General features: G+C 40.0%; 77 protein-coding genes and 7 pseudogenes (1 of these 84 running past the window's edge). 16 read left to right on the forward strand and 68 right to left on the reverse strand.

Features of this window, described 5'->3' with window-relative positions:
• The 10 genes from AC01GB_RS11765 to AC01GB_RS11810 form a co-directional block, all read right to left on the reverse strand.
• Window positions 1–153, reverse strand: the beginning of a protein-coding gene (locus tag AC01GB_RS11765) for a lysis protein (protein ID WP_474451949.1). The gene continues 321 nt to the left of window position 1, outside the view; only the first 153 of its 474 coding nucleotides appear in the window; it begins with the start codon at window positions 151–153; its stop codon lies beyond the left edge, outside the window.
• Window positions 153–863, reverse strand: coding sequence for a KilA-N domain-containing protein (locus AC01GB_RS11770; RefSeq protein ID WP_474451950.1), 711 nt, complete (start codon window positions 861–863; stop codon window positions 153–155). The genes AC01GB_RS11765 and AC01GB_RS11770 overlap by 1 nt, the downstream gene beginning before the upstream one ends.
• A gap of 154 nt (window positions 864–1,017) precedes the next feature.
• A complete protein-coding gene (locus tag AC01GB_RS11775) occupies window positions 1,018–1,227 on the reverse strand; it encodes a hypothetical protein (RefSeq protein WP_474451951.1) in 210 nt (69 codons plus the stop codon).
• A complete protein-coding gene (locus tag AC01GB_RS11780; RefSeq protein ID WP_474451952.1) occupies window positions 1,202–1,807 on the reverse strand; it encodes a BRO-N domain-containing protein in 606 nt (201 codons plus the stop codon). The genes AC01GB_RS11775 and AC01GB_RS11780 overlap by 26 nt, the downstream gene beginning before the upstream one ends.
• A 164-nt stretch (window positions 1,808–1,971) precedes the next feature.
• The gene (locus tag AC01GB_RS11785) at window positions 1,972–2,466 is read right to left on the reverse strand and encodes a lysozyme (protein ID WP_474452393.1); all 495 of its coding nucleotides are present in this window, start codon (window positions 2,464–2,466) and stop codon (window positions 1,972–1,974) included.
• Entirely contained in the window at window positions 2,466–2,648 is a 183-nt protein-coding gene (locus AC01GB_RS11790) for a phage holin family protein (RefSeq protein WP_474451953.1), read from the reverse strand. The genes AC01GB_RS11785 and AC01GB_RS11790 overlap by 1 nt, the downstream gene beginning before the upstream one ends.
• Window positions 2,649–2,763: 115 nt before the next feature.
• Window positions 2,764–3,252, reverse strand: a complete 489-nt coding sequence (locus AC01GB_RS11795) for a DNA methyltransferase (RefSeq protein ID WP_474451954.1) — start codon at window positions 3,250–3,252, stop codon at window positions 2,764–2,766.
• Window positions 3,194–3,802, reverse strand: coding sequence for a DNA methyltransferase (locus tag AC01GB_RS11800; RefSeq protein WP_474451955.1), 609 nt, complete (start codon window positions 3,800–3,802; stop codon window positions 3,194–3,196). Before AC01GB_RS11800 ends, AC01GB_RS11795 begins: the two co-directional genes overlap by 59 nt.
• Before the next feature lie 69 nt (window positions 3,803–3,871).
• Window positions 3,872–4,249, reverse strand: coding sequence for a RusA family crossover junction endodeoxyribonuclease (locus tag AC01GB_RS11805; protein WP_474451956.1), 378 nt, complete (start codon window positions 4,247–4,249; stop codon window positions 3,872–3,874).
• Window positions 4,250–4,321: 72 nt separating this feature from the next.
• Window positions 4,322–4,759 carry a hypothetical protein gene (locus tag AC01GB_RS11810; protein WP_474451957.1) on the reverse strand — a complete coding sequence of 146 codons (438 nt, stop codon included), beginning with the start codon at window positions 4,757–4,759 and terminating at the stop codon, window positions 4,322–4,324.
• A gap of 108 nt (window positions 4,760–4,867) precedes the next feature.
• Between AC01GB_RS11810 and AC01GB_RS11815 the strand changes: the two genes are divergently transcribed.
• Window positions 4,868–5,005 carry a hypothetical protein gene (locus tag AC01GB_RS11815; protein WP_474451958.1) on the forward strand — a complete coding sequence of 46 codons (138 nt, stop codon included), beginning with the start codon at window positions 4,868–4,870 and terminating at the stop codon, window positions 5,003–5,005.
• A gap of 197 nt (window positions 5,006–5,202) precedes the next feature.
• On the opposite strand, the gene AC01GB_RS11820 is transcribed toward AC01GB_RS11815, so the two are convergent.
• The 5 genes from AC01GB_RS11820 to AC01GB_RS11840 form a co-directional block, all read right to left on the reverse strand.
• Complete coding sequence (locus AC01GB_RS11820) at window positions 5,203–5,613, reverse strand: hypothetical protein (RefSeq protein WP_474451959.1); 411 nt, start codon at window positions 5,611–5,613, stop codon at window positions 5,203–5,205.
• A 95-nt stretch (window positions 5,614–5,708) separates the two neighbouring features.
• Window positions 5,709–6,347, reverse strand: coding sequence for a metallophosphoesterase (locus AC01GB_RS11825; protein ID WP_474452394.1), 639 nt, complete (start codon window positions 6,345–6,347; stop codon window positions 5,709–5,711).
• A 247-nt stretch (window positions 6,348–6,594) separates the two neighbouring features.
• Complete coding sequence (locus AC01GB_RS11830) at window positions 6,595–7,116, reverse strand: phage N-6-adenine-methyltransferase (RefSeq protein WP_474451960.1); 522 nt, start codon at window positions 7,114–7,116, stop codon at window positions 6,595–6,597.
• A gap of 551 nt (window positions 7,117–7,667) precedes the next feature.
• A complete protein-coding gene (locus AC01GB_RS11835) occupies window positions 7,668–8,273 on the reverse strand; it encodes a hypothetical protein (protein ID WP_474451961.1) in 606 nt (201 codons plus the stop codon).
• Complete coding sequence (locus AC01GB_RS11840; RefSeq protein WP_474451962.1) at window positions 8,266–8,571, reverse strand: hypothetical protein; 306 nt, start codon at window positions 8,569–8,571, stop codon at window positions 8,266–8,268. Before AC01GB_RS11840 ends, AC01GB_RS11835 begins: the two co-directional genes overlap by 8 nt.
• Before the next feature lie 482 nt (window positions 8,572–9,053).
• Between AC01GB_RS11840 and AC01GB_RS11845 the strand changes: the two genes are divergently transcribed.
• Window positions 9,054–9,782 (forward strand): hypothetical protein, encoded by a 729-nt coding sequence (locus AC01GB_RS11845; RefSeq protein ID WP_474451963.1) that lies wholly within the window; start codon window positions 9,054–9,056, stop codon window positions 9,780–9,782.
• Between the two features lie 68 nt (window positions 9,783–9,850).
• Here AC01GB_RS11845 and AC01GB_RS11850 read toward each other — a convergent pair whose 3' ends face one another.
• The 4 genes from AC01GB_RS11850 to AC01GB_RS11865 all read right to left on the reverse strand — a co-directional run bounded on the left by AC01GB_RS11850 (window position 9,851) and on the right by AC01GB_RS11865 (window position 12,983).
• Entirely contained in the window at window positions 9,851–10,555 is a 705-nt protein-coding gene (locus AC01GB_RS11850; RefSeq protein WP_474451964.1) for a replication protein P, read from the reverse strand.
• A complete protein-coding gene (locus AC01GB_RS11855) occupies window positions 10,534–11,469 on the reverse strand; it encodes a replication protein (RefSeq protein ID WP_474451965.1) in 936 nt (311 codons plus the stop codon). Before AC01GB_RS11855 ends, AC01GB_RS11850 begins: the two co-directional genes overlap by 22 nt.
• A 54-nt stretch (window positions 11,470–11,523) precedes the next feature.
• Window positions 11,524–11,751 carry a hypothetical protein gene (locus AC01GB_RS11860; protein WP_474451966.1) on the reverse strand — a complete coding sequence of 76 codons (228 nt, stop codon included), beginning with the start codon at window positions 11,749–11,751 and terminating at the stop codon, window positions 11,524–11,526.
• A gap of 524 nt (window positions 11,752–12,275) precedes the next feature.
• Window positions 12,276–12,983: a phage antirepressor KilAC domain-containing protein gene (locus tag AC01GB_RS11865; protein WP_474451967.1), complete on the reverse strand. Its 708-nt coding sequence runs from the start codon at window positions 12,981–12,983 to the stop codon at window positions 12,276–12,278.
• A 125-nt stretch (window positions 12,984–13,108) separates the two neighbouring features.
• On the opposite strand from AC01GB_RS11865, the gene AC01GB_RS11870 reads away from it, so the two are divergent.
• Window positions 13,109–13,462 (forward strand): CCDC90 family protein, encoded by a 354-nt coding sequence (locus AC01GB_RS11870; protein ID WP_474451968.1) that lies wholly within the window; start codon window positions 13,109–13,111, stop codon window positions 13,460–13,462.
• Between the two features lie 90 nt (window positions 13,463–13,552).
• On the opposite strand, the gene AC01GB_RS11875 is transcribed toward AC01GB_RS11870, so the two are convergent.
• The 6 genes from AC01GB_RS11875 to AC01GB_RS11900 form a co-directional block, all read right to left on the reverse strand.
• Entirely contained in the window at window positions 13,553–13,876 is a 324-nt protein-coding gene (locus AC01GB_RS11875; RefSeq protein WP_474451969.1) for a single-stranded DNA-binding protein, read from the reverse strand.
• Entirely contained in the window at window positions 13,873–14,466 is a 594-nt protein-coding gene (locus tag AC01GB_RS11880; RefSeq protein ID WP_474452395.1) for an ERF family protein, read from the reverse strand. The genes AC01GB_RS11875 and AC01GB_RS11880 overlap by 4 nt, the downstream gene beginning before the upstream one ends.
• Before the next feature lie 10 nt (window positions 14,467–14,476).
• Window positions 14,477–15,094 carry a YqaJ viral recombinase family protein gene (locus tag AC01GB_RS11885; protein WP_474451970.1) on the reverse strand — a complete coding sequence of 206 codons (618 nt, stop codon included), beginning with the start codon at window positions 15,092–15,094 and terminating at the stop codon, window positions 14,477–14,479.
• Window positions 15,094–15,381 (reverse strand): hypothetical protein, encoded by a 288-nt coding sequence (locus AC01GB_RS11890; protein ID WP_474451971.1) that lies wholly within the window; start codon window positions 15,379–15,381, stop codon window positions 15,094–15,096. The genes AC01GB_RS11885 and AC01GB_RS11890 overlap by 1 nt, the downstream gene beginning before the upstream one ends.
• 471 nt (window positions 15,382–15,852) lie before the next feature.
• On the reverse strand, window positions 15,853–15,984 hold the full coding sequence (locus AC01GB_RS11895) for a hypothetical protein (protein ID WP_474452422.1): 132 nt from the start codon (window positions 15,982–15,984) through the stop codon (window positions 15,853–15,855).
• Window positions 15,960–16,232: a Cox family DNA-binding protein gene (locus tag AC01GB_RS11900; RefSeq protein ID WP_474451972.1), complete on the reverse strand. Its 273-nt coding sequence runs from the start codon at window positions 16,230–16,232 to the stop codon at window positions 15,960–15,962. The genes AC01GB_RS11895 and AC01GB_RS11900 overlap by 25 nt, the downstream gene beginning before the upstream one ends.
• Window positions 16,233–16,460: 228 nt before the next feature.
• Between AC01GB_RS11900 and AC01GB_RS11905 the strand changes: the two genes are divergently transcribed.
• Entirely contained in the window at window positions 16,461–16,796 is a 336-nt protein-coding gene (locus AC01GB_RS11905; RefSeq protein ID WP_474451973.1) for a helix-turn-helix domain-containing protein, read from the forward strand.
• 219 nt (window positions 16,797–17,015) lie between these two features.
• Here the strand turns inward: AC01GB_RS11905 and AC01GB_RS11910 are convergent.
• The 7 genes and pseudogenes from AC01GB_RS11910 to AC01GB_RS11940 all read right to left on the reverse strand — a co-directional run bounded on the left by AC01GB_RS11910 (window position 17,016) and on the right by AC01GB_RS11940 (window position 21,393).
• Window positions 17,016–17,943 (reverse strand): annotated as a pseudogene (locus tag AC01GB_RS11910) (Rpn family recombination-promoting nuclease/putative transposase).
• 422 nt (window positions 17,944–18,365) lie between these two features.
• Window positions 18,366–18,500, reverse strand: coding sequence for a hypothetical protein (locus tag AC01GB_RS11915; RefSeq protein WP_474451974.1), 135 nt, complete (start codon window positions 18,498–18,500; stop codon window positions 18,366–18,368).
• A gap of 678 nt (window positions 18,501–19,178) precedes the next feature.
• Entirely contained in the window at window positions 19,179–19,799 is a 621-nt protein-coding gene (locus AC01GB_RS11920) for a tail fiber assembly protein (RefSeq protein ID WP_474451975.1), read from the reverse strand.
• Window positions 19,799–19,975 (reverse strand): hypothetical protein, encoded by a 177-nt coding sequence (locus AC01GB_RS11925; RefSeq protein ID WP_474451976.1) that lies wholly within the window; start codon window positions 19,973–19,975, stop codon window positions 19,799–19,801. Before AC01GB_RS11925 ends, AC01GB_RS11920 begins: the two co-directional genes overlap by 1 nt.
• A pseudogene (locus AC01GB_RS11930) lies at window positions 19,950–20,226 on the reverse strand (phage tail protein); the annotation flags it as partial. The gene AC01GB_RS11925 and the pseudogene AC01GB_RS11930, both read right to left, overlap by 26 nt.
• Window positions 20,227–20,565: 339 nt before the next feature.
• Complete coding sequence (locus tag AC01GB_RS11935; protein WP_474451977.1) at window positions 20,566–20,718, reverse strand: hypothetical protein; 153 nt, start codon at window positions 20,716–20,718, stop codon at window positions 20,566–20,568.
• 96 nt (window positions 20,719–20,814) lie between these two features.
• Complete coding sequence (locus tag AC01GB_RS11940; RefSeq protein WP_474451978.1) at window positions 20,815–21,393, reverse strand: RNA polymerase subunit sigma-70; 579 nt, start codon at window positions 21,391–21,393, stop codon at window positions 20,815–20,817.
• Window positions 21,394–21,771: 378 nt separating this feature from the next.
• On the opposite strand from AC01GB_RS11940, the gene AC01GB_RS11945 reads away from it, so the two are divergent.
• Complete coding sequence (locus AC01GB_RS11945; RefSeq protein ID WP_474451979.1) at window positions 21,772–23,271, forward strand: pentapeptide repeat-containing protein; 1,500 nt, start codon at window positions 21,772–21,774, stop codon at window positions 23,269–23,271.
• Window positions 23,272–23,527: 256 nt separating this feature from the next.
• On the opposite strand, the pseudogene AC01GB_RS11950 reads toward AC01GB_RS11945, so the two are convergent.
• The 10 genes and pseudogenes from AC01GB_RS11950 to AC01GB_RS11995 all read right to left on the reverse strand — a co-directional run bounded on the left by AC01GB_RS11950 (window position 23,528) and on the right by AC01GB_RS11995 (window position 26,895).
• A pseudogene (locus AC01GB_RS11950) lies at window positions 23,528–24,095 on the reverse strand (hypothetical protein).
• Window positions 24,096–24,242: 147 nt separating this feature from the next.
• The gene (locus AC01GB_RS11955; RefSeq protein WP_474451980.1) at window positions 24,243–24,389 is read right to left on the reverse strand and encodes a hypothetical protein; all 147 of its coding nucleotides are present in this window, start codon (window positions 24,387–24,389) and stop codon (window positions 24,243–24,245) included.
• A 144-nt stretch (window positions 24,390–24,533) separates the two neighbouring features.
• On the reverse strand, window positions 24,534–25,016 hold the full coding sequence (locus tag AC01GB_RS11960) for a lysozyme (RefSeq protein ID WP_474451981.1): 483 nt from the start codon (window positions 25,014–25,016) through the stop codon (window positions 24,534–24,536).
• Window positions 24,976–25,194 carry a phage holin family protein gene (locus AC01GB_RS11965; RefSeq protein ID WP_474451982.1) on the reverse strand — a complete coding sequence of 73 codons (219 nt, stop codon included), beginning with the start codon at window positions 25,192–25,194 and terminating at the stop codon, window positions 24,976–24,978. The genes AC01GB_RS11960 and AC01GB_RS11965 overlap by 41 nt, the downstream gene beginning before the upstream one ends.
• 106 nt (window positions 25,195–25,300) lie before the next feature.
• Window positions 25,301–25,501, reverse strand: coding sequence for a hypothetical protein (locus tag AC01GB_RS11970; RefSeq protein WP_474451983.1), 201 nt, complete (start codon window positions 25,499–25,501; stop codon window positions 25,301–25,303).
• Window positions 25,502–25,661: 160 nt separating this feature from the next.
• Window positions 25,662–25,838 carry a hypothetical protein gene (locus tag AC01GB_RS11975; protein ID WP_474451984.1) on the reverse strand — a complete coding sequence of 59 codons (177 nt, stop codon included), beginning with the start codon at window positions 25,836–25,838 and terminating at the stop codon, window positions 25,662–25,664.
• 92 nt (window positions 25,839–25,930) lie between these two features.
• A complete protein-coding gene (locus AC01GB_RS11980; protein WP_474451985.1) occupies window positions 25,931–26,107 on the reverse strand; it encodes a hypothetical protein in 177 nt (58 codons plus the stop codon).
• 13 nt (window positions 26,108–26,120) lie between these two features.
• Window positions 26,121–26,330 carry a hypothetical protein gene (locus AC01GB_RS11985; protein WP_474451986.1) on the reverse strand — a complete coding sequence of 70 codons (210 nt, stop codon included), beginning with the start codon at window positions 26,328–26,330 and terminating at the stop codon, window positions 26,121–26,123.
• Entirely contained in the window at window positions 26,327–26,590 is a 264-nt protein-coding gene (locus AC01GB_RS11990) for a hypothetical protein (RefSeq protein ID WP_474451987.1), read from the reverse strand. Before AC01GB_RS11990 ends, AC01GB_RS11985 begins: the two co-directional genes overlap by 4 nt.
• A gap of 95 nt (window positions 26,591–26,685) precedes the next feature.
• On the reverse strand, window positions 26,686–26,895 hold the full coding sequence (locus AC01GB_RS11995) for a hypothetical protein (RefSeq protein ID WP_474451988.1): 210 nt from the start codon (window positions 26,893–26,895) through the stop codon (window positions 26,686–26,688).
• 310 nt (window positions 26,896–27,205) lie between these two features.
• Here AC01GB_RS11995 and AC01GB_RS12000 point away from each other — a divergent pair, with 310 nt between their 5' ends.
• Window positions 27,206–27,376, forward strand: coding sequence for a hypothetical protein (locus tag AC01GB_RS12000; protein ID WP_474451989.1), 171 nt, complete (start codon window positions 27,206–27,208; stop codon window positions 27,374–27,376).
• 547 nt (window positions 27,377–27,923) lie between these two features.
• Here AC01GB_RS12000 and AC01GB_RS12005 read toward each other — a convergent pair.
• Complete coding sequence (locus AC01GB_RS12005) at window positions 27,924–28,301, reverse strand: RusA family crossover junction endodeoxyribonuclease (protein WP_474451990.1); 378 nt, start codon at window positions 28,299–28,301, stop codon at window positions 27,924–27,926.
• 227 nt (window positions 28,302–28,528) lie between these two features.
• On the opposite strand from AC01GB_RS12005, the gene AC01GB_RS12010 reads away from it, so the two are divergent.
• Together AC01GB_RS12010 and AC01GB_RS12015 are read left to right on the forward strand one after the other, a co-directional pair.
• Complete coding sequence (locus AC01GB_RS12010; RefSeq protein ID WP_474452396.1) at window positions 28,529–28,933, forward strand: hypothetical protein; 405 nt, start codon at window positions 28,529–28,531, stop codon at window positions 28,931–28,933.
• Window positions 28,821–29,777 (forward strand): annotated as a pseudogene (locus tag AC01GB_RS12015) (phage portal protein). Before AC01GB_RS12010 ends, AC01GB_RS12015 begins: the two are co-directional and overlap by 113 nt.
• 38 nt (window positions 29,778–29,815) lie before the next feature.
• On the opposite strand, the gene AC01GB_RS12020 reads toward AC01GB_RS12015, so the two are convergent.
• The 8 genes and pseudogenes from AC01GB_RS12020 to AC01GB_RS12055 all read right to left on the reverse strand — a co-directional run bounded on the left by AC01GB_RS12020 (window position 29,816) and on the right by AC01GB_RS12055 (window position 37,192).
• Window positions 29,816–30,730 carry an Rpn family recombination-promoting nuclease/putative transposase gene (locus AC01GB_RS12020; RefSeq protein WP_474451991.1) on the reverse strand — a complete coding sequence of 305 codons (915 nt, stop codon included), beginning with the start codon at window positions 30,728–30,730 and terminating at the stop codon, window positions 29,816–29,818.
• 812 nt (window positions 30,731–31,542) lie between these two features.
• Window positions 31,543–31,791, reverse strand: a complete 249-nt coding sequence (locus AC01GB_RS12025; protein ID WP_474451090.1) for a hypothetical protein — start codon at window positions 31,789–31,791, stop codon at window positions 31,543–31,545.
• Window positions 31,792–31,844: 53 nt separating this feature from the next.
• Window positions 31,845–32,294: an NfeD family protein gene (locus tag AC01GB_RS12030; protein WP_474451092.1), complete on the reverse strand. Its 450-nt coding sequence runs from the start codon at window positions 32,292–32,294 to the stop codon at window positions 31,845–31,847.
• Between the two features lie 2 nt (window positions 32,295–32,296).
• On the reverse strand, window positions 32,297–33,211 hold the full coding sequence (locus AC01GB_RS12035; protein ID WP_474451992.1) for an SPFH domain-containing protein: 915 nt from the start codon (window positions 33,209–33,211) through the stop codon (window positions 32,297–32,299).
• 287 nt (window positions 33,212–33,498) lie between these two features.
• Window positions 33,499–36,134: pseudogene (locus tag AC01GB_RS12040) on the reverse strand (toprim domain-containing protein).
• Window positions 36,135–36,263: 129 nt separating this feature from the next.
• The gene (locus AC01GB_RS12045; RefSeq protein ID WP_474451993.1) at window positions 36,264–36,491 is read right to left on the reverse strand and encodes a TraR/DksA family transcriptional regulator; all 228 of its coding nucleotides are present in this window, start codon (window positions 36,489–36,491) and stop codon (window positions 36,264–36,266) included.
• The gene (locus tag AC01GB_RS12050; RefSeq protein WP_474451994.1) at window positions 36,484–36,699 is read right to left on the reverse strand and encodes a DUF2732 family protein; all 216 of its coding nucleotides are present in this window, start codon (window positions 36,697–36,699) and stop codon (window positions 36,484–36,486) included. Before AC01GB_RS12050 ends, AC01GB_RS12045 begins: the two co-directional genes overlap by 8 nt.
• 79 nt (window positions 36,700–36,778) lie before the next feature.
• Complete coding sequence (locus tag AC01GB_RS12055) at window positions 36,779–37,192, reverse strand: DUF5347 family protein (RefSeq protein WP_474451995.1); 414 nt, start codon at window positions 37,190–37,192, stop codon at window positions 36,779–36,781.
• A gap of 222 nt (window positions 37,193–37,414) precedes the next feature.
• Here AC01GB_RS12055 and AC01GB_RS12060 point away from each other — a divergent pair, with 222 nt between their 5' ends.
• Window positions 37,415–37,585: a hypothetical protein gene (locus tag AC01GB_RS12060; protein ID WP_474451996.1), complete on the forward strand. Its 171-nt coding sequence runs from the start codon at window positions 37,415–37,417 to the stop codon at window positions 37,583–37,585.
• A gap of 11 nt (window positions 37,586–37,596) precedes the next feature.
• Entirely contained in the window at window positions 37,597–38,067 is a 471-nt protein-coding gene (locus AC01GB_RS12065; protein ID WP_474451997.1) for a hypothetical protein, read from the forward strand.
• Between the two features lie 124 nt (window positions 38,068–38,191).
• Here the strand turns inward: AC01GB_RS12065 and AC01GB_RS12070 are convergent, their stop codons facing one another.
• From AC01GB_RS12070 to AC01GB_RS12080, 3 genes are read right to left on the reverse strand one after another with little or no spacing between them, the layout of a single operon-like run.
• On the reverse strand, window positions 38,192–38,395 hold the full coding sequence (locus AC01GB_RS12070) for a hypothetical protein (protein WP_474451998.1): 204 nt from the start codon (window positions 38,393–38,395) through the stop codon (window positions 38,192–38,194).
• Window positions 38,382–38,582, reverse strand: a complete 201-nt coding sequence (locus AC01GB_RS12075; RefSeq protein WP_474451999.1) for a hypothetical protein — start codon at window positions 38,580–38,582, stop codon at window positions 38,382–38,384. The genes AC01GB_RS12070 and AC01GB_RS12075 overlap by 14 nt, the downstream gene beginning before the upstream one ends.
• On the reverse strand, window positions 38,579–38,848 hold the full coding sequence (locus AC01GB_RS12080) for a Cox family DNA-binding protein (protein WP_474452000.1): 270 nt from the start codon (window positions 38,846–38,848) through the stop codon (window positions 38,579–38,581). The genes AC01GB_RS12075 and AC01GB_RS12080 overlap by 4 nt, the downstream gene beginning before the upstream one ends.
• 102 nt (window positions 38,849–38,950) lie before the next feature.
• Here AC01GB_RS12080 and AC01GB_RS12085 point away from each other — a divergent pair, with 102 nt between their 5' ends.
• Complete coding sequence (locus AC01GB_RS12085) at window positions 38,951–39,250, forward strand: XRE family transcriptional regulator (protein WP_474452001.1); 300 nt, start codon at window positions 38,951–38,953, stop codon at window positions 39,248–39,250.
• A gap of 66 nt (window positions 39,251–39,316) precedes the next feature.
• Window positions 39,317–40,359 (forward strand): annotated as a pseudogene (locus AC01GB_RS12090) (phage integrase).
• Window positions 40,360–40,470: 111 nt separating this feature from the next.
• On the opposite strand, the gene AC01GB_RS12095 reads toward AC01GB_RS12090, so the two are convergent.
• The 7 genes and pseudogenes from AC01GB_RS12095 to AC01GB_RS12125 form a co-directional block, all read right to left on the reverse strand.
• On the reverse strand, window positions 40,471–41,175 hold the full coding sequence (locus tag AC01GB_RS12095; RefSeq protein WP_474452002.1) for a replication protein P: 705 nt from the start codon (window positions 41,173–41,175) through the stop codon (window positions 40,471–40,473).
• Window positions 41,154–41,432, reverse strand: a pseudogene (locus AC01GB_RS18105) (hypothetical protein); the annotation flags it as partial. The gene AC01GB_RS12095 and the pseudogene AC01GB_RS18105, both read right to left, overlap by 22 nt.
• Before the next feature lie 532 nt (window positions 41,433–41,964).
• Window positions 41,965–42,381 (reverse strand): replication protein, encoded by a 417-nt coding sequence (locus tag AC01GB_RS12105; RefSeq protein WP_474452397.1) that lies wholly within the window; start codon window positions 42,379–42,381, stop codon window positions 41,965–41,967.
• A gap of 152 nt (window positions 42,382–42,533) precedes the next feature.
• Window positions 42,534–42,986 carry a hypothetical protein gene (locus tag AC01GB_RS12110; protein ID WP_474452005.1) on the reverse strand — a complete coding sequence of 151 codons (453 nt, stop codon included), beginning with the start codon at window positions 42,984–42,986 and terminating at the stop codon, window positions 42,534–42,536.
• A gap of 141 nt (window positions 42,987–43,127) precedes the next feature.
• A complete protein-coding gene (locus AC01GB_RS12115; RefSeq protein ID WP_474452006.1) occupies window positions 43,128–43,490 on the reverse strand; it encodes a hypothetical protein in 363 nt (120 codons plus the stop codon).
• Entirely contained in the window at window positions 43,444–43,806 is a 363-nt protein-coding gene (locus AC01GB_RS12120; protein ID WP_474452398.1) for a BRO-N domain-containing protein, read from the reverse strand. Before AC01GB_RS12120 ends, AC01GB_RS12115 begins: the two co-directional genes overlap by 47 nt.
• A gap of 217 nt (window positions 43,807–44,023) precedes the next feature.
• Window positions 44,024–44,506, reverse strand: coding sequence for a phage antirepressor KilAC domain-containing protein (locus AC01GB_RS12125; RefSeq protein ID WP_474452007.1), 483 nt, complete (start codon window positions 44,504–44,506; stop codon window positions 44,024–44,026).
• Window positions 44,507–44,856: 350 nt separating this feature from the next.
• Between AC01GB_RS12125 and AC01GB_RS12130 the strand changes: the two genes are divergently transcribed.
• The gene (locus AC01GB_RS12130; RefSeq protein WP_474452008.1) at window positions 44,857–45,210 is read left to right on the forward strand and encodes a CCDC90 family protein; all 354 of its coding nucleotides are present in this window, start codon (window positions 44,857–44,859) and stop codon (window positions 45,208–45,210) included.
• A gap of 5 nt (window positions 45,211–45,215) precedes the next feature.
• Here AC01GB_RS12130 and AC01GB_RS12135 read toward each other — a convergent pair whose 3' ends face one another.
• From AC01GB_RS12135 to AC01GB_RS12155, 5 genes are all read right to left on the reverse strand, one after another.
• Entirely contained in the window at window positions 45,216–45,740 is a 525-nt protein-coding gene (locus tag AC01GB_RS12135) for a beta clamp domain-containing protein (RefSeq protein ID WP_474452009.1), read from the reverse strand.
• A 34-nt stretch (window positions 45,741–45,774) separates the two neighbouring features.
• Window positions 45,775–46,365, reverse strand: a complete 591-nt coding sequence (locus tag AC01GB_RS12140; RefSeq protein ID WP_474452010.1) for a DUF669 domain-containing protein — start codon at window positions 46,363–46,365, stop codon at window positions 45,775–45,777.
• 12 nt (window positions 46,366–46,377) lie between these two features.
• On the reverse strand, window positions 46,378–46,920 hold the full coding sequence (locus tag AC01GB_RS12145) for a YqaJ viral recombinase family protein (RefSeq protein WP_474452011.1): 543 nt from the start codon (window positions 46,918–46,920) through the stop codon (window positions 46,378–46,380).
• A 73-nt stretch (window positions 46,921–46,993) separates the two neighbouring features.
• A complete protein-coding gene (locus tag AC01GB_RS12150) occupies window positions 46,994–47,500 on the reverse strand; it encodes a hypothetical protein (RefSeq protein WP_474452012.1) in 507 nt (168 codons plus the stop codon).
• An 860-nt stretch (window positions 47,501–48,360) separates the two neighbouring features.
• Window positions 48,361–48,633, reverse strand: a complete 273-nt coding sequence (locus AC01GB_RS12155; protein WP_474452013.1) for a Cox family DNA-binding protein — start codon at window positions 48,631–48,633, stop codon at window positions 48,361–48,363.
• 193 nt (window positions 48,634–48,826) lie between these two features.
• Between AC01GB_RS12155 and AC01GB_RS12160 the strand changes: the two genes are divergently transcribed.
• Window positions 48,827–49,180 (forward strand): helix-turn-helix domain-containing protein, encoded by a 354-nt coding sequence (locus AC01GB_RS12160; protein ID WP_474452014.1) that lies wholly within the window; start codon window positions 48,827–48,829, stop codon window positions 49,178–49,180.
• Between the two features lie 14 nt (window positions 49,181–49,194).
• Entirely contained in the window at window positions 49,195–49,437 is a 243-nt protein-coding gene (locus tag AC01GB_RS12165; protein ID WP_474452015.1) for a hypothetical protein, read from the forward strand.
• Window positions 49,438–49,457: 20 nt separating this feature from the next.
• Here the strand turns inward: AC01GB_RS12165 and AC01GB_RS12170 are convergent, their stop codons facing one another.
• Complete coding sequence (locus AC01GB_RS12170) at window positions 49,458–50,363, reverse strand: Rpn family recombination-promoting nuclease/putative transposase (RefSeq protein WP_474452016.1); 906 nt, start codon at window positions 50,361–50,363, stop codon at window positions 49,458–49,460.
• A 204-nt stretch (window positions 50,364–50,567) separates the two neighbouring features.
• Between AC01GB_RS12170 and AC01GB_RS12175 the strand changes: the two genes are divergently transcribed.
• Window positions 50,568–51,146, forward strand: a complete 579-nt coding sequence (locus tag AC01GB_RS12175) for a metal-dependent hydrolase (RefSeq protein ID WP_474452017.1) — start codon at window positions 50,568–50,570, stop codon at window positions 51,144–51,146.
• A gap of 196 nt (window positions 51,147–51,342) precedes the next feature.
• On the opposite strand, the gene AC01GB_RS12180 is transcribed toward AC01GB_RS12175, so the two are convergent.
• The gene (locus AC01GB_RS12180; RefSeq protein ID WP_474452018.1) at window positions 51,343–52,623 is read right to left on the reverse strand and encodes an MFS transporter; all 1,281 of its coding nucleotides are present in this window, start codon (window positions 52,621–52,623) and stop codon (window positions 51,343–51,345) included.
• Between the last annotated feature and the right edge of the window lie 153 nt (window positions 52,624–52,776).

Below are 52,776 nucleotides of genomic sequence, written 5' to 3' on the forward strand. Positions count from 1 at the left end.
ATTTAGCTGTTCAAAGGCAACCTGTTGTTTTTCCCTATCCGATACGGCAATCTTTCGTGCTTTTTCAGCATGGTAATACAGTGTCCGGTAATACAGGGCAGTACCCAGCATTGAGGCGAATAGTGCAACGATAATAGGAAATTGCCACCGCATTATGCTGCTAGCCTGTGTTGCTCTTTAATCAAAGGTAGGCGATGATTTTTATCGAACATCCCCATTAACGTAGATTTACGCTGCTCAAAGTCCCACCCCATAGCAATGAATACCGTGTTGGCACGTTGCAATTCGGTAATGCAATGGATCTGCTCTGGTGTTAGATAGTCACGAATGGATTCTTTTTTACCAATATCATGATAGACGCGGAACTTTGATGCCGTCATATTGAGCGCAATACGGTTAATCAGGTCAGCTTCGTTGCTGAAGTGATGAGGAGCTATCGTCTTTCCCTGTGCTTCGCGTTCATGCTTGATAGCGTCGGTCATCGGATTGTATTCGAGGCGGGCGGTATTGCGATTAATTTCCGCCAATGCCTTTTTTCGTTTAGCCTCGACGAAAGTGTTATAAACCTGAATCTCAAATTTTGGATCAATCCATGCTGCATAGCGAATAGCAACGAGTTCAAGTCCCCAAGACCCAGGATTTTTACCCCCATTAATTGTCTGAACCGGAGCGATAATTGTCGCACTGGCTAATTCTTGAATAAATCTAGTGACTTGGCGGCTTTTGAGAAATTCTCCTGGCCTTTGTGATTCTGTTGCTTTGCCACCTGCAACGGCTGATTTATGCAAATCATTAAGATTATATCTGCCCTCATTATCTACACGAACATTGACACTATTAAGTATAACTGTTGGTAATTGCATCATTTATTTCCTTTTAGTGATAGAGCCTCGTGCCCAGGAATAACCAGCCCATGAGTAGGCGCGATGATTGCCACCGGCTATCCTCAAGGCTCTATCCCAAAAGGCTCATGGTTGATATGCACCGGGCATGGTGCGGTAGAGTGTTACTGCTTGATTATTTCTTTATTTGCGGCTGATACTTTCCAGCCCAGACTTTAGAAACATGTAGACAATCGGAAAAAATCTTGCCTTTTGCGCTAGCGGCATGGCGGCGATAATGTTCCACTGCGATATCTGCACTGATTCTGGCTATAGATTGGTCATAGCCTTGTTTTATCAATTCAGATACCACATTTTTCTCAATGCATTCGACATAGTTCTTCATGTGGTCTTTTCTCCTCATCTATCTCAGGAAAATCACCCAAATCGGGAATAACTACCTGAGATAGTTCAAGTATCAGTTTTTCCGCTTCCCGAATCTTTTTCAGGTGCCGCTTACGGATAGTCATGCGCTTGCTACCCGGACGACCAAATGTATCCAACGACCATTCATTTACTTGCAATACGCGATTTTGCATTTCACCCAGCGTCAGTTTTTTAAGCTGGTTAATATCCATAAGTGCCAAATTTGGCTGGGATTCTTTGTCAACCAGGTCAAGTAACCAACGACGTAATGATTTAGCGACCTTAGTATCCGCCAGCATGCCAAGAAGATGGCCTCCCCGTGGAGAAAACACACGCACACGATTGTATTGTATATCTTTGTTTTTATTACGAGAGGTCACACTGACCACCCGGCTCATTTCGTCCGTAAATTCATTTTTATTGCGGTTGTACAAACGGTTTACCGATTTCTCGTCAGCGTATTCGAGCAATTCAACCATGTGAGCACTGGTAAACCAGATTTTCCCGTCACCGTTATCAAACGGCACAATTGAATGTTTTTTAAACGTTAAAGCTTGCATCGGTGTTTACCTTCAAAAAATCGACCTCAGATCACACGAACAGCCAGCCCCTGAGCACACCAATTACTGGTATTCTCCAAGGTCGCTTTTGTGAATATTCTCAGGATTGTATTGATATGCGCGTGTGAAGCGCTGCTGAAAAAAGCCCCAGACGATGCCAAGGCTCATTGAGTTGGATTGATTAGTGCCTTTTGATTTAAACAAAGTTCCCGTTCAACTTCCCTGCGATTCACGAGTCCTTTTGATACCTTACCTTCGTCATACTTCCAACGGCGCATTTCGTTACAAGCGCCTTGAGTATCTCCAGCATTGAGTTTTTTGAGCAAAGTTGAACGGGTAAATGCTCCACTCCCAACATTGTAGACAAATGAAGCTAAAGCGGCTTTTTGGGTTGCAGTTAACGGAACGGTCACTTTGCGCTCAATAGTCTCTAACGCAGTATTCAAGTCATCCATGAGTAACGAGTCATATTCTTCTTTGCTGTATTCTTTACCGTGAACAACATCCTCAGTGTTGCCGTAACATACTGTTGTTACGCCACCACCGTCTTTGTAAGGTTTATGCCTGATGCCTTCGTGCCACTGAATCAATACGGCGGCAATAGCAACTGTACCGCCTGCTGTCGCTGCAATCAGACGCTTTCTCAACGTTGGATACATTATGGTTTTGTCCTGAACCTGTATTCTTTGTGCCGGTAGTACCAGTTCAGCCCAACGGTCAGCACTGAACAGATAATACCCGTAATCAACGCCCAATCGCTGAGCGATAATACGCCGCACAGGAACGTCGTCGCGCTGGCACCATAGGCAGTGCCCGTTGTGTATTTTTCAATGTTATTCATAGATAGTTTTATTTATTTTCGAGTGTTTGAATGATGGGGTATGCTTCTTCTGATGGAAGGGTAGCGCTTCGTCAAAAAATCATACCTTTGTTATTAATTTGAGGAGTAAGATTTTCTATTTCTTTTTAGTCTGCAAAAATCTATCTGTTTCCAACTCTACGCCAATAGCTTGCCGACCTAATTGAATTGCTGCTTTTACCGTCGAACCTGAACCGATGAAGAAATCTGCTACGATATGTTTCGGCTTACTGCTCGCATTGATTATGTGCTCAAGCAATGCTGCAGGCTTTTCACAGGGATGTTTGCCGAGATAATACAGTACGGGTGGAAAGTTCCACACATCGGTATACGGCACGTCTTTGGTGACAGAAAAAGGTCGGCGCAAGTTTTGATATTGTCGCTTAAGTTCGGCATAGTTTTTCATTAGTTCACCGTAATCACGCTGAAGTTCGCCGTGCTTCAAACTCAGTTGATGGTGACTTTTGGAGAGAGACGACGCTAATCTTTTCTCTGCTGCTTTTTGCGAAAAGAATTGTTGCAAGCGTTCATACTGTGTTTCGTTCGGTAGCTGCCACTGAGAATACGAGAACCAATGACGATGCATGTAGCCTCCCATATACTTTTTCTTTGCCCGTGATATTGAGTTGATTTTTTGCGGTGATGAAATAGTCAATCAGTGGAGCGAACACTTCACCTTTTAACTCAGCGCATTTCAATGCATAGCCAGCGTCATTTTTTGCTGTACCCTCTGCCCCGTACAGCTCGGCAAACAATACTCGCTCGGTGCTGGGGAAAAATGAGCGGAGCGTATCTTTCTTCTGTCGCCGCCACGGGCCAAACGGTTTAGCCCAAATAATGTGATTTAACACCCTCATGTGATTTCTTAGCATAATTTCGGTATCAGCGGCCAATGCTGCGCTACAAAACAGATAGAGACTACCGTTTGGCTTTAATATCCGCTGGAATTCAACAAGGTAATCATTTAGCCACGCTAGATATTGCTCGGTTGCTTTCCACTGCCTGTCCCATGCACAGGATTTAACACGATAGTATGGCGGATCAGTCACAATAAGATCGATGGAATTATCTGACAGTGTTTTGATATATGGCAACGAGTCTCCGTTAACCAATATTGGTTGGTTTGAAAAAGTCATCGTTGTTACCTTGGATTTTAAATGTGATTGACCTTGTTGGTGTATTGATGGTTTTTTAGTCAGCGACGGTTAACAATATTCATCAATAATGACGACACACTTGCCGCCTTTTACACCACCGTTGTTATCCATCTTCTCAACGGTCATCATGCGAACCTGGCTATCATCGTGCCAAATATCCGCCCCAGTTAAAGAATCGAGTACACCTTTGGAATAATTGTCTACATCACGCTTTATCTTGTTGGGTAGATAGAGTTGTATCAATACAGAGACCTCACCTTCAAACTTTTGACAATCAGATTTTTGGCGCCTCTCGTTGACAATTTTTACTGTTGTTGCTTTAAATTCTTTTGCTTTATTACTTAAGTAGGTATGTTTTGAATTATGTCGCCAATAGGTATTAACACTTGGTGGAAAAGGAAGCTCGATTATCATGTTTTTATTCAAACCTTATTTATTCCTGTTAAACTAATGTAATGGAGAGTGTATATGTCAACGTTCGATAATCATGAAATAGAGTTACCTGCCTGCCCCAAGTGTAGTAGAAAGACGAAGAAGAAAATCGCTTGGCTTAACCGTAATAGTTACTTCATTTGCATTTGCGGTAGCCGAATCAATATCAACAGTAGTGACTTTGTCAGCAAACTCAGGGGACTGGAGAGCAAGCTGAAGAACGTCTTTAAATAGATTTTTATCTATTGTCAAAACTGTTTCATCGGTATTGGTAGGGTCAACACCTTTCGATTCTTTTTCGTTTGAATGATTGTCTTCAGATGGAGAGGTTTCCATTAACAAATATTGATATTTAGCTTCTTCTAATGCTTCCTGAAGGGCGGCTACAATTTTGTCCTGAGTGCCGTCTTTTAACCATCCTCTTGCGTTTATTCCCCCTTTGGGTTCCTGGTTGTATTCCCACCTAATATTAGGTTTACTTTCATCAATAACAATAATTCTCATTTCACCTCCTGATGATGGGTTTTGGTGGTGTGTGCCGGAGGTGTCGGGTTTATATTGACAGCCATATTGGTAGTACCCTGGTGTTGGTTTTAACTTGGTGACTGTATTTTGGTTGTTTTACACACCCCAAAACCGACTGTTTGGGTGTTTTATGGTTCGCTTTTTCAGCGTAATGGTGTTAAAGAGTGGTACTGCTTAACTGCATTTAAATTTATTGCGCCTGTCTTTTTACCACGTCAGGCTTAGTGGTATCCTTGGCGTTCCAAACAACAACCAGGAAAGTATAAAAATGTCATTTAAAGATATAGTACAAGGCCATACTATTGAGCTAGGCGATCTGCTTCGCCAACTTGAAGGGCATCCTCCTGAAACCCGTGTTTATTTCGGTGGTCTTGATTTCTGTCGTATAAAAAGACGCGGTGAAAACCTGATTCAGATTGAATTCAACCAATCGGTTTATCGGACAACCGAAGATATCTTGGTGGTTGAAGACCATTCAAAATAGCTGCTGCATATACATTGGCTTTTACATAATTAACGGGGGCGTAGTCTTCATCTATTCTCCCGTTTGTAACCCGCCTAAATGCGACTTCATTTTTACCTAGCTGAATAATCCATGAGATCGGATATTTTTCAGAGTTGAAAACATGCTGTGGAACCGTATCGTACTTCGACAACTTGTTTTTTTGCTCATGAACTTCTTCACCTGTTTTTGGGCCAACTTTATACGGATATGCCACACTATTTTTAAGCGTATCTAACATGTTACGTGCTTTAAGACTAGCCTCCATCCATTGGTAAATTTCTTCCATTGTATTGTCGTTGGCAATGATTTCAGGTTCTTTCTTCTGCATGATGACCTCTTTAATAATAAGTGAAATTTGCCGATTATTTAGCCACCAGGCAGGAGTAATTTCTCTTGTACCCCTACAGAGAGCAATAGCGTAAATTATTTTATTTTCTTCAATGTCAGCCCTTGACCAAATACAGCTCCTGTATCTATATATAACTGGTTGCTTCTATGACACACGCCTTTAATCATTGGAGTGTGACCAAAAATAAACAGATCAGCGCCTTTAATCTCTCTACTTTCCTTTTGACTAACTCTTTCTCTACTCCAGCCAACATCGATTTCATTAATATCCTTTCCAAATTCATATTCATCATCAGGATAGTCAGCATGAGCAATAATTATTTTTTTGTTATTAACATTTAATTCGATAATGAGAGGTAATTTTTCAGCTAATTTTAAACATGCTTTAGCTAATATCTCTTTTTCATAATCAAGCATAAAAAACCACTGGCCGCCGTTATATATCCAGTTGTTAACATCGCCTGTTTTTAATGCACTAATAGCTATCTCTTCATGATTACCACGAACAGCTTTAAACCATTTTTCATTTAGCAAATCAAGACATTCAACGCTCTGAACACCTCTATCTATCAAATCACCCACAGATATAATCAAGCCTTTTTCTTTATTAAAAGAAACTTTTTGCATTTTATCGATGAGTAAATCATGGCAGCCATGAAGGTCACCTACAGCATAAATATGAGGATATTGGTCACCGTCTATTCGCTGGTAAATCGGATAGTTTAAATTAATGGTTATTCCTCCTGTACCTGTTTTAATTTCATTTCGATAGTCATTTTTTATTCAGACCTTACAGGGAAATATTTATCTAAAAACTTTTGAATTGATGAAATTATGTCCTCAGCTTTACTTTCCCAAATATCAATATTTTCATTTAAATATCGAATGGTACCAAGGTATAAAATGATTGGAAGAACAACGATGAGGAATAATAATCGGATAAAAATATTGATGTATTTAATCATGTTGAACAACTTGTTGTGAGCGCCAATAATTCTTTTTTGCGTATATGTGTTATCCTGCACACCTCTCTTTCTAAAGGTCGCCAGATAAATAACACGCTGCCCTTGCTGTTTCCTGATGCGCCTTGCTCACCTGTTTCAGCTGAAACAAATGACAGTCTACCCTCGGTAATAAAGCGGATTTCATCAGCCGTATTAAGACCTTCATAAAACCAGGCCGTAGACGTATCGGAAGGGAGTAACATCACAATAGTCTGGTTCTGCTTTCGGCACTGTTCAGCCGCTTTATTCACCCAAGGCATAATCTTGCCATACGGAGGATTGCAGAAGATAGCACCGTCACTATTCCAGTCGCATTTCAATGCGTCTTGTTGTTCAGTTAAAAACGCTTTGCATAGTGTGTTACTTTCATCGGCTGCAGCGTCCAGCTTAAAACCAAATTCGGCATCAAGTGTTTTAAATACCTCAATAGGGTTACGCCACCTGTCTTTGAATGGTTTCGGTGTATGACTGATTAGCATAATTTTTAAACCACAGTAGGATTTTTGTATAATGGAGAGTTCCAGACTTTGTTAATCATGCAGCGTGGAGTAGGGTGATGATTTTGGCATTCTACCAGTTTAACGGCGACATCCCATAATTCAGGATCGCTGTTAAGTGTTTTCTCAACATGATAGCCTTTCTCCGTGTATTGCTTAACCAGCCTATTGGCTTGTTGTGTGTTAATGGCTTCATGTTGAAACTAGCTTTTTTTTGAATGTATCATAAGTTTTAATTGAAAGTGAAGAGTTGAATTGCGGGGGAGTGTCACATGAGCATGAGATCCACTGAGAATTAATTATTTAACCTGAGTTCAGGATAATTGATAGTTATGAGAAAATAAAAATAGCTCACTTATCGATAAAATATTTTAAAATCAATGAAATGATAAACAAGAAAAATTTTTAGTTATCAGAGGTTAAAAAGTAAGCTATTTTCTCTGCCAAGATTAAGCACTACGTTATGTAATTATTTTAAATTAAATATTTGAATATATAATGAGGAAATTTAGATTTCTTACCCACAACTCAGGTTATTTAGAATTAGGCTCTTGAAATTTTGGTGGTACAACTACTTTCTGCATCGGTTGTTGAAACTGGTGTTGTGCTGATGGATATGATATTATCCACCCAGCGATACTTAACATTATAGCTAACACGACACTAAAAATAACCAGCTTTGTGCTAATCCCTGATTGAACACCTGCAATTGCCGTATTTATCCCGTCCACCTTGCCATTTACCGATATACTTACTGCATCTATTTTTGCATTTAATGACTTTTCAATTCCATCAAATTTTGCGTTTAAATTAGTGTTAGTCGAGTTGATTTTTGTATCAATCACTTCAAACTTAGAATCGATTTTTGATATTAATCCTGATAACGCACTATTTAGGTTAGCTATTTGTATGTTTTGCTCTCCGCGCCATTTTGACAAATCTTCTCGCATACTAGCAGCAACTGCTGCAACTTCAGCTTTATTAGCTTTTAGGAGTGCATCTAATTCTGCCTGACATATCTTCAACCTCGTCATTGTACTGATAATTGATTGATTTTTGCTATTTTTAAAATCAACTCTAACAACTGATTTCGATCTCATTTTCTTGTGAAAACTTTCAGTTACAATATTATTAGCCATTTTTATTATTCAATTTATTTATTATTGTTAATGCATTAAACCTCATGTCATAAGTGCAATTATTACATACCATTCTGAAATACACACCAAGATTCATTGTATCTTCAGAAAAATATCGTTCTTTAGTAACAAATGGCATTAAAAATTGCCCTTCCAGCTCTCGATTTCCATCAATTATAAAATCAAACGAATTACCTTTACATATAGGACACTCTCCGCCACCCGCTTCTTCAATTATCTTCTTAAGATCCCCTACGGTAACTGTTTTATCTGTTTTCTTTAAATTATTATCACTCATACTTAAACCCATGATTAAATTTTCATTTATTTAACCACTTTTTAGCAATGTAATGATAGTGATTTTTTAAGTATTTTAGCTATAGTACTAAAACCTTCTGTTAACCTTTTTAAGCTATTGTTGGATATACCGTATTATTTTTATCTGAGACGAAGAAAACGCCACTACGGGCGTTTTAGGTGTCTTAAAATCGGGAATACCCTTCGATGTAAATATAGTACTCGTATCATGATGCCCAAGACAGTATCTGTTGCTAAATAGTGATATCAATCATGAGTTATGAAAAATGACAGATATTAAACATAAAAAAAACAGCATATTTTGCATTAAAAAAACAACTGTAGATAAAAAAATATACCGTATTTATTTTTTTAAGCATATTAGCCGATATTTTGTATAGGCTAATGGACTTCTCTATTTAGCAACAGGTTTATTTATGGAATACTGCTACCTATAAATCGCGATAAATATGGATGAAGGCCATGAGAAAGCTTATTACCGACAAGAAACTGCTTTTTTTGCTCGATGAGATAGAGGTAATTTTGGGACCGGTTTCACTGGGAATTATGCCGCAGGAACAGCGGGTTTTAGCAAGATGCTCCATGCAGTTCAACTCCGGCAAGGGGTGGACTTTACTCCACATTCCCGAATCAGAGACGAGCCAGGCTACGCTATGTCACGAACTGGCTCATCTGGTTCTATTGATTGAGGGATGGCCGGTTTTTTTGATAGATTCGCATCTTCCCGCCAGCGATTATTTGATCCAAACCGTATCGATGCTTAAGAATTTAGTGCTACACATCGATGTCTGGAAGATAGTTAAGAATCTTGGGTTTGATGAAAAACCTGATTATAAAACCGAAATAGATTATCTGATTTCGCAAGTTCAAGAATCTCATCTTCTGATAGATGCCCTTCCAACTGAAATTCTCCATTTTCGAACTGCTTACTTAGCTCAAGGATTATTGTGTCCCTCAGAATTGGAGACACGAACACAGCTTCATAATGCAGCCAGTTGCACGATGCCGAAAGCCCTTGAACTAGCTGGTTCCATAATTCAGGTTTTCGAGAGACTTTCTCCACTTTCTCAGCAATTGAGCGCAGAGGCTCTGTCAGAGATTTGCGGGCTATTACAAATCCACCGAGGAATCCTGATAGCTTCATGGCCAGACATACTTGAGCAAAATTTTCGCTCTCGCATTCTCTCTTAATCCAGCCTGCAAAAGGAACTAGATATTCGTGTGACATTTTACTCTCCTAGTGGTGTAGGCCAAACATCTCAGCCCGTTTTTTGCATTTTTGCTGAATGACGGTGACCCAAACCTAACTTTTTCTTGATGGCGCTGATTCTTTCCAGGGCTACAGATTGCCTCGTTGGATTCATGCAAGTCTTTTGCGGTAGTGATAACTGTGGTTTGGGTATCACATAGCCGTTACGCAATTTTTTGGTTAAGCCATCAATCAACAGTCTTGCTTTGTCCTCAACCTGTCTTGCGTTTAATGATTCAGTTATCATCGCTCGATAGAGTTCATGAACCAGCCAATAATTGGCATTCGAGCCATAGTCAAATTCATGGATATCATCGTGCCCTCGTTGGCGGCAGTAGGCCTGTAACTTTTCGCTCAATTGCTGAGGCGTGGGCAGTCCGGATTCCTCTGCCAAACCTTGCTGACACCAGTCGATAAATTGCCCAACGGACGGTAAAAACGGCGATTTTTGTTGTCTGGCAATACGCAACCCTGCGTTGACGTAATGGTCAGAGTTGATGTTGTTTTCAGCGAATGCGGTAATCCATTGTTGCTTGAATATTTCGATTTCTGCTGATGTTTTTAGCACTGAAATACTGGCCGGAAAAATCACTTTCAGACTCTCAAAAAATCGGTTAAACAGTTTGATGAACTGGGGATTAATCGTGTTTTCAGTCGGTTGAGTAAACGATGGCTGACGACGAATTTTAGCGGTTAGTGTTGAAACGCATTGCATAAAACACCCTCCAGTCCATTTGCCCAACTCGTATCGTTCCAGGCGGCCTCAAGCTCATCACGACGACTGGTTGAAGATTTTTTATTTTCCAGCCAGGCAGCGTTAAAACCTTGCCAGTTTCGCAACATGCATTCAGCCAGTACGGTATCGGTGGGATATCCTAGCGCGTTGGCTTCGTTGACTGCGGTTGCCAGTCGGTTCAGGGCGGTTTGTGTCAGGGGCGCTTTTTTGTTTTTTCGGTGTTGAAGATAATCCGCCCAAACGGATTCGCTGGGTAGCTGCTCAAACCTCGACAAATCCAGTTCAGATTTTTTCGTTAAGGGGACTATAGGGGATATATAGTTATTTATTATTTTATTTTCTTTTGTAGTTTGTCTTTTGTGTTTACCTGATTCGGGTAAACTTTTTTTACCTGATTGAGGTAAATTTACCTCATTTGGGTAAGGTTCTATGTTGTTACCTGATTCAGGTAAGTGACTATCCCCGAATTGGGATGATTTCATCTGACGTGTGTTGTCGTCTTTTTTGTTATCAAATTCGGGCGAGACCTCATTATCTGCGTTTGTTTTATCTTGCCACTCCTGTATACATTGATTGATTCCGACAAACCGTCCTGATGAGATAAGAATTTTTCTTTTCAGTAATGCGCTTTTAGCGGCGGAGCATTTATGTGGCAATAGTCCAGTCGATTCCGATAATTGCCAATTACTCACCCAATCTATTTTTTTGTTGTACCCATAAGTTTTTCTAAGAACAGCCATCACTATTAAAAGTTGATGCTGTGTTAAACCTGCTGTTAATATTGCTTCAAGGATATTATTTGAAATTCTGGTGTAGCCTTCTTCTAATTCAAACACATTAATTTTATTTTCTTCTTTCTGAGCTTCAAAATCAGCATAAGTAACGTTAGTCATAACGACAATCCTTTAATTATTTTAATAAAAATAGATAGTTAGATAAGTTGTCGTTCAACTGTACTTATCAATTTCTTGCAAAATACAATCCATATCCGCGCAGAGATAGTCGAGTATTTCAGGAAGCCAGGGATTCGGTTTGCTGTAACATTCACCCGTATTAAAGTACTGGTAAATGTTAGCGGCAACTTCTCTTGCTCTAATTAATCTGCTATGACTTTCGTGGCTAATTTCCAGCTTTATTTTTTCCTGCTGAGCGCCGGAGGTATCAATAATTTTCATATTAATTTCCCTCCATGCTTGCATGCACAGGTTTACGGCCAGCCCAGATAAGACGGCTGTCTTTGAACATGGAGTTGAAGGTGCGAAAGTCTCGGTGTGTAAACGAGACCTTACCGTAGGGAACATCAGAATCTAAAGGAATAATCCAATAAGTATCTGTAAATTTAGGGTGAGTTTGGTTTGGGATAGTAACCATAGCGGTTGCCTCTTGATTAGGTTTTTCAAACCTCGCATCCCGATGCTAAACGGGGGTGGCGAGACGTAACAGGGTTAGCATACCGGCAATCAAGAAACCCGGCGAGCCTTTCGGCTCCCCCGCTACGTCTCACCATTATAGGGGCGCAACGCTGGTTATGACGGACGTAAAAAAACCGCTTATAGCGGCGTATGTCCGCTTGATTACTTGGGATGCTAAACCCGGCACCCGTTTTGTTAAGGTCCTCGGTACAATATAGCTCATGTTGCGTCCTTGCGTCAATGCTTATATGGGTTTATGCGGCAAATCGGTTCATCATGACGTTTAATTAGGCTGCTATTTCCAGACTTAACAGTTTCGCCAATTTAGCAATCCCTTTAGGCGTGATACGAACCTGTGTTTTTGTTTCATTAATGCCATTAGTGTGCGTAATCGTTGTTACTTTGTGCTCAATCAATCCCTGTTGAATTTTGTCCTGATAACCAATCCATGGACTGCCTAATCGTCTGTAAATCCATTTATTTTCACTCAGGAAATCAAATAGGTCTTTAGGGCGTAGTTGTAATTGTTTAGCGGCATCAGTCACGCACATAGCACCATAGGATCTGGCGATTCGCTCTAAGGCGGCTACATCCGGTTTCATTTCTTCTATTTTATGAGTGAGTTCTTTGTTGTATTTCTTTTCTTGTAATAAGTTTTCCAATACAGCAATTTCATCATTGGGATTAAATCCGAGTAATTTCTCTTGCTCTAGCTGTTGCCATCTATCGACTAATCTTGCTGTAAATTCAGGGCAGAGTTGAGCAACCACAATGATACTGTCTCGTTTCCCTTGTTCTCCCTGAAATACATAAACTTCAGTGAAACGATTTGGGCTATTTGATTGTTTATTCTCAACTTTCCTCATTGGGGGAAGTTGAATAGTGCCACGGTTTGCAAGGCGTTCTATTGATTGTTTAACTTTGTCATGGCGACTTCCAACGAGTTCAGCAATTTCTAACGAAATCATTTGAAGTTTACTAATGATTAAATTCATGTTAGATACCATTTAGTTCATATTGATTTATTCATCTACTAGATGTTGTCAAAATGCTTGGATGACTAGCAAAATTTTGCAAATTGGCACTAAACGGTTACACTTGACCAAAAGGAGATACAGCTATGGGCCAAATTGCATTTGATACACAAGAATTTGTCGAAACCTTAGAAAACGCTGGTTTACCGAAAGATCAGGCTAAGGCGATATCCCTTGTTGTCCGTAAATCACATGAAGTAGCAGACCTTGCTACCAAGCGCGATCTTGAAGACGTACGTAAAGATTTATCCGCAGAAATTGCTAATGTCCGTAAAGACATGGAGCATCGTTTTGAGAAAGTTGAAGCTCAGATTGCCGATGTTCGCAAGGATATGGAAAATCGCTTTGACAAACTGGGTTTACAATTAACAGTCAGATTTGGTGGTATGTTAATTCTCGCAATCGGTGCGCTGACAGCCATTTTAAAACTTGTTCACTAAATTAACCATTAAAAAGGGATGTCAGTGTCATAAAATGGGCCTGACGTTACATTTCCAGATTGACTTGCTAGCGGTTGATTTTGTTGGGTTTTACTTTCTTTCTTGCTTGCTGGAAAAATCAATCTCGTTAACCAGAACAACAGCGGTTGTTTTTTCCGTGCTATCTTTACCAGTCCAACTTTCGAGCAAAAATTGTCCGATAACGGTAACTTTAGTTCCTCGTGTCAGATAAATGGGCAACTTTTCAGCTTTGGTACCAAACGTCCGACACTGCACCCAAGAGATTTTCTCATGCTCGCCGTATCCTTGCTTGACAGGTAAAGAGAATGTGGCAATCAACTTGCCGCTTGTGGTGCTGCGTGTCGTACAGTCACCGCCAAGATTGCCGGAAAATATCACGGTGTTTATGCTCATTTTTTCGGTTCCAGTTCTGATTTACGCAGGTCATAAACTTGTTTTGCTTTCTTCTGATGTTCACCAGACAAATTCTTAAAGGCATATCTGAACGACGTTTTCAAATCTTCATAAGAATTAGCCTGCATCGCTCCATCAGTGAATTTTTTCAAAATTTTATCTGATCTTGTGTTAATGGGTATGCTCTGTTTTTGTTGTGAATATTCGTTCGTATCCGCATCTTTAGCGTCATCAATAGCAAACAGGCCGTTTAACGCATCTTTTCTGGCGTATGAAATGGTTGCGCCCGTTAACTGTGACTCATCAAATCCTTTCTTCTGTTCCGGTTCACGAGCAGAAGACGTTGCCGAAAACGTAAATTGTCCATCTGTTAATGTTGCCGTTGACTTGACATAATGGCGATTGCCAATATAGGTAATTTCATCATCTATTTTGATGTCCAATTGACACTTTAAGAGTAGCGGTTTAACGGCTTCAAGAATGCCTTCACAGGTTCTGTACTTATACTTTGCAAAGCTGTTCCATTCGCTTTTTGGCACATTCAAATCACGCTGTATTTCTCTGATTTTTGCATGAAATGCTTTCTCCAAATCAATCACGTTATTTGATAATGACATCGATTGTATCCTCTATTAAATTGAGAAAATCCTGTCGTCTCAGACGAAGTTGATTTATCTCGTCTTGACAGTCTTTTCTCGCTAGACGATAAATAATGAGCTGTTTGTCTTCTGGAAAGTCACTGCAATAGCTGACAAAATCGACCCAATCACGTCCTGTACAATCAAGGTGGCCTATAAGCTGCCATTTGTAGGCTGGGTCAAAAGATTCACGTTGCAAAGTGGCATAATGCACGGGTGCGGTAACGGACTTAATTTCAATAATGCCGTCATTTCCAACTAATCCGTCTGGGCTATCGCCATAATCACCGAGGTCGAAGAATCCACCATGGGTGACATCAACATTCCTCTCAATCTCATAGAGCATTCTAGCCATTGGCTCTTGTTCATGACCGCGCTGCATGTGCTCATTAGTGAAGCTGAATTCTGACTTTTTGCCCTTGATAATCTCGAGTGCAATTTGAAGTGCATATCGCTTTGCCGGTTCACCAAAAGCTTTCCCCTGGTTGGCCATAAAACAATGAAATTGAGATGCAGTAACCTTTCCTGTTCTTAGTTCATTCCACGCTGCGGTATTCTGCTCTACGTCATGCCAATTCATTAAGCGGGCACCTCGTAGTAAGCATCACGGCATCGCATCAGATACATGATTTGTTCGACTTTCTGGGTAACATCGTACAAGACTTCATCGAATCCGTCGGTAGTTTCCAGCGCGAGTAACCATGCGTCGTATTCATCGCCTTTATCTGTATCGGAGAGTTTTTGAGCAAGATAAGCGTTGGTTAAACTTTCATATAAATACTGTCCGCCCGGTTGACAGAATTCCGCTTCTTCAATCGTTAATTTTTTCAGTGCCCGGAGAATTTCATTTTCAGTTTGAATGTCCATACTGTTTCCTTCTTCGGCGATAGCGGTTCTTGACCGTATAGAGGTAAGTTTTTACTAGACAGCGGTTGTTAATACTGTCTGTAGGATATCTGTTTACTTGATTTTTAAATGACGCAAGAAGGTTTACGACATCGTGTTCTTGTGTGTGATGTTCGGCGGGTTCAGGCCATATATTATTAATAATTTCTTCGGTTGAGCGTTTTTTTAGTAAACTTAATCTTATTGTTCGTATTCGAGACTGGTCACGATAGCGCATTTGACGCCTCTCACGACAACGTTGGCGAGCATTCATTGATGAATATCTCCTCCATAAGAAGATTTATGCTAAGCACGAAACGTACTTACTACAAATCCACCTATTGGTTATTTGGGGTTTGTGTACACCTGTATCGGCATACTCCGGCTGGAAAGTCCCTACGAAAGTAGGCTCAACTCCGCTTCGCATAAACCACCTACGAAGCTATCAGCAAATTACAGGCGCAACTTCCCTGCCATCCGTTTCACAGACTTTTTTTGCTGATACCAAATTGTTAAGGAACTTTCACAGCCGGAAACTTGCTGTAGAGGGAAATTTTTAATTACAGTCCAAACCACTTCTTCCATGCGTCCCGCTCTTCGGCAGGGCGGTTAAAGTAGGCTTCTCTTACTCCCCTATTGAATTCTGGAATGTATATCAATCGTTCTCTCACTCGAGAATTCGGTTTATTTGGGTCTTGCAATCGAATGACCGGCAACTTGTTGTTATCGATCATCTCCTGGACAGCACTAGGGCTTTTGCCGATTAACTCTGCAAATTTTGTAACGTGCATGACATCTATCGGATATCTGATCTCGTAGTCGTCGTTAATCATTCATTACCTCGCTTTCATCTGTTTCAAACGCTTAGTACCGCTTAAAACCCCTTATAACCGCTTTAAACCCAAAATCTGTTATGCTTAACACTGGGTGCATTTGCTGCAATTTGCAGAAGCTTGATCGAATTTGGCAGCATTTGCTGACGGATAAAACGCAGAGCTAAATCATCAAATCGATTATTTAGTTCATTTTAATGAACTAACGATAGTTCATAGGAATGACCTATGTCAAGTGTATTAAGTGAAAAATTAAAAAACATTAGAAAGGCAGAAAATTTAAGTCAAATGGAATTTTGTAATCTCACTGGTATTTCAATCAGCACAGTAAAAAAATATGAAATTGGAATAATAGAGCCTGGTGGGGTTACTTTGATGAAAATTACTAGCCATTCAAGATTTAAAAAATATGCCTTGTGGCTTATGACTGGTGATGTTGCTCCAGAATCCGGCCAAATCGAGCCGGCTCTCACACATAGTGGTTTAGATCAATCAGAAGTTACAAGTCGAGCAAGAACGATAGCCAAAATAAAATCATCCCAATTCGACCAGAAGATTGGATGATGCTGTACGAGTTCTATTTAGAATGGAAGAAAAAGCACTAAGCGTCGGTATGTAATTAGATAAAATGTAACGTTATCTTGATAGTTGGTTAGCTAATTATGGCATTTCACTCGAAATGTGAAGGGCTATTGAAAGGATAAAATAGCTGGTCAATACAAATAGTTTATTGTATTTTAAAAGGTTTTTACATCTAAGCTAGAGGCAAGCTAGATTCTTGCCTCATAGTTTATCTAGTTCATCATCAGTTAGGCCGGTAGATATTTTAATGACAGAACGATTTACGCCGTTAGCAAGAAGTTGTTTTGCTAGTTGTCGGGTAGCTTCTTGTCGCCCTTTTTCTAGGCCCTCGTTAACCCCATCCTGTCGGCCTAGCTGGTAGCCTTCTTGCTTGCCTTTAGCCTCAAGTTGTTCTGCAATAGTCATAAAATCCTCCCGATAAGTCGGTGCTTTTTCCGCATGGGTACGTATGAATCCCTTGCCGTCAATCGTATTTCTTGCTCTAGCAATATAATATAATAAACTCTTGCATTGTTCTTTGGAATACTGCCATTTTTCTATTAGATTAGCTAATTCTGCGGTAAGTTCCAACATATCGCGCGTTCGGATGTGTTTTTGTACCAATTGCAGGAGTGCGACTCGTCGGTGCGTCAGGATCTCCTCATCCGGCATCGTGGTAATATCAACCAGCGGGAATGCTTGCCTATAGACTGATTCTGCCAGTTCAGGGTCAGCAAAGCAATCGAACCATTGGGTGCTGTACGGGTAGGGCGACTTGGTGCCGTGATAGAACAACAATGGGATCACTACTGGCAAGGTGTCATTGCCTTGCTCCAAATGTCGCTGCATGGCTGCCACACTGTATCGTAGGAGCCAATGCCATTAGCTTTTCTGGCCTGCTCTGGTGTTCGACTACTGTGTAGATATAGCCTTTCCCCGCTTTCGTCTGCACAGAGTAGAGCATATCTGAACACTGGGTACGCAAGTCATCTTCGATAAAGCTACCAGATTCCATTGCAAGAGTGCTGAAATTACAATGCGCCCGAAGATGAGGTGGCAAATGCACTTCCAGAAAGTCCCGAGCTACAGCGATATCGCTAAGGAACTTTTTGAATAGTGCATCATGTTGGGATAGTGAGGATTTTTTCATCGGTACAGTATATCGTGACCATCAAAATTTAACCATTGAAATAATGTATATAATCACCAAGTAAATTTACGATAAAAAACGTGATTTTATAAATTATTGCAATAGCGTCTTGTATTCTTACTTATTCCTCATAGTGCCAGATTAGTGACGTCACTGGAGTGCCATAATAGTGTCATTAGAGTGTCACAACTTGCCACTTTTGCCATTTTTGAATGCAGATTAGGCCTTTATTTACAATGAGTTAAAAATATACCTACTATCTTCTAAGCCGTAGGTCGTAGGTTCGAGTCCTACAGGGCGCGCCAATAAAATCAAAGGGTTATGTGGCTTCCCCTCCTCAAATCAAAAATAGCAGGTGCTTTAACGGGTGTTGTTATCTCTTTGAGAGTCAACCCATTCTTCATAATCTTTTTCAGGCCAGCCTAAGAAAATACCGCTTCTACTTTTTTGTAGAGCAGGAAAGTCTTTCTTTTTTGCCCAGATTCTCCAAAGTGTAGGGTGTGACTCTTACCGGTTAATTGACACATTTCTTTAAGTCCGATATAACGGGTTGTCATTTTTATAAACCTCTTTTTAAGCTGCTTCACTATTGGTCATAACAGTGAGCAGTCGGTGAATCATAGGAATGGGGTTTGTGGTGATGCGATGAAGGAGAGTTAGTCTGTCGCTACCAATCTATTTAACTTGGCATCTTTGTATCTTTGAATTCAGCAGACCATTATGTTGATCTGCTTAATGTGAAAAAAAGAATGCATTAATAAGGGTTGTTGCTTAAAAATCGCTGTAGCAACGTAGTAAAACCGGTTTTTTTAAAAGCCATAGCTCAATCGAACGTATAGACATTCCTAACGATGTAAAACAGGAATCTCTACTTTGATCTCCAATGTCATGATCAGCTGTATCTTAAAACGGCCATTTTTACTCTTGATGCATTAGTTTTACATTGCTAAGTTTGTTGGCTCCGACATTCACGTTACAGATGGTCCCGGAAATTTTCCTGACCTAGCCCCTATTAGCGGTCGCCATCACCCATCCAGAGCCGGTGATATCACACTTGAAATTATGAGTAACTTGGATCAGTCAATCATGCCGGATCTGGTTGGCTAAAACCCCATTATATGGGATACGAATAAAGTAACGGATCATTTTTGTATTGGTAGGGATAGTAATTCACTAAGGTTAACAACTTCCTCAAACGCTGCTAATATGATGCCCCTTGGATGGGGCTGTTATGTCTATTCCGGTTTTTTCGGCCAGTCAATATCTGGCGCGGTGGTGGTATCAATATCATTCAGTTTCACGCTGTACATTTCCCAGGCCCGTAGCGCGGTTTTTTCACTGTTAGTGGCCATCCCTAAGCGTACTTTACGGTCAAGTATGGTGATATTGGATTCCGCTTCGTCGATTAACTGTAATTTTGTTTGATTTGCGGTGTTGATTTGGTCTGCTTTTATTGCCTGATTATCCGTTACCCATTTTTTGCCATCCCATTTATCGAATTGTGTTGAGGGCACTAATAAAGTGAAGCCGGTTTTTATCTCGCCGAGGTAATCAACGGTATAGGAAGCACGATTATTGGTATCGTGTACCGTCTTGCCGCGGTGGTCTGGCACGTATCTCCACTGTTTACCGTCATCACTGCGGACAACGGCAATGTCGTCATTATTGGGTATCTCTGGCGCATCAATATAGGAATATTGACCGACACTAACGCCTTTATATAATAATTCCATTGTCGCGCCAAAATATTCATACGGCGGTTCATTCCTCGACATATAGGTTTTTATCCAGCCTCTGTTTTTAGCGAAACCGTTTTCATCTATTTCCGCTTTGGGTATTTCTGTACTGTATTTCACTATGCAGCCCTCACTATGTATAAAAATGCGATATTTCGTGGTCGGTTTTCGGTTGCGGTGGGTACGACACGAGAAGCATCAAAAGAAGCGACGGAACCCCAATTATCTTTTTCGACGCCAGCGACTTTTGCGTCGTAATTACTGTCTACGCTAAAGGCGCCGTCCGCGGCGCACATAGCCAATACGTCCGGTGATATTGCGTATAGCGTCCCCTTGATTGCTTAATACTGTTCTACTTGGGTCAACGTGTCCTTCTAAATCCAGACCACGAATAAATTCACCGTGCAAAGCCGGTAATTTTCCAGAAGGGTAGGCTTGAGCTAACTGGGGATAGTCGACTTTAGTGAACGTTTGACCGTTGCCATACCAAATAGCCCTCCGGTGCGGTGGCGTGTGGCCAGGGAATGGGCGCGCCGACGGGATAATTGTTAATCGCGTCCACATCAGCGGTTAATGCCAGTGTGCCATTTCTGTTGTATGGAATAGTAATTATTCTTTTTCCATAGGCAAAATAAGCCCTGTCGGGCGCAGTTTGAAGCGCGCACACAACACCATCTTTTCTTTCTATCATCAGGGCGGAATAATCGTTGCCGCTTTTGATAACGATATTGCCTGTTCTGAGTACTTCCTGTGAATCTTTCTTGGCATAATTGTCGTCACAGGCTTTTTGACTTATCACTTTATCGGTAGCATTACCCGTCGTCTGCAAGACACTTGTTTTGTCGAGTTTCTTATTGATTTCATCAATACTCACGGTTTTTTTAATTCATCGGTCAAGGTTTTTGGTATAATTGACCCGGGCGGGCTTCATGGCAGAGACTTGTGTGACATCCGGATCCGTGACTGCATCCATAATGCCATCCTGATAGGCAAAAGAACGAAATTTACCGGTTTGCGCACTGTTCTCGCGGGAAAGCACCGCATATTTATTTGCCCATTCACTGAGCGATAAGGCTTCTGGTGGTTTAATATCGTGCGTTTTTGAAACATCGCATTGGTAAATAGGTGCTTGGCATTACCCTCCCTGTTCACGGTCATCAAGGCTTAATTCCTCCATCACCTCATAAATAACCTCTCGTAAAGCAGCGACAAATTCAGAATCATTTACCGTACTTGATACCGCTCTCAAACGGGGGCCATGTTCAGGGGCAATCGCAATCAAACGGGTTCGTATCCGTGCGTATTCTTTTCCAACCTGATTTATCATGTCTTGCCAAGGCAGCACTTCACCCGATTTGATACTGTACTCCAGTTTCACCAATTCAGCTAAATAGTGCTTTTTAATGGCACGAGATTCTTCTAAACTGCGGATTTGTTCATCATTTGATACTAATGAAGCATATAACGATTCTGCCTGCTGCTGAAAATCATCAGTATCACTGACCGCTGCTTGATGAGCTTCTGGTTTTTTCTTTGCATTTTGGGTACGGAGATCATGACTGTCGCGATACTGTTTTAGATTTTTATCACTGCTTTGAACATCAATCTCACCATTGACCATCACGATATATTTTCCGCTTTTAATCCATCGCGAGATAGTTTTACGGTTAACATCCGTATGTTGGGCGTACTCAGAAATATTCATTGTCGACATGGGACATGTCCCACATTAAATGGGACACAAATTCAAAAACGTTTAGCTAGTGAAATACTGCGGTGCGCAATGCCCACGGTTTACGAAATTGACAGGAAGGACCCAAAATAAACATTTTAATAAACAATAGGTTATTCTTAAACGGATTTAATTAAAAATGTTAAAATGTGATCTTTTTCATGGTTATGCGCAAAAATGTGATACAGACTGATTAACATTGAAATCTCTATAGTAATCCATAAAAATTAAGGCGATGACCTGATTATTATTTAACACAGATAAGTTACATATAAGTTATTAAGTTAAGTATTTTGGTATAAACCAAAATAAGCAAATCAAGTTTATTTTAAATTTTACACTTTTGGGAAAATAGAAAATATGGCATACGTAAATTTGAATGCAGAACGTTGTTCAAGTTTTGCTCATCATATAATGAATGTTAACAATGTAGAAGATAAAAACTTAATAACATCACCGAAAGGACTGCTTGAATATATAATAAATTTTTTTACCGCAGGGGGAATCGAAAGGGAATTATCTAAGCAATACGATAATTTTATTCAAGCAGTAACTCACTCTATTGAAGAAAATAGCGCTGATCCAGACTCTTATCGCTTGCCTGAAAAAATGAAATTTAATTTTAAAGGTTGTCTAGTAACAATTAGCCCCTGTGATTCTTCTCCTTATAGGGTAACTATTAGCGTTGAAGGACAAAAAGGAGAGCGTTTTACTTCAGAAATAAGTGAGAAAGAGTTTAAAAATGTCGCTACCTTATTGTTATTACAAAAACGGCTTAATTTAAACGTTAACATGAACGAAGGTAAAATAGATTTATCCGGCATAAATCTATCAGGCAAAAATCTATTGGGAATTAACTTAGAAGGAGCAAATTTATCATTCTCAGATCTAAGCGAGGCCGACTTAAGCGGAGCGAATCTGGAAAACGCAAATATGGCGAATTCGATACTCAATAAAGCCAGGCTAATCCAAACCAACCTAAACGGAGCAAATCTAGAACAGGCTCAATTAAAGAATGCAAATTTAAATTCAGCCTTGTTAAATAAAGTAACAATGCTTGGTACTAATTTGATGGGCTCAACGCTTATTGATGCAGATTTAAGGGAAGCAGATATAAGAATATCTATCTTGGCTGACACAAATTTACAGCATACAAAATTAAATAACGCAACTATTGATGCATCAGATTTAACACTTGCAGAGATGGCTGAAGCAGATTTAACAAATGCAAGTCTGTTTTCGACAAAAATGAAAGGAGCAAATCTGAGCAGAGCAAACCTAAACCAAGCACAACTAAGGTATGCGAACTTAGAAAAAGCAAACCTAACTCAAGCTATCTTAATAGAAACGGATCTTCATAAGGCAAATCTATCTGGAGCACATCTTCAGCAGGCAAATTTAGCAAAAGCTGATCTTCACGCAGCAGATTTAAGTTATACCAATTTAGCACAAACTATATTAGTCGAATCTAATTTAAGCAACGCAAATCTAAAAGGCACAGTCTTAGAAGAAGCTAATTTGACCAAAACAAACTTAGCGAATGCGAATTTAAGTAAAAGTAATTTAATGAAAGCGGTGTTAAGAGAGGCTAATTTAAGCAATGCAAATCTAGAAGGCGCCATTTTGAAAAAAGGCAATCTTACAGAAGCTAATCTAAATGGTGCAAACTTAACTGAAAGCAATTTAAAAAAAGCTTCGTTGAAAGATGCTAACTTAACAGAAGCTAATCTTGATAGAGCGAAATTAAAGCAGACAAATTTAGAAAACACAGATTTGGCCGCAGTAAACCTTGACTCTAAAACCACAATAAATATGTTAGCAAAAAAAGCGATATCAAACCTGGTTAAAATTTATGGTTAGAAAATTTAATATATTCTATATAGTTAATGCAATATATTGATAGTCTTTTTTGCTCATAAGCGTGAAGTTTATACTAGCTCAAACTTTATCTGACAGTTGCTGTATAAATAAACAGCAACTGTCAGGCTGAATTTGATTTAAATATTTTCATTAATTTTAACTTAATCTGACAATGCTATATTCTCTGTTTTTCCGCCCTAGCTACTATAAATTATTGCTATTGAGTTCAATCAATTTGTATATCAGACGGAGCACATCATTTTGCCGTACGTATCGCTTCATCAAACGCACGACTGATTTCTTGTGGTAATAGCGCCTGAGCCATTTTCTGTGCTCTATCCTGATAACCGAGTACAGGTTTAACAGGTAAGGCATCACCAAAACGAATTAACAGTTTAGGCATGGGTTGTTTTTGTTGTGCTTTAAGTGTTCCGTTTGATGAATGTTTTAGTCGTTTTTTATTTTTCTTGCCTTTTTTCGCTTTCTTGCGTTGCCATACGCCATTGACTCCGTTTATATCACCAATAAAGACATTATCTTTACTTTTTAATTGACTTAATTTATTACGGGGTAAGTTACTGTATTTATTGAGCTTGACGTTTTTAGGGTTGAGTAGTGCTGCACTGTTAAGTTTATGAACACCACCGACTTCAAAGGGTTCAAGATAACTGGCTGCGATGTCACGAACGAAAACCCTTGCACGCATCATCTTTAAGTGCGCCTTTGAAACCGACCGATTTAAGGGTAAATGGCGTTGGATTTTCTAACTGTCTCTGCAATGCAACCTTTTGCGCCTGTTCTATTTTTCTCACCACGCTTGTCATGGCCTGAGCCGTAGCAAAAGGGATCTGTCTACGTAGACTACGTAACTGCCTGTCATAATGCCCGTTATTGCTGGCGGTAAGCAGTCAGCGAGTAGGTGAGGGGGTATCGGAATGTTAGACGCCTGAACGTATTCGGTTCGTGTGCTGCTACAACTGGACAACAGCCCCATCAGGGATAATACGATTGGCGCAATCCCGATTGGCGACATGCGTTTTAATTGCTGCTTGTGTTGCTTCAGAATCAACGGCTTTACGCTGACGGGTTTCACTATTAATTAATTCGTGCAATATCATTGATTACCCTCATTGACTGAAAAGCGTTCGTCGTGATGGCCACCTGTTTATTGAGGTCAACGGTGAGTTTTTTATTTAATGCCCTGACTTCGTTTAATGATGTCAATAACCAGGACGACCAGACGATTAACCCTGCAATAATCATTACGACAAATGAGTAAGGTCGCCATAACATATTACGCTCTCTATTTCCCGACGCTTCATTAGCCCTTTCCAGACTTCGCCTTTCACATAAACCCATCGCTTCATCTCATCACATGCTCCAGTTCGGTCATTAGCGTTGAGCTTTTTGAGTAGAGTGGATTTAGCGAAATTACCTACACCGACGTTGTAGGCAAATGAGTAAAGGGCGGCCTGTGTGAGGGTGTTGATATTAACTTTAATTAACGGGTCAACGTAACGTTTAACCGCTTTTAAATCGTCATTAAGCCACTGGTCACATTCGGCTTTGCTATACGTTTTGTTGTGCTCAATATCGTTGCCTGTATGCCCATAGCAAAAAGAAAGAATGCCGCCACCATCGAAATAGGGCTTAAGTCTCAATCCTTCAAAATACGTTATCATCGTTGAGGCTAAAAACAGCGCACTACCGCCCGTCGCCATCCATATTTTTTTCGGTATTTTCATAATGACGCTCTTTTAACTCGAGTTCCTTCCATTTGTAGTACCAGTTCACTAAGCAGGTCGCAACCGTACAGGTTATCCCTATCAGTGCAACCCATTGGTCAATGCTAAAACCCATCAAAGTCGTTAGGATACCGGACAAATAAGCATTGAGGGTTGAGTGTTTTTCAAACATATGCATATACCCTCCTTGTTGAGGGTTCCATTGCCTTTAGTGAAACAGGGAGCCAACCGTCTTATTCGTTTTAATGATTTAATGTGTGAATATTACGGCGGTGTAAGATGATTTAATACGAAGATCTGTAAGTTAATTGCGGTTTGCTTTCGTTAAAACTGGCTTTACCTTGATTTATTTCATTAATTGTTTTTTCTAGCGCTATCAGAGCTGATTCAACCGTGTAACTGTCAACCTCAATAGAAAATGTTTTTAATTTAGTCCTATCTATTTCTGGAAATAAATTGTGTGTAAGACCGCCTTTCTGTTGCATTCTCTTCTCCAATGTCAGTACTGTCAGTACTAAAGTAAATCTGATCCACATTTATCTTTATGGTTTTTATGCCGTAGGCATGGAAGGCAAAATAATTCTTCACCGTGCAACACATAAGTTGATTAGGTGGAATAAATCGGGTGGGCTAATTTCTTTTTAACTACTTTTTCAAAAAATCGAGGAATATACCAAAATAAATTAAGATAACAGGAACTATCATCACACCAATAACCAGTAGTTCTTGTCCACCTAAACGAAGATCGCTTAATTCGCCATGCCTGAATTTAATTTTTGGGTCGATTACCGTAGCGGCATGTGCAAGATGTCCAACTAGCATCTAAAAAGCAAATGCGGCACTGATAAACAATAATGTGGTGATTAATAGTTTGATGATGTTAAGTTTCATAGTTGGACCTTTGTAAAATGAGCTTATTTCTGTACGTAAATCGCTTTCGCGTTGATATCCTTGAAAGTCTTAAATTCACGCTCGAACTGTTTAGCAGCGAATTGACACATATTTTCAGTATCAAATTCCTGTGTATGAAGGCTGGCTACGTTACTGGATGAGTAAGGACTGGCATACATAGCCAGGATTAATATCCACATGGGGGACGCCTCGTTATCTTTTGATTTGAGGCTGATACTTTCCAGCCCAGACTTTGGCAGCATGTAAACAATCTGCAAAAATCTTGCCCTTTGTACTCGCTGAATTCCGGCGATAATGTTCCACTGCGATACTTGCACTGATTCTGGTTCCAGATTGCTCGTAACCCTGCTTCATCAATTCAGACACCAAATTTTTCTCAATGAATTGGACATAGTTCTTCATGCTGCTTTAGGATCCTTATCGGCATCTGGAAAGTCACCCAAATCAGGGATGGCTATTTGCGTCAATTGCAGAGCTAATCTGGTCGCTCCCTTGATCGTTTTGATATCGCGTTTGCGTTGGGCAAGTAGCCCGGTGCCTTTTTGCCCACGATGCTTGAATGACTTTTTGTCAAATGCCGATATTGCATCATGAAGCTTTTGACCTGCGAGCTGAGTGAGATAACCAACTTCAATCCCCGATTCTTTTTCAGCCAGATCCAACAATCAGATACGAAGGTCTTTAGCTACCTTGGTACGCGATACCATGCTAATAAGGTTAGCGCCTCGTGGTGAAAATACTCTTACCTGATGATGTTTTAAATTATTGTTTTATTATATTTAATAACTTTTGTCAAGGTTGACATACAGGCAGTGAACTCATCTTTATGACGGTTATAGAGATTGGTAATCTTCCTATTGTCGGCATAGCTCAGCAGTTCCGCCAATTTCTCACTGGTAAACCAGATTTTTCCGTCACCGTTATTAAACGGCACCACGGAGTGATTTTTAAACGTTAATGCTTTCATTGGTGTTTACCTTCAAAAAAGAGACCTCAGCTCACACGAACAGCCAGCCCCTGAGCACACCAATTACTGGCATTCTCCAAGGTCGCTTTTGTGAATAGTCTCAGGATTGTATTGATATGCGCGCGTGAAGCGCTGCTGAAAAAAAAACCAGACGATACCGAGTCTTTTTGAGTTGGATTAAAAGGTTACAGATACTTTACATAAAGTTTGCACTCTACTTCCCTATCGTAGTAGGCACTACGGCCTGTTGTCGTCGTTCTGTTTCATCTGTATAAATGAGCCGGTTACTTCAACAACAGGAGCATTAATAATGACTAAAGAATCACAAAATTCAACCGTCAAACCTGATGGGAAAACGGTGTTAAAAACAGAAACAGACGGGATTGTGGTGTTATCGTCAGATAAATCGGCATTTCTTAACATGGATAAGATCCTTTCAATTGGTGTTGGGAATATATTCGCCCTTTACCTATCACGATAGGTGAAGCAGTTCATAATTAATCCTCTTCATCCCAATACAGACCCTTCATTGCATAATGAGGGCGGTAGGGGTATATATACTTTAATTGCACATCATCAATTATAATCCCGTTTTCTTAAAATGTGACTTCTCGATTTTTCAGTTTCAATAAGGAGTTTTCAAGTAAAGTTATTGCAGTGGTGCTATCTTCATTCTCAACATACAGTGAAAATCCTTTAACTTTTGACTCCACAGATAGAGGATTTAAATTTAGTTTATGCTGGTGATGATTGAGATGCTGCATATGACCTCTAAGTCGGAAATGATTTTGATTTATTCCAATGCTCTTTAAAATTGGGAAAGTAGTTAGCTGAATAATTCAAGTTCGTTGAAGGTAATATAAATTAATTTTTGATACTAATTTGGATTGATGCGGAAATGATGAAAACAACAAATAACAACCAGCCCCAACCCTGCTTGCTGTGATAAATTAAAAAAGCGGTAGACAAAAAACCACTTATGGGTATTGCAGCCAATGTAGCAATCATAATAATGTCACGAAATTCTTTCATAATGCGTACTCGCAATATTCGTTAATAACGACAATACACTTACCGCCTTTCACGCCGCCGTTGTTATCAATTTTCTCAATGGTCATCACGCGAATTTGGCTATCATCGTGCCAAACGTTCGCCCCCGTTAACGAATCAAGCACGCCTTTAGAATAATTATCCACGTCATGTTTTATTTTGTTTGGGAGATAAAGCTTCATTAATACGGATACCTCACCATTAAATTTTTTATGACCGGATTTTTCACGAAGTTCATCAACAATTTTTATCGTTTTTGCTTTGAATGCTTTGGCCTTATAACTTAAGCAGGTGTGTTTTGAATTATGTTGCCAATAGGTATTAACACTTGGAGGGAAAGGGAGTTCGATTATCATGTTTTCATCCAGGCCTTATTTGTTCCTGTAAAACTAATGTAATGAGTTTTGGTGGTGTGTGCTGGTGGTATCCGGTTTATATTGACAGCCATATTGGTAGTACTCTGGTGTTGGTTTTAACTTGGTGACTGTATTTTGGTTTTTTATACACCCCAAAACCGACTTTTTGGGTGTTTTATGGTTCGTTTTTTTCAGCGTAAAGATATGCCATTAATGGCGGTTGTAACCTGTTTGACCGTGAAGGGTTAAAAAAGCGCTATAGTCCCGATGAATATCAAAACCTGTTAATGTGTGAATTTGTTGACGATATAGACTCGCTGTTTTTGTTTTCACTGATGCAGGTCTGTCAGGTGGAGAGCTGGGAGGTATGGGCGGATGTCAGTCCGTTGATGTCACGGCCTTATGGGTCACAAAGCGTCTGGATAGGCTACGACCCCGCCAAAGGCTCCCAGCACGGTGACAGAGCAGGCTGTGTCGTCATTGCGCCACCCCCTCACACCCGGTGGAAAATTTCGCATTCTGGAATACTTTCAATGGCGTGGGCTGGACTTTCGCGCACAGGCCGCCGCTATCCAACAACTCACCACCCGTTATCAGGTCGACTACATCGGGCTGGATGCGACTATCGATAATTACTACGAGCCACCGATGAGTTTTGAAGGCTTGTCACGCATTTTTCGGGCTGCTGCCCATCATAGCAGTGCCATTTATGTCAAACGCAATATTTTAAGCAGTACTTTTGTGCTACATAAATGGTTAAGTCGTCAGGATTTTGACCGTTTTGCGCTGGATTTTCTGATTTTTGGCAATGCGTATCTGGAACGGCGAAAAAATGGCTTAAATAAAACAATTTCGCTTAACTCCATCCCGGCCAAACTCACAAGGCGCGGTGAGGATTTAGCCACTTATTACCTTTTGCACGCGGGTTTTGACAGCGTGCCGTTTACTTTTCAGACGGGGCAGATTTTTCATTTGCTTGAGCCGGATATCAATCAGGAAATCTACGGCTTGCCCGAATATCTGGCCGCCCTGCCATTTTACTCAATGAATCGGCAACACTCTTTCGTCGTAAGTATTATCTGAACGGCTCCCATGCCGGCTATATCCTCTATATCAGTGATGCGGCGCAAAATTTCGTCGATTAACATCAGCGAACAGTTAAAAAGCAGTAAAGGGTTAGGGAATTTTCGCAATCTGTTTTTATATGCCCCGAACGGCAAAAAGGATGGCATACAAACCATTCCGTTATCGGAAGCCGCCGCGAAAGATGAATTTTTAAATATCAAAAATGTCAGTCGCGACGATATGTTAGCCGCTTACCGCGTGCCCCCGCAATTAATGGGCATTATGCCACAGAATGTAGGGGGATTTGGGGATGTACAAAAAGCGGCCAATGTGTTTATCTGCAACGAACTGCATCCGTTGCAACACAAAATGCAGCAGCTTAATGAATGGCTCGGCGAAGAGGTGATTTAGTTTACCCCTTACGCCTTGAATCGGATAAAAAATAAAATCTAATCCTTGCACAGGGCGTTTAACTGCGCCTCAGAAAGTCCCGTTGATTGTTGAATAATTTTTTTATCCGCCCCATTTTTTAGCAGCTGACGGGCGATTTCGTGTTTTTCTTCAAGTGCTTTCTGTAGACCTTGGTGTAGACCTTGGTGTAGACCTTCTTGCCGTATACCCTGCGCGATATTCATCAATGCCCCCTCGTGTTTTTCTGACTGTTTCGCGATCTTAGTGATAAGTTGCATCGGTTTTTCTGCGTTCCCTTCCTGGATGAGATAGTTAAACAGCGTGATGACTTGATTATCCGTATAATAATTATACGACAACAGCGTGACAATTTCATTAACAAGCGCCGTCATATCTCGTCGACGAATGTGTTTTTGGATAAACTCCAATAGCGCCATTCGCTTATGCTGCATAATCTCACTGTCATCAAGCGTTGTCACATCAACCAGCTTAAACGGTTTGGTATATATCTTTTCCGCAATATCCCGCCCACTAAAACAATCGAGCCAGTCAGTACTGTAGGGATGCGGACTTTTCTCACCACAATAAAACAGAATAGGAAAAACAAGGGGTAATTCTTTGTGTACAGCCTCTAAATGTTTTTGCATCGCCGCCATGCTATAGCGCATCAGTCGCCATGCCATGAGTTTATCGGGTGTCGATTGGTGCTCTATCAAAAGATAGAGATAACCTTGGCCCTCTTGGGTATTGACCGAATAGAGAATATCACTCTGGTAATTTTTCATCTCATTATCAATAAATGAGCTAGATTCCACTTTCAGGCTATCTAAATCACACAGCGACTTAATCTCATCCGGTAACCAGATATCGAAGAAATCTTTAGCCGTCTCTTTCTCACTTAAAAACTGCTTGAATAGCGCATCGTGTGGAGTAGGTGTGAATTTTTTAGTCACTTAAGATCTCCTTTGTTTTTTTGATTGTATCAAAAAAACATGAAAAATCGCAGTGGTAGCCGCGCCGCGCCTGCCCGCTAAACCTGTCGTTTTTTGTGCAGCTGCACAACGCCCCTCAGCGTAGGCCAGTACTGGCCTTTTCGGTGATTTTAGGTGGGCAAAAACTTGTGCAAATTTGTGCATTTTTGTGCATTTTTGTGCAAATCCATGCACTTATTTTTTAATAAGAATAAAAATCACTAAAACAAGAAGAAAAAGCCTTTTTGATACTTAACATTTTAACGAAATATTAACTTATTTTTCGCTAAAAAAAGGGGGTATGCGTCGGAAAACGGTTACAACAGTTACAATGCGCAAAAAAAGCACTTAACACTTTAATTAAAAACCTATTTTTTTGTAACCTTTAAACGGTTACAGGGGGTTACAAAACAGAATAAAAAAGTTACATTGTTATAAATCAATAAGTTAGGTTTCTAGTTTTAAACGTTTTGTAACCGTTACATGTAACCCTGCTGTAACCGTTTTGTAACCGTTTTAAATTTTAAAAATATATAATATTATCAATTAATTATAATAGTTTTTTATTTTTGTAACCATTGTAACCGTTTTCCGACACATACCCAAAAATTTTGAAAACAGATAATAACGATTAAATAATGCACAGTTATGTTAAATAAATATTAACGTTTATCTATGATGAATATCTTGCTATTTTGGCTGTGAGTTAATCGCTCGTGGCGATGTCTGGAAAATATCGCTAAACGATTTTTTAAGTCGCTTAGCGAATTCAAAGAGATATTGGTGATAGGTAACTAAGGAAGCAATTTTTTAAGTTTATTTTCTAAAGATTTTACTTTATTGTATTCTGTTGTCATCAAGTTAAACTTATCTTCAATATTCATTTTGAAAGATAACCCTAGACTTATTATTGATAAGATAAAAATTATCATGATGATAAGTATTAACCCTGATAATAGGTTCTTGCGTTTTATATTCTTTTTTATTTCCTCAATATCTTTTTGAATATCAACTAATGAAATGTCTTTTTTATCTTCGGTCATGAATTTACCTTATCGATAGTTAATTTTATTTATAGTCAAACAGAAAGGGTAAGCTACTTTGAGACGGGTTTAACGTTCAGTGTATTACCATTAATGGAAATGACTTCCACTTCAGTACCTGCACTCAGCTCAATACTACAATAAATACGCCAACTGCCATCTGCAACGCTCACACGACTATAACCATTATGAGTCGGTTCGATTAGCGTTGCTCGTAAGCCTATCATTTGTTGATCCCGTTGATTTAACATCCCTTGCTGGGGTTTACTCATTTTATTTAACCAATACCACCAAACAAATGCAGTAACGACCGTTAAAACTGAGAAAAGCATGCCTTGAAATACCCAACTGAAGGGGATAAGCCACACTAAAACACCAACGATAACCGCTGCAATACCGCTCCATAACAGATAACCGCCTGCACCTAACATTTCAGCGATCAACAGCATGCCACCCAGTGATAGCCAAAACCCGTATGGATTGGCTGCAATCTGTTTAAGCATCGTTATTTCCCTTTGGTACTTTTAGTCTCACTGATAAGTTCGGCAATCCCACCAATAGCACCCATTAAATTGCTCGCTTCCAGTGGCATCATAATCACTTTATTGTTAGTTGCTGAACCAATTTGCTGCAATGCATCCGTATATTTTTGAGCGACAAAATAGTTAATCGCTTGAATATCACCGGTTGCAATCGCATCGGATACCATTTTAGTCGCCTGGGCTTCCGCCTCTGCGGCTCGTTCGCGCGCTTCAGCTTGTAAAAATGCAGATTGGCGCTCCCCTTCAGCTTTTAATATCTGGGATTGTTTTTCACCTTCTGCGCGTAAAATAGCGGCTTGACGTACTCCCTCTGCTTCCAGAATATCGGCACGCTTAGTTCGTTCCGCTTTCATTTGGGCATTCATAGCAGAAATAAGCTCAGCCGGGGGACGAACATCACGGATCTCTATACGAGTGATTTTAACACCCCAAGGATTGGTCGCTTCATCAACAATATGCAGTAATCGACTGTTGATACTATCTCGTTGTGATAACATTTCATCCAATTCCATCGAGCCTAATACGGTACGGAAGTTAGTCATCGTTAAATTGACAATGGCTAATTGCATATTACTCACTTCATAAGCGGCTTTCACTGGGTCGATGACCTGCATAAAACAGACAGCATCAATAGTAACATTAGCATTATCACGAGAAATAACTTCCTGGGAGGGAATATCGAGTACCTGCTCCATCATATTAATTCTTCGGCCAACACGATCCATAAACGGTACAACGATGTTTAAACCTGGCATCAATGTTTTCGTATAGCGCCCAAAACGTTCGACTGTCCACTGATAGCCTTGGGGCACAATTTTAACAGAAGAAACTACAACGATCAGCGCGACAATAATAAGGATTGGGATAACTGTTAACATATTTAGGTCCTGTCAGGAGAGAGATAGGTTTCTATATTACTTGACAGAAAGTTAAATGTAACCATCCTTGATAGCTAACCAATCAAAATAGAACATCAATAGTGATAAAATCGGTAATATCAATTTCTGATTCAGGGATAGCAAAATGTACAGGATCAATATGAATAATCTACTGAAAAATCGTTAAGATTATAAACAACAAACAGCGTAAAATAATTTATGTATAAAACTCCGCTCTGCGTTAATCCTGATAAAAATAAAGACAAGATAGGCATATTGTTTACTTTTTAATAATTTGTTTCAAATACCCAACACTTAACGACGTCAGGTTTTTTTAGCGTACTTAAGGTCGGCAATGCCTGATTATATTGGCTATTAACGTGACTTCTCACCGTTTTGATCCCAACAAAACGACGTACTTTACCCATTTTAAGCAGGGATTTGATTTCTGACAGATTGGGCATATTTTGGCGGTATTCGCTAGCTACTTGTGCCAGATGATTGAAGTTGACCGCATAAATATTTTTTTCATTACTATGATTTACTCCGTTCGGGGCATTTTGATTGAGGTAATCAAACATATCCCAAAACTCAGTGACTAGGGTATTATCGGCTTCTAATGCCTGAACACGTTCTTTTGCCAGTTCGACGATAAAAGCTTCTGTTTCTGCTATCCGTTTTTCTTTAATCGGGAGAAAACCAGATAATGTACGTAACAGAACAATCAGTTGTGCATGGTTCTTAGCGATGCGCTCATGGCCAATTGCTTCATCATCAAAGAGTTGTCGTTGAACTTCATCCAGAGACTTTTCGTAAGCCGTTACAATCGCATTTTCACTTAGCAACGCTTTGGGCAAAAAGACCGATAATTGTTCAATAGGGTAGCGTTCCAGGCGAATGGCAGCTTGACGGGTTTGTTCGCTTTGACCTGACTTATCGGTATGGAGATAATACTCTCTAATACCGCTCTTGAGGCTTCGACACTGTTATTCTGGGCGATAATAATGCTGCCCTTAAAGAGTGGTTCATAGGTTTCGTTCTGATTGGTTTTTATACCTGTTGAGCGTGTGGCACGGCCATTGTAAATGGACTTCATTTCTTCCCAGTCAAAAGCCCGTTTTACGTTATCCTGCATTCGGTCACTTTCTATCAAACAAACAGGAAGATTACTCACCTGGGCAAAATTACGCGCACGACCTACCAAGGTCGATTTTGAAGGGGCAAAGCCTTCGTAATCGGCGCGGCCACTTAACCGCCAGAAAAACTTTATCAGGGTACTTTTTCCTGAGCCGGGCTCGCCCATAACTTCCAGAAAAGGATAACTTTTGCTTAATTTTCGTATCTGTGCGGCAAACAGTGACCCGAGCCAGAACGCAAGTACGGTATAACCTTTAACCCCAAAAGCCAGCCATAAATCATCGAGCCAGTTAACATCGAAGTCCCTGAGTTCATAATTAATTTCGAGTCTCGGACTGCTACTTAATGTCTTGATATCGGGATGTTCCAGTGAAAAATAATCCTCTTCATTCAGGGTATATAATTTACCGTTTTGCACGGGAATATCATTAAAAACATACACGCCTAGTGCTTTGTTGTAACCAATAAAATTTTGGGTTTTTACTTCTTTGATATGCGGTAATTCGTTTTTGCAAAAGCGGTCAAGTTGATGGGTATCCCCGGTGTAAACCGCGCCTTTAGCGACATGCAAAAGCCGTTTTTTGAATTCTGAAGCGCTGGTTAACTGACTGGCAGTAAAAGTGGCTTTAACGTCAGGTCGTTGTTGCGGGAAATCCAGTTTTAAATAATACCAGGATTCGTCGGTTGCTTCGGATTTCTGAAAATAAAGCGGGGTCGGGTAACAGTTGGCAATTTCGTTGACAGCGCCCGATTCTTTTAACGCTTTTGTAGTGGCTTCTTCTTTGGTTAGCTTTTCTGAGTCTAAAATTCGCTCAACCGCTTTTAAGTGCCTTTCAATATCCAGTTTAAACCAGTAAAAACGGCTATCAAATTGAAAGTAGAAGTCATTACGGTGGGTGTAATTGAATATTAGCATTGCTTTATCGGTAGCACTTTTTGCCAGTAACAAATCGCCGTAATAACGATAACGCATTAAATCATAACGCTCGAGTTTGCCTTTGAGATGTAAATCGTTCCAGTCTTCATTTTTAAATTGCGAAGGTAAGGCGCCACAGGATTTCCAGCCTTCCTGCTGACTGCGTGCAACATGTTTTCTTATCGTTTTTTCCCCGGCATTACCCTTATCAAGTGCCCAGACTAACAGGGGCTTTTTATTTGCGCCAATGCCGTTTTAAGCGCCGCTAAGGCGTGCTTTGGATAATTATGGCAACTCATCAAAGAAATGGCGTACAGGCCATTCTGAGCAAGGCTAATTGCATCAAAAATCCCTTCGGTTAGCCAAATTTCAGTTGCCTTTGTTAAATCCTGTTGCGGCAGACTCCACCAATACCCTTTATAACTGCCAAAAAATTAGCCTTTCGGTCAAAGCGTTGTGGGTTATCAATAATGCGCTCCCAATAAGCGCCATTGGGTAAGGTAAATTTTACGGTTGCTGAACCCAGTCCTTTAGCGTGATAACCGGATTCAATATACAACCCTTTTAACGGGGCAATATCTAATCCTCTAGCCTGTTGCAGATAGGCATTCGCTGCGGCATTTGGGGCCTGTTGTGTTTTAGGATAGTGCGTTGACCAGTTATGAAACAGCTCAGGATAGATTTCTTTAACAATAATTTCAGCACCACATTTATTTTCACGGCCACACTTAAGTACAAAGGGTTTTTCAATGGCGGTAAATAACTCTTTTTTTTGCAGTGGGGACAAACACCGTGGCGAAGATAGCCGCTTTGTTCTTTAAAATGAAAATCCGTAATTAATCGGCTGATGATGAAATCTGACGGGTGCATACTATTTCCCCTGAGAGGTGATAAACGTGTTGGAGACTTCATTCATATCAAGAGTCCCAATATGTTCGGCTTTATTTTGAACAGGCCACCCTCGAGTGGCATATGGACGATTTTCGTTGTAATAAATGTTCATTTTCTGCGGTTTTTGAAATGTTTTTGAGCGGACTCCCAAAGAGATTGGCGGTCGATGCAACGATTGCAGCCCGGGGAAGCGATACGACGGGCTTGTGGTATCGCTTTTCCACAATCCTCACAATGAAAATGGGCGATACCCTTGTTGCGCACCGTCACTTGTTTAATCTGGTAAATTAATTGTTGTTGGGCGAAGTCATTCGCTTTATCAATCGGGTCAGACATGGTTTAAATTCTCTGCCCGATGTTCAAAGTGGTTACTGACTTCCATTACATGCTGATAAGCGGTGTGATAAGTCATTTTTTGATGAAGAATTTGATAGGCCAGCGACGTTAAATGGCCAGAGAATTGCATCAATAAATGTTTCCTTTCATCTTCCCGATTTTGCTTTAGCATATCGGTGAGTTTTAATACGCCGAATTGTGCAGTCATATTTTTTTACTTCTCCTTTCCTTATTTTGGATAAAATAATCCCCTGGTGTGGCTAACACTGTTAATTTTCATTTGTAAATTAAAGTGGCAGTGCGATATTTTTAGGCGTTAATGCAACGAGCACCTGTAATTGAAATAGCGCGTTAATAATGGCCTGTTTTTCTTTTTTATTAAATTCATCAAATTTCAAATGATGTTTTTTATTATCAATATTTGCTAAATAAAAAATTAAATTAACAAAGCGTTTATTCTGTTCTTGTAAATATTCAATAAAACCCAACAGGCACTGATTATCGGGATTTTCTTTATCCTTATTAAAATGAACGGTTCGACATTTCGCTGCCTTAATTAACCCATCGACGCGCGCATTAATGGGTAGTCCTTCATTGCGATAAATACCCGTCTTTATTCTATTAATCTCACCGGCATTGTTATGTAATGTATTAACCGAGTGAATTAATGTATTTGTTAATGCGTTTTCATTCGTCATCATTTTATTTAATAATTAGGGTGAGAAAATAAAAAATAAATAATCAGCCAAATAACAATATTAATTTATCTATTAACGTCAGTTTTTTATTCTTCTTCTTATTTTATTAATATGATAATTTTTAACGGACTCGCCAGTTAATCGATAGGGGTAGTGCTGATTAGATTTATTCATAAATATCCTCATTAAGTTATCGGTTTTTATGCCCTGACCGAAAACAGGGTGTTGTGGTATTATGTTTATGCCCACTTTTTCTTTCCAGTGATAGGTGGGTATAAAATCCAACAACAAGTCGTAAAGTTCAAGTATCAAGAAAGACAGGACGACACCCGATTACATAAACCTGCCCCGTCACAGCAAGAAGAACAAAAGACAGGGGATAACGATAAAAAGTAAGGAGTCCCAAAATGGAACAGCCATCTGAACACACTAAATTTGAAGTCAACTACGCGTTTTACCTTGCCGAAATGACAGAAATTTTTAATCGCCGGATTAATCAGTTTTGTACCTTTTGGCAAATACTTTTCGGGGCAGCTATTTTTGGTGGTATCCAACACGAATGGTTGTTGGGTTTTCTGATTGCCTTGATTTCCGCTATTCAGTTTGTTGTTAAATTTGGTGAAAAAGCCGGTAGCGCAAAATCCCAAGTCAGACGTTACCGAAGGCTGGCGGATGAACTTCCGCGACTGGATGAAAACCAGATTAAAGCGAGGATGCGAGAGATTGAAGAGACCGATACACAACCCCTGACCGCGCTTTATCATCCCGCCAGAAAAAGGGCAAGTATTGCGTTGTACGGGGTTGATAGAGAAGCTGAACATCCGCTTACGCGATGGGAAAAAATGATGGCTTTCATCGGCGGTGGTATTCCTAAGTAGTGACATCGGGTTACCTCTTGAATGCGTTTGGGTAATATGTGGTGACGATACTTTCATGTCGTCACTCGCCATAGCAAAGTTAAAAATTTCCCTGGTGTTGAATAAAAAATAATTAGTTATATTTTTAATGATTAATCATTTTAAGAATTTTATTTTGATTGAATTGCCAATCTTTAATTTCTGGTGATAATTCAATCTGAATCAGTAAATGGTCATGAAGATATAATCGTAATAATTTACCGTCACAGGAGGGCACAACGGAAAGTTCATCAATGCCCATCACATAAGCCAGTCTTGTCGCTTTGACGCTTAGGCTAGGATTTCTCATTATTTATCCCCTGGTATAATTTATCGATATAGTGGATTGCCTGAGCCATCGCATCAAACTTACCCAAAGAGTCTTTGCCATACCAGACCTGATAACGTGTGATGGGATTCATTATTTTTCTGGGTAATTTGATAATGTCAAAATCCCGATAACAAAAACTGTGAGGACTTATTTGTTTAAACGTCATGATTTCAGTCCTAACCATATTAACCAGCCATCTCTAATTTCTTTAGGTAATGATTCATAAGCCAATTTCAGTCCCAAGTTCCAGGACGGTAAATAAATATAGTATTCGCCACCAGAACTATTGGGGTTCTTCATTTCAATCACGGGCAGTTTGCCATTTTTACGCATATCTGAAATTGCTTGTTTAGTTTTCCCGATCATTTCTGCAAATTTGGCTTCAGTAACACCATCTGAAGCACTAGAAACATTTACGATTTCTTTATTCATCTGATAATCTCTTTTATTGAAACTCTTTGTAGCTCCTATTTTCTCTTAGCTGCTAGCTATTAGAATTTTATTTCACCTATAAAATAAGAGATCTCTTATATTATGTCAAAATTTGATAGCGAGAAATTAAAATTGATTAGAGAGTCAGAAAGGTTAAATGTAAAACAAACAGCTGATTTAGTTCGTATTAATTATGTTACATACCATGGATATGAAAGTGGAAAAGCAAAAATGTCTTTAGAATCGGCAATGAGTTTTTTTAAGCATCCTAGATTTAGAAAATACCGCGATTGGTTCATGTTTGATGAAACCAACCCGGAAGCTGGTCAAATTGCACCGGCTCTCGCGCACAATGGGCCAGAGAAAACAATGTCAGTCCGATCAAAGAAAAAAACTGGTTAACATTACATCTGGATTTTTTTCAATTCATTGATTCCAATAGTTTTTGCGCCTTTGGAGGGCTTTCTTATGTCAATTAAGAAACTCGAAGATGGTCGCTATGAAGTGGACATTCGTCCGACTGGCCGCAACGGAAAGCGCGTCAGAAGGAAATTTGATAAGAAGTTTGAAGCCGTTAATTATGAACGTTATGTGATGGCTAACCACTCGAAAGAATGGGGGCCGAAGTTGAACGATAACCGCAGGTTAAGCGAAATCGTACAACAATGGTGGGATTTATTTGGCAAGCACCTCTACCATGGTCGGGATCAGAAAAATAGGATTGATATGTTTAGTCGTGTGATGTTAGATCCAGAGGTGCCAAAAATAGACAAATCCTTTATATCCCAGTATTGCCAGTTAAGGGTAGCCCATGGGGTTAAGGCATCAACAATCAATCGTGAAATTACAGCTGTGCGCGGTATTTTTACATATTTAATTGATACCGGCCTCTACCATGGCGAACATCCTTTCAGCGGCTATAAAAAGCTGAAAGAACAGGCTACGGAAATGTCATATCTGACTGATGACGATATCAACAGGTTGCTGACTCATCTTAGCTGTGATAACTATAAAATAGCCGTTCTTTGCCTCAGTACTGGAGCACGATGGAGTGAAGCAACCAGACTAAAACGGGAACATGTGATTCAAAATAAAATACGATTCACATTTACAAAAACCCGTAAGCCCAGAATCGTATCTATCTCTGATAACGTTGCGGGCATGATATGTGACGGAAAAAACGGGCTGTTGTTTCCTTATATATCGTATCAGTGTTTCCGGAAAATTTTGAAGGCTGTTAAACCGACGCTACCGAGCGGACAGGCAACACATGTTTTGAGGCATACTTTTGCAACGCATTTTATGATGAACGGCGGTAGTATTTTGACGCTACAGCGGTTGCTGGGACATGCTAATTTATCTCAAACGATGACGTATGCACACTTTGCCCCGGATTTTCTACAGGATGCAATCAGCCTGAATCCACTAAAAGGGAAATGTCATGTTTAGATGAAAGTGTCCACACAGTGTCCACAGTCATGCTGTTTAGTGCTCTCTGTTGCACCTTGTAGCCATATGATAACCATATGTTTTTTTTATTGATAATTTTCTGATGAAATAGAAACAAATAACGCCGCTACGGGCGTTTTAGCGTTGTTAAAATTGATTTCTGATACCATCCATCAAACCGATTTTTGCAATTGTTGAGAATGACTTTTGCCAAAACCGAACTTTGCCTTGATGGCGCTGATTCTTTCCAGGGCTACAGATTGCCTCGTTGGATTCATGCAAGTCTTTTGCGGTAGTGATAACTGTGGTTTGGGTATCACATAGCCGTTACGCAATTTTTTGGTTAAGCCATCAATCAACAGTCTTGCTTTGTCCTCAACCTGTCTTGCGTTTAATGATTCAGTTATCATCGCTCGATAGAGTTCATGAACCAGCCAATAATTGGCATTCGAGCCATAGTCAAATTCATGGATATCATCGTGCCCTCGTTGGCGGCAGTAGGCCTGTAACTTTTCGCTCAATTGCTGAGGCGTGGGCAGTCCGGATTCCTCTGCCAAACCTTGCTGACACCAGTCGATAAATTGCCCAACGGACGGTAAAAACGGCGATTTTTGTTGTCTGGCAATACGCAACCCTGCGTTGACGTAATGGTCAGAGTTGATGTTGTTTTCAGCGAATGCGGTAATCCATTGTTGCTTGAATATTTCGATTTCTGCTGATGTTTTTAGCACTGAAATACTGGCCGGAAAAATCACTTTCAGACTCTCAAAAAATCGGTTAAACAGTTTGATGAACTGGGGATTAATCGTGTTTTCAGTCGGTTGAGTAAACGATGGCTGACGACGAATTTTAGCGGTTAGTGTTGAAACGCATTGCATAAAACACCCTCCAGTCCATTTGCCCAACTCGTATCGTTCCAGGCGGCCTCAAGCTCATCACGACGACTGGTTGAAGATTTTTTATTTTCCAGCCAGGCAGCGTTAAAACCTTGCCAGTTTCGCAACATGCATTCAGCCAGTACGGTATCGGTGGGATATCCTAGCGCGTTGGCTTCGTTGACTGCGGTTGCCAGTCGGTTCAGGGCGGTTTGTGTCAGGGGCGCTTTTTTGTTTTTTCGGTGTTGAAGATAATCCGCCCAAACGGATTCGCTGGGTAGCTGCTCAAACTAGGACAAATTCAGCTCGGATTTTTTCGTGATGATTTGAGTTTTCGGTAGCGAAAATACCTCCCGCAACCACCAAAATATCATCTTGCAGGTAGTCTTCTGCTGTAAGATTTCCGCAGTAAGATTATCCCTGATTTCAGACAGGCTAGTTTAGCGAAAGATTTCTCTCTGGGAGAGCTTGCGTCGATTTCAATGCCACATTGGTTGCCGTGCTTGTCACTCCCCAGCAAATCAATTCTTCCAGAACGACTATCACCCCGTTCCTGTACTCGAAACTCCCTGTTGCACTCGAAACCAAGTCCGATAATTTTTTGCTCAACGGCTCGATGTAGTTCATCGGCAGACTTGTCTACAAACTCTTGAAATTCACCACGCAGCGAATCTGCCAAAATTAGCTTTAAGTCAAAATTTTGAGAAGGAAGGGTTAGGGATGGATATATATTATTATATTTATTTTCTTTCTCTTTCTTTGGTGTGTAGCTGATTCGGCTACAGTTTCATTTCAACGTGATGTTTTACAAGGATTTTTATTGTATTTGTTGATTGTCGCTGATTTAGTAACATTTAATGAAAAATTCCACGCTTGAAAATTTTGATTTACACCAATTTTATCACCACACATTGAAAGCATGTTTAACTTAATCAATTCTGATTTTGCTCTATTGATATGGTTGCGATGGATACCTGTCATTTCACTGAGTTGCATATCTGTTATGCGGTCGTAATCTTTACCCCAGTGAATCGTCATTCTATGAATTGCATCAAAAATTTTATATTGACGAAATGTAATCGACGCCCGTAGAAGCGCTTTTTTGAGGTTGTTATTCCACTGAGTAAAGCCATTCTCAGTTATGGGTAGAGAATGTGCTTTATCTTCTGATTGAAAATCAGCATAAGTAACGTTAGTCGCAACGACAATCCTTTAATTTATTTTAAGAAAAATAAATAGTGAGATAAGTTGTCGTTCAACTGTACTTATCGATTTCGTGCAAAATACAATCCATATCCGCGCAGAGATAGTCGAGTATTTCAGGAAGCCAGGGATTCGGTTTGCTGTAACATTCATCGGCATCAAAGTGGAGATTTATTATCGGCGACTTCTCTTGCTCTAATTAATCTGCTATGACTTTCATGGCTAATTTCCAGCTTTATTTTTTCCTGCTTGGCACTGGAGGTATCAATAATTCTCATGTTAATTACCCTCCATGCCAGCGTACACAGGTTTACGACCAGCCCATATAAGGCGACTGTCTTTGAACAGGGCGGTGAAGGTACGGAAGTCCTTGCGAGTGAATGACACTTTGCCATAAGGGGTAGTGGAGTATTCTGGGATAATCCAGTAGGTATCAATAAACTCAGGGCTAGTTGGGGTTGGGGTAGTAACCATAGCGGTTGCCTCTTGATTAGGTTTTCAAACCTCACCAAACCCGCTGTCAAACAGGTGGCGAGACGTAACAGGGTTGACAGACCGGCAATCAAGAAAACCCGGCGAGCCTTTCGGCTCCCCCCGCTACGTCCCACCATATTAGGGCGTAACGCTGGTTATACTGGACACAAAAAAACCGCATATAGCGGCTGGCGTCCGCTTGATTACTTGGGCTGTCAAACCCGGCACCTGTTTTGTTAAGGTACTGGATACAATATAGCTCATGTTTTGCCCTTGTGTCAAACGAATTCACTCGCTGCTGCTTCCTGTTCAGAAACAAGTATGTCATTGAATTTTTGGAGCTTTTTTTCGTTGTAGTGGAAGGACTCAACCTGTTTAGTGCTATAGCGTGACTTGTCTAGATAGTATTTGCCGTATGTATCGTTCTTCATGTTGTTGCCATTGGCAATACGACCAATCTTGTTAGCTGAAATATTAAATATCTTGCCGATTTCCGTAGCGGTATAGCTCTTTTCTTCAAGCACCGGAACTGGGATGACTTCATGTCCTGCTATAGGATTGATGAGTCCAGCGATAACTGCTTGACGTGCTGCATCAGAAAGCCCTGTAGCCCACTGGAAGGTCTTCTCTGCTATCTCCATCTAGATTTGCTCTGGCCTTGCTGTACTCGGGCAAGCAGCTACCTTCATCACGGTGAGCCTTATGCATGCTGTAGCTGCCCTGCTGACGCAAGGCTGGCAACACTTCTTCGCATACCCAATCCTGCACACGTTCAGCAGAGGGGAGCTTGCTTTTCAGTATCAGGCGGTAGAGATCGGATTCTGGGGCAAGGATGATTCCTTTAGGGTGAAAGCCTAAATTCAATTCCGTTTTTTCGACGGAATCAATTATAATCAATGAGTTACAGTGTTTATTTAGTGCCTGATGTGGGTCGTTGTATCCAAGTGCCTTCGCCAGTTCGACCGCGAAGAATACTGGTTTACCTTGATAAAGTGTGCCTTGAAGCTCAACATTAGAATCAGCAGACTTAAATAAGCATTAATTGTGTTTTGGTAATTTTGGTCATAACAATTTTCCATAGTTAAACGGATATGGTTAAAACGCATTAAGGATTATTAACTTGCGAAATTTACAGATTGGGTTATGCCGCAAATCGCTTCATCATGACGTTTAATTAGGCTGCTATTTCCAGACTTAACAATTTCGCCAATTTAGCAATCCCTTTAGGCGTGATGCGAACCTGTATTTTTATTTCATTAATGCCATCAGTTCGGGTAATCGTTGTTACTTTGTGCTCAATCAAGCCCTGTTGAATCTTGTCCTGATAACCAATCCACGGGCTGCCTAATCGTCTGTAAATCCATTTATTTTCACTCAGGAAATCAAACAGGTCTTTAGGGCGTATTTGTAGTTGTTTGGCTGTATCAGTCACACACATGGCACCATCTGACTTGGCGATTCGCTCTAAGGCGGCTACATCCGGTTTCATTTCTTCTATTTTATGAGTGAGTTCTTTGTTGTGTTTCTTTTCTTGTAATAAGTTTTCCAGTACAGCAATTTCATCATTGGGATTAAATCCAAGTAATTTCTCTTGTTTTAGCTGTTGCCATCTATCGACTAATCTTGCTGTAAATTCAGGGCAGAGTTGAGCAACCACAATGATGCTGCCTCGTTTTCCTTGCTCTCCCGTGAAGATATAGAATTTTGTTTTCTGCGGTAAGCCTAAGTTATTGATATTTTAATAAATCCCCATTGGGGGAAGTTGAATAGTGCCACGGTTTGCAAGGCGTTCTATTGATTGTTTAACTTTGTCATGGCGACTTCCAACGAGTTCAGCAATTTCTAACGAAATCATTTGAAGTTTACTAATGATTAAATTCATGTTAGATACCATTTAGTTCATATTGCTTTATTCATCTACTAGATGTTGTCAAAAAGCTTAGATGACTAACAAAATTTTGCAGATTGGCACTAAACGGTTACACTTGACCAAAAGGAGATACAGCTATGGGCCAAATTGCATTTGATACACAAGAATTTGTCGAGACCTTAGAAAACGCTGGTTTACCGAAAGAGCAGGCTAAGGCCATATCCCTTGTTGTTCGCAAATCACATGAAGTAGCTGACCTTGCTACCAAGCGTGATCTTGAAGATTTACGTAAAGACATGGAGCATCGCTTTGACAAAAACGAAGCTCAGATACAAGCTCGCTTTGAGAAAGTTGAGGCTCAGATTGCCGATGTTCGCAAGGACATGGAAAATAGCTTTGACAAACTTGGTTTACAATTAACTGTGAGGCTTGGAGGCATGTTAATTTTAGCAATAGGTGCGCTTACAGCTATTCTAAAACTTGTCCACTAGACGAATTAAATCCGCGTTGGCATAACAATAACGGATGTGTTTTTGTTTAACTCGACAATTGCGGCACTGTCATTACCGTTAGGTTTAATTTTTATTGATTTATATTTCGGGTTATAAATTTTTGCGACTTTCTCGATATCTGCAAGATAGCTGGCATTGAAGCCAATTTCTGAAACGGTCTTGCTTTCTTTAGGAATTACTCTGTTAATGTCAGGATATTTCCCGTCAATAATCTCACAAATTGCTGCGCCAACACGTAATTCATCTTCATCAAAATATGTCACAATTCCAGATTGGGTATCAATTTGTGCTTTATCAAACCGGGTAAATCTTGCTCCCTTAATTGAAACAATCACGTTTTCACTAAGATCTTTAGTTTCATGTTCACCAACAAAAACACGATTACCATCCGTGGAGTAAAGTTTTTTATCAGGAGCAAAACAAATGCCATTTAGATAATATCTTTCATCACACTTAGCCTGAAAAATCATCGTGCTAAGAAGCGCCGGTTTACTAACAGTCAGAATCATTTTTATCCTCGATAAGCCTCTTGAACTTTATGATTTATTCACTAAAAAACACATCATCACCGGAATATTCTGATTGATATTGTTGATGGTAGGTTATTGGGGCGTTCTTGCGTTCGTCTTTATCCTGTAGTCTGGCAAACTTTTTATCGATGATTTCAGGGGGAAATCCTTTTAATTTTTCTTCTAGTGTTTGATGTGTTTGCGCAACGAAAGGCAAGAGAATATCGAAACTGTAAGTATCTTGTCCGTTCGTTTTTGTCTTTAGTGTTTTTTGTAGTACTAATCCAATACGCTTATTGGTAAGCTCTGGGGCTATGAGTGTATGGACATTAATCATTTTCGTTGTTAATTGACCGACATCAGCACAACCCATAATGGCGTGGATCATGTTGATACCATATTGATTTGGCGAGCCGTCTTTTTTCTTACAATAGACGTTGAGGTAGTTTGCTTTCTTGCCATCATCCGCCTCAACCGAAAATTCAATCGATTCAGCGCGGCCGCTACTGGTGACATATTTTGCTTCCTGAATCGTAACAATATAAGCGCCAGATTCCGTAATAAATTCGCTTTTACCCGCAGCCAACGCCGATTCTGCATTGTAAGTGAACGTAATGTTATCCAAGATACTTCTCCTTTAAAACGAGATTTTCATTTTGATTCGATTGATGGTTAATTGAATAAAATCAATAAATAGAGTGCGGCGCATTTGAAGTTGCTGAATCTCTTCCTGATAATCTTTGCGATATAACCTGTGGGTCATTAATTGACCCGTTTCTGGAAAATCCGCGCAATAACTAATAAAATCCACCCAATCACGCCCAGTACAATCAAGGTGGCCTATAAGTTGCCACTTGTAGGCTGGGTCAAAAGATTCACGTTGCAAAGTGGCATAATGCACGGGTGCGGTAACGGACTTAATTTCAATAACACCATCATTTCCAACTAATCCGTCTGGACTATCGCCATAATCACCGCAATCAAAAAATCCACCGTTAGTTACGTCAACAAAGTTTGTTTCTTCGTATAGTTTTCTGGCTATGGGTTCCTGTTCGTGTCCGCGTAGCATGTGCTCATTAGTGAAACTAAAATCTGATCTTTTCTCGTTGATAATTTCTAGTGCAATTTGTAACGCATATCGCTTTGCCGGTTCGCCGAAAGTTTTTCCCTGGTTGGCCATAAAACAGCTAAACTGTCATGCGGTAACCTTTCCTAAACGAAGCGTATCCCACTGTTCCGTATTTTGCTGCACGTTATACCATTGCATTAGTGCACTCCTTCTTGAGGCGTTCCTGGTCTTCCAACGACATCTCAACATGTGCTAATACTTTTTCTAGCGAGCCAGTATTAAGATAACTTTGCCTGGCTCTTTCCCATGACTCTACCTGACTTGGTGTTAATATTTTTTTCTTGATGATAGCGGGGTATATTCTTAACCCATCGACATATTCCTGTCGGTTTTTTACTCGCTGAACGCAAATCATGACTTTTACATTTTGCCAATCTTCAAGAAATGGCGAACCGGTTATTTGTCTAATCATTTTGCTATTGGTCGCATTGAGAATCATTGGCTTAACAGTCTCGCCGGGTCTAATTTCTTTCTCTTTAAAATAAGCTGTGTTAAAAACATCTTTTGTTCTTCTGGTCTTATCCGCTTCAAATAAAACCTCAGAGATGGTTAATACTGTCGGTTCAACAATATCGGCGCTGCTCAAATAAGGGGAATCGAACGCCTTTCTATAATGTGTTTTTTCTGTCATTAAGCGGGCCCTCATAATAGGAATCTTGACACTTCTTCGCATAAAGAATTTTGGCGAGTTGTCGACCTAAGTCATAGAGTGCATGATTGAAACCAGGGGTAGTTTGGATTGCGAGAAGAGACTTATCATAGTTATCTGCGTAAATAAAGATTTGTTTTGATAAGACGTGAGCAAGATAGCCGTCACTTAACGATTCATAAATGCGTGCCTTCTTTATCGCAGGCCACGAGTTGCTCTTGTGTGAACTTTTTGATTATTCGTAAAATTTTGTTCTCGGTTGCCAGATCCATTACGTCTCCTTCTGCGAGGATAACGGTTCTTCACCGTATAAAGATAAGTTTTTGTTAGACAGCGGTTGTTGATACTGTCTGTGGGGTGTCTGTCTAATTGATGTTTAAATGCAACAAGGAGGTTCACGACGTCATTTTCTTGTGTATGATGTTCGCTCCATACATGATTAATGATTTCTTCGGTTGAGCGTTTTTTTTAGTAAATTTAATCTTATTGTGCGTATTCTACACTGATCTCTATAGCGCATTTGACGCCTCTCACGACAACGTTGGCGAGCATTCATTGATGAATATCTCCTCCATAAGAAGATTTATGCTAAGCACGAAACGTACTTACTACAAATCCACCTATTGGTTATTTGGGGTTTGTGTACACCTGTATCGGCATACTCCGGCTGGAAAGTCCCTACGAAAGTAGGCTCAACTCCGCTTCGCATAAACCACCTACGAAGCTATCAGCAAATTACAGGCGCAACTTCCCTGCCATCCGTTTCACAGACTTTTTTTGCTGATACCAAATTGTTAAGGAACTTTCACAGCCGGAAACTTGCTGTAGAGGGAAATTTTTAATTACAGTCCAAACCACTTCTTCCATGCGTCCCGCTCTTCGGCAGGGCGGTTAAAGTAGGCTTCTCTTACTCCCCTATTGAATTCTGGAATGTATATCAATCGTTCTCTCACTCGAGAATTCGGTTTATTTGGGTCTTGCAATCGAATGACCGGCAACTTGTCGTTCTCGATCATTTCCTTGACAGCGCTAGGAGTTTTGCCGATTAATTCTGCAAATTTTGTAACGTGCATGACATCTATCGGATATCTAATCTCGTAGTCGTCGTTAATCATTCATTACCTCGCTTTCATCTGTTTCAAACGCTTAGTACCGCTTAAAACCCCTTATAACCGCTTATGACCAAAATCCTGGTATTCTTAACATGGGTGCATTTGCTTCTTTTTATGCAATTTTAACTGTATTAGAAGCAGTTCTATTATTTTTGATTTGTTTACGGAAACCTAATAATAAGAGGGTGTTTTATTTATGGAAACCTTGTCAATTAATTATGCTAAAAAACTTCTTGCAATTCGTTGTGCTGAAGGATTAACACAAAAAGAATTTGCCAAGATTACTGGTGTATCTTTATCAGCAGTAAAAATCTATGAATCAGGACATCGACCAGCCAGGTTTGAAATAATGGAAAAGGTTTTACAAAAAAAATTATTTCAAAAATATACATTATGGTTATTACATGACGAAATAGTTCCAGAGTTAGGACAATGTGCCGCAAATCTTACGAACAAAAAACCAAGAAGAATAAAGCTTAGTAAAAAAGAAAAAACACAGAAAAAATTGAGGAAAAAAGGTTATTATCATTTGATACTCAAATCATTATGAGCGCTATTTTAAGAATGGATGAAAAAGAAATAACGACATTGGCTAACGTTCTTTCTCAAAGAGGATCTATGTTTTTACTAGAATTGTTAAATCCAAAAAATCAAGCACTTTTAAGTTTGACCGGACTAAAAAAGCAAGCAGCGTACCAGCTTGAAGAGATGGATGATGAAAGAGTCAGAGAGATTTTATCTGAAATGGATCAAGCTCGCTCGTCAAAAATTGAAGAAGCAGATCATTTGAAAAATAAAACAGGCTAGAGGCAAACAAGTTACTTGCCTCATAGTTTATCTAGTTCACTATCTGAAAAGCCAGTATAGCGCTTAACATTTTCACGCGCTATACCGTCGGAGAGAAGTTGCTTCGCCAGTTGGCGAGTAGCTTCTTTAACCCCATCCTGTCGGCCTAGCTGGTAGCCTTCTTGCTTGCCTTTAGCCTCAAGTTGTTCTGCAATAGTCATAAAATCCTCCCGATAAGTCGGTGCTTTTTCCGCATGGGTACGTATGAATCCCTTGCCGTCAATCGTATTTCTTGCTCTAGCAATATAATATAATAAACTCTTGCATTGTTCTTTGGAATACTGCCATTTTTCTATTAGAGTAGCTAACTCCACGGCAAGTTCCAACATATCTCGTGTTCGGATGTGCTTTTGTACGAGTTGCAGGAGTGCTATCCGGCGATGAGTCAGGATTTCCTCATCCAGTATCGTGGTAATATCAACTAACGGGAATGCTTGCTTATAGACTGATTCTGCCAGTTCTGGGTCAGCAAAGCAATCGAGCCATTGGGTGCTGTACGGGTAGGGCGACGTGGTGCTATGGTAGAACAACAATGGGATAACTATCGGTAAGGTGTCGTTGCCTTGTTCTAAATGCCGCTGCATCGCTGCTACAGCATAACGCATGAGGCGAAACGCCATTAGTTTTTCAGGGCGGCTCTGGTGTTCGACTAATGTGTAGATATAGCCTTTTCCCGCATTCGTCTGCACAGAGTAAAGCGTATCTGAACAGTGGGTACGCAAGTCATCTTCGATAAAGCAGCCGGACTCCATCGCAAGAGTGCTGAAATCGCAGTGCTCCCGAAGATGAGGCGGCAAATGTACTTCCAAGAAATCCCTTGCTACAGGGATATCGCTAAGGAACTTTTTGAACAGTGCATCATGTTGGGATAGTGATGATTTTGTCATGGGTGTAGTATACCGCGTTAAGGGGATAGTCTACCATTGAAATTATTGAACCTCTAATAAGCCGGATCGCTTCTGATGGATGTCACAAGCTATCTAGCATGGGCGGAGTTTTTTAACTGAGTAAGCGGTTTGATTATTGAATGATTTTAGTTGCATAATACACAAATAAATAATTATATCAAAATATAACTATGTGTGGTTACTATGACTGCTGGCGGGCATTTCATCTTTGCTTTAGCAAGTGCTATTTTTGCGAAAAAGTTGGCGTTATCACCAGCATTAGCTCAAGGAAACTGGGGGCATATCATTATTGGTGGAATACTAACCTGCCTGCTGCCAGACATCGATCACCCCAAGTCTTTTTTAGGCCAGCGATTAAAATGGCTTTCGATGCCCATTGCCAAAGTGTTCGGTCATAGAGGTATTACTCACAGTTTTCTGGCTATTGTAGGGTGCAGCATATTTCTTTCTTCAGACTTTTTGTCACAAATTATCATTCCGATACCGGTAGATTTTGTCTGTGCTATGGTCGTTGGTTATATCAGCCACGTTGTAGCTGATATGTTAACACCAGCAGGAATACCGTTACTATGGCCATATCGTCGACGTTTCTGTATGCCAATATTGAACCCCAGTAAATATCCTAAGTGGGAACGAATATTTTGTGTATTGGTACTCGTATGTGCTGTTCTGTATCCCTTTGACATATTAATAAGTAATAAATTATTGGTTATTGATTCTGTACAGAATATATGGCAATGGGCACGTAACAATTTGATTTAAAATCGACTTTTACATAAGATGTTGCTTCTAAGTGATCAAAATCATATATATGAACACTAACAAATCTGAGTCACAGATTGATATCAATTACATAGCCTCAAGTTGAATATTGCGGGTTTCGCGAGCAAACAGATAAACGATAGAACCGATAAAAAAAATAAACGCAAATATGAGGAAGGGTACGAACACGACATCTTCAGAAAAAATTTTTGCCATCGATGAGACCGCCGAGAAAAACAGGACCAACAATTTTAGAGGTAGCACCTACACCATAACCGAGTCCAAGACAGGTCGATCGTACCTGATTAGAAAACATTTCTCCACCAAATGTATTAATAATTCCAAATGCCCCATCGCCAAACATTATAGCGATAAGAATGCCAAAAAAGAAAATCCAGCTTGAAGATAGCATATTCAAATTTAAAAAATGCACGATTGTGCTGATTTGTATAGACAATGCTCCAATTATACATCCAAAAGCACCAATAAGACCGAATAAAAAGAGAGTTCGACGTCTTCCAAGATAATCGGAAAGCCATGCTGAAAATAATCGGCCAACTAAATCCCCTAAAGACAGTATCATGAATAGATTTGCCACAACATTAATACTAAAACGGAAAACCTGATTCAATAATACCTGTCCCCATGACTGAATAGCGAAACTTCCTAGTATAAAAGAAAATGAACCAATAGCGACAATAGTAAGTTGTTTTGGGTAGTGCCTTATTATATTTAGATAAGACTTTTTGCTAATCGATACACATTCAGGTAAATGCCCCACTTTAGTTACAGGGATATTCATCGCCCAGGCGTAAGCTTCACGGGCATCCTGAAAACGTCCTTTAGAGAGTAAATATCGTGGTGATTCTGGAATGAATTTTCTCCATGCCAATAAAATAGCAGGAAGACAACCAATAATTAAAAGTCCTCGCCAACCAAGCGGTTCAGCCAGATAACGAGTTGCGAATGATCCAAGAAATAGACCCAATGGTACAAATGCTGAAGTCAAACCAGTAAACAATCCTCTTTTTTTAGAAGGTACAAATTCTTGAACATAAGGCACAGAAGTCACATTAAGCCCGCCAACGGCTATACCTACGCAAACTCGCATGATTAACAAAAAGAGCCAATTATTTTCAGGCGTTAGTGCAGCCAGTCCGGTAAATATTACAAGTAATAAAATACATGAGAAAAATGACTTCTTACGGCCATTTTTATCAGCAAGCCACCCCCAAAAAATTGCGCCGATGACAGTTCCAAGTCCTGCGCCAGCGAGGATTAAACCTGACTGTATTGTGCTCAATGACCAGCGTTGATCTTGCATCAGTAAGGTAATGACAAAACCGACTAGAAATAAATCGAAAAATTCGAGAATATTTCCAATAGTAAGCATACATATAAGAGATTTTTGATTTTTTGTTAGGGGAGCTGAATCCAGTTGTTGTATAGCAGTGATACCTACTTTTACTGATTGCATACTTGCTCCTTTTGTATTCGCAAAAGAGTATTCCTAGCGGTAGAAGGCCCCCTATATTTATAATCTATTAGCCGTTCAGAGCTAATAGCTAATTTATGTAATATTATATCTATCATAAAGCAAGTAATTTTTTTCCCACTGTTCAATTATTTC

The organism is Candidatus Arsenophonus phytopathogenicus (assembly GCF_056113345.1).

Bases quoted from the DNA above. Each gene is read 5' to 3' on its own strand.
- AC01GB_RS11860 (WP_474451966.1), bottom strand. From the start codon at position 11,751: ATGAAAATTATTGATACCTCCGGCGCTCAGCAGGAAAAAATAAAGCTG.
- AC01GB_RS11915 (WP_474451974.1), bottom strand. From the start codon at position 18,500: ATGACAACCCGTTATATCGGACTTAAAGAAATGTGTCAATTAACCGGT.
- AC01GB_RS12005 (WP_474451990.1), bottom strand. From the start codon at position 28,301: ATGATAATCGAACTCCCTTTCCCTCCAAGTGTTAATACCTATTGGCAA.
- AC01GB_RS11965 (WP_474451982.1), bottom strand. From the start codon at position 25,194: ATGCATATGTTTGAAAAACACTCAACCCTCAATGCTTATTTGTCCGGT.
- AC01GB_RS11850 (WP_474451964.1), bottom strand. From the start codon at position 10,555: ATGCAATGCGTTTCAACACTAACCGCTAAAATTCGTCGTCAGCCATCG.
- AC01GB_RS12095 (WP_474452002.1), bottom strand. From the start codon at position 41,175: ATGCAATGCGTTTCAACACTAACCGCTAAAATTCGTCGTCAGCCATCG.
- AC01GB_RS12170 (WP_474452016.1), bottom strand. From the start codon at position 50,363: ATGACAAAATCATCACTATCCCAACATGATGCACTGTTCAAAAAGTTC.
- AC01GB_RS11955 (WP_474451980.1), bottom strand. From the start codon at position 24,389: ATGATATTGCACGAATTAATTAATAGTGAAACCCGTCAGCGTAAAGCC.
- AC01GB_RS12175 (WP_474452017.1), top strand. From the start codon at position 50,568: ATGACTGCTGGCGGGCATTTCATCTTTGCTTTAGCAAGTGCTATTTTT.
- AC01GB_RS11795 (WP_474451954.1), bottom strand. From the start codon at position 3,252: ATGCATCGTCATTGGTTCTCGTATTCTCAGTGGCAGCTACCGAACGAA.
- AC01GB_RS11960 (WP_474451981.1), bottom strand. From the start codon at position 25,016: ATGAAAATACCGAAAAAAATATGGATGGCGACGGGCGGTAGTGCGCTG.
- AC01GB_RS12075 (WP_474451999.1), bottom strand. From the start codon at position 38,582: ATGACGTTTAAACAAATAAGTCCTCACAGTTTTTGTTATCGGGATTTT.
- AC01GB_RS12180 (WP_474452018.1), bottom strand. From the start codon at position 52,623: ATGCAATCAGTAAAAGTAGGTATCACTGCTATACAACAACTGGATTCA.
- AC01GB_RS11925 (WP_474451976.1), bottom strand. From the start codon at position 19,975: ATGTGCGCCGCGGACGGCGCCTTTAGCGTAGACAGTAATTACGACGCA.
- AC01GB_RS11885 (WP_474451970.1), bottom strand. From the start codon at position 15,094: ATGAATTGGCATGACGTAGAGCAGAATACCGCAGCGTGGAATGAACTA.
- AC01GB_RS12055 (WP_474451995.1), bottom strand. From the start codon at position 37,192: ATGATGACGAATGAAAACGCATTAACAAATACATTAATTCACTCGGTT.
- AC01GB_RS12130 (WP_474452008.1), top strand. From the start codon at position 44,857: ATGGGCCAAATTGCATTTGATACACAAGAATTTGTCGAGACCTTAGAA.
- AC01GB_RS11835 (WP_474451961.1), bottom strand. From the start codon at position 8,273: ATGGCTAATAATATTGTAACTGAAAGTTTTCACAAGAAAATGAGATCG.
- AC01GB_RS12085 (WP_474452001.1), top strand. From the start codon at position 38,951: ATGTCAAAATTTGATAGCGAGAAATTAAAATTGATTAGAGAGTCAGAA.
- AC01GB_RS12165 (WP_474452015.1), top strand. From the start codon at position 49,195: ATGGATGAAAAAGAAATAACGACATTGGCTAACGTTCTTTCTCAAAGA.
- AC01GB_RS11980 (WP_474451985.1), bottom strand. From the start codon at position 26,107: ATGTGGATATTAATCCTGGCTATGTATGCCAGTCCTTACTCATCCAGT.
- AC01GB_RS12155 (WP_474452013.1), bottom strand. From the start codon at position 48,633: ATGATTAACGACGACTACGAGATTAGATATCCGATAGATGTCATGCAC.
- AC01GB_RS12115 (WP_474452006.1), bottom strand. From the start codon at position 43,490: ATGGAGATAGCAGAGAAGACCTTCCAGTGGGCTACAGGGCTTTCTGAT.
- AC01GB_RS12045 (WP_474451993.1), bottom strand. From the start codon at position 36,491: ATGTCTGACCCGATTGATAAAGCGAATGACTTCGCCCAACAACAATTA.
- AC01GB_RS11800 (WP_474451955.1), bottom strand. From the start codon at position 3,802: ATGACTTTTTCAAACCAACCAATATTGGTTAACGGAGACTCGTTGCCA.
- AC01GB_RS11895 (WP_474452422.1), bottom strand. From the start codon at position 15,984: ATGGAAGAAGTGGTTTGGACTGTAATTAAAAATTTCCCTCTACAGCAA.
- AC01GB_RS12080 (WP_474452000.1), bottom strand. From the start codon at position 38,848: ATGAATAAAGAAATCGTAAATGTTTCTAGTGCTTCAGATGGTGTTACT.
- AC01GB_RS11840 (WP_474451962.1), bottom strand. From the start codon at position 8,571: ATGAGTGATAATAATTTAAAGAAAACAGATAAAACAGTTACCGTAGGG.
- AC01GB_RS11865 (WP_474451967.1), bottom strand. From the start codon at position 12,983: ATGAATTTAATCATTAGTAAACTTCAAATGATTTCGTTAGAAATTGCT.
- AC01GB_RS11855 (WP_474451965.1), bottom strand. From the start codon at position 11,469: ATGACTAACGTTACTTATGCTGATTTTGAAGCTCAGAAAGAAGAAAAT.
- AC01GB_RS11775 (WP_474451951.1), bottom strand. From the start codon at position 1,227: ATGAAGAACTATGTCGAATGCATTGAGAAAAATGTGGTATCTGAATTG.
- AC01GB_RS12150 (WP_474452012.1), bottom strand. From the start codon at position 47,500: ATGACAGAAAAAACACATTATAGAAAGGCGTTCGATTCCCCTTATTTG.
- AC01GB_RS11875 (WP_474451969.1), bottom strand. From the start codon at position 13,876: ATGAGCATAAACACCGTGATATTTTCCGGCAATCTTGGCGGTGACTGT.
- AC01GB_RS11870 (WP_474451968.1), top strand. From the start codon at position 13,109: ATGGGCCAAATTGCATTTGATACACAAGAATTTGTCGAAACCTTAGAA.
- AC01GB_RS11970 (WP_474451983.1), bottom strand. From the start codon at position 25,501: ATGCAACAGAAAGGCGGTCTTACACACAATTTATTTCCAGAAATAGAT.
- AC01GB_RS11770 (WP_474451950.1), bottom strand. From the start codon at position 863: ATGCAATTACCAACAGTTATACTTAATAGTGTCAATGTTCGTGTAGAT.
- AC01GB_RS11905 (WP_474451973.1), top strand. From the start codon at position 16,461: ATGTCAAGTGTATTAAGTGAAAAATTAAAAAACATTAGAAAGGCAGAA.
- AC01GB_RS12135 (WP_474452009.1), bottom strand. From the start codon at position 45,740: ATGATTCTGACTGTTAGTAAACCGGCGCTTCTTAGCACGATGATTTTT.
- AC01GB_RS12050 (WP_474451994.1), bottom strand. From the start codon at position 36,699: ATGACTGCACAATTCGGCGTATTAAAACTCACCGATATGCTAAAGCAA.
- AC01GB_RS12065 (WP_474451997.1), top strand. From the start codon at position 37,597: ATGGAACAGCCATCTGAACACACTAAATTTGAAGTCAACTACGCGTTT.
- AC01GB_RS12145 (WP_474452011.1), bottom strand. From the start codon at position 46,920: ATGGCCAACCAGGGAAAAACTTTCGGCGAACCGGCAAAGCGATATGCG.
- AC01GB_RS11790 (WP_474451953.1), bottom strand. From the start codon at position 2,648: ATGAATAACATTGAAAAATACACAACGGGCACTGCCTATGGTGCCAGC.
- AC01GB_RS11780 (WP_474451952.1), bottom strand. From the start codon at position 1,807: ATGCAAGCTTTAACGTTTAAAAAACATTCAATTGTGCCGTTTGATAAC.
- AC01GB_RS11830 (WP_474451960.1), bottom strand. From the start codon at position 7,116: ATGCTAATCAGTCATACACCGAAACCATTCAAAGACAGGTGGCGTAAC.
- AC01GB_RS12160 (WP_474452014.1), top strand. From the start codon at position 48,827: ATGGAAACCTTGTCAATTAATTATGCTAAAAAACTTCTTGCAATTCGT.
- AC01GB_RS12030 (WP_474451092.1), bottom strand. From the start codon at position 32,294: ATGCTTAAACAGATTGCAGCCAATCCATACGGGTTTTGGCTATCACTG.
- AC01GB_RS11940 (WP_474451978.1), bottom strand. From the start codon at position 21,393: ATGTCGACAATGAATATTTCTGAGTACGCCCAACATACGGATGTTAAC.
- AC01GB_RS11985 (WP_474451986.1), bottom strand. From the start codon at position 26,330: ATGAAGAACTATGTCCAATTCATTGAGAAAAATTTGGTGTCTGAATTG.
- AC01GB_RS12110 (WP_474452005.1), bottom strand. From the start codon at position 42,986: ATGGTGGGACGTAGCGGGGGGAGCCGAAAGGCTCGCCGGGTTTTCTTG.
- AC01GB_RS12000 (WP_474451989.1), top strand. From the start codon at position 27,206: ATGACTAAAGAATCACAAAATTCAACCGTCAAACCTGATGGGAAAACG.
- AC01GB_RS11945 (WP_474451979.1), top strand. From the start codon at position 21,772: ATGGCATACGTAAATTTGAATGCAGAACGTTGTTCAAGTTTTGCTCAT.
- AC01GB_RS11900 (WP_474451972.1), bottom strand. From the start codon at position 16,232: ATGATTAACGACGACTACGAGATCAGATATCCGATAGATGTCATGCAC.
- AC01GB_RS11810 (WP_474451957.1), bottom strand. From the start codon at position 4,759: ATGAGAATTATTGTTATTGATGAAAGTAAACCTAATATTAGGTGGGAA.
- AC01GB_RS11845 (WP_474451963.1), top strand. From the start codon at position 9,054: ATGAGAAAGCTTATTACCGACAAGAAACTGCTTTTTTTGCTCGATGAG.
- AC01GB_RS11785 (WP_474452393.1), bottom strand. From the start codon at position 2,466: ATGTATCCAACGTTGAGAAAGCGTCTGATTGCAGCGACAGCAGGCGGT.
- AC01GB_RS11820 (WP_474451959.1), bottom strand. From the start codon at position 5,613: ATGCAGAAGAAAGAACCTGAAATCATTGCCAACGACAATACAATGGAA.
- AC01GB_RS11890 (WP_474451971.1), bottom strand. From the start codon at position 15,381: ATGGACATTCAAACTGAAAATGAAATTCTCCGGGCACTGAAAAAATTA.
- AC01GB_RS12025 (WP_474451090.1), bottom strand. From the start codon at position 31,791: ATGACCGAAGATAAAAAAGACATTTCATTAGTTGATATTCAAAAAGAT.
- AC01GB_RS11995 (WP_474451988.1), bottom strand. From the start codon at position 26,895: ATGAAAGCATTAACGTTTAAAAATCACTCCGTGGTGCCGTTTAATAAC.
- AC01GB_RS12070 (WP_474451998.1), bottom strand. From the start codon at position 38,395: ATGAGAAATCCTAGCCTAAGCGTCAAAGCGACAAGACTGGCTTATGTG.
- AC01GB_RS12035 (WP_474451992.1), bottom strand. From the start codon at position 33,211: ATGTTAACAGTTATCCCAATCCTTATTATTGTCGCGCTGATCGTTGTA.
- AC01GB_RS11975 (WP_474451984.1), bottom strand. From the start codon at position 25,838: ATGCTAGTTGGACATCTTGCACATGCCGCTACGGTAATCGACCCAAAA.